At 38.6% G+C, this 53979-nt stretch carries 41 protein-coding genes, 1 tRNA gene and 2 pseudogenes (1 of these 44 running past the window's edge); 27 read left to right on the top strand and 17 right to left on the bottom strand.

The window, feature by feature from the left end:
• Positions 1–136 precede the first annotated feature (136 nt).
• From FTU70_RS14320 to FTU70_RS03470, 5 genes are all read right to left on the bottom strand, one after another.
• Positions 137–3106 (bottom strand): hypothetical protein, encoded by a 2970-nt coding sequence (locus FTU70_RS14320; RefSeq protein WP_373685306.1) that lies wholly within the window; start codon positions 3104–3106, stop codon positions 137–139.
• Complete coding sequence (locus tag FTU70_RS03485) at positions 3103–5739, bottom strand: hypothetical protein (protein WP_180060038.1); 2637 nt, start codon at positions 5737–5739, stop codon at positions 3103–3105. Before FTU70_RS03485 ends, FTU70_RS14320 begins: the two co-directional genes overlap by 4 nt.
• A gap of 7 nt (positions 5740–5746) precedes the next feature.
• Positions 5747–7669: a hypothetical protein gene (locus FTU70_RS03480; RefSeq protein WP_257222535.1), complete on the bottom strand. Its 1923-nt coding sequence runs from the start codon at positions 7667–7669 to the stop codon at positions 5747–5749.
• 209 nt (positions 7670–7878) lie between these two features.
• Positions 7879–8346, bottom strand: a complete 468-nt coding sequence (locus FTU70_RS03475; protein ID WP_180060034.1) for a hypothetical protein — start codon at positions 8344–8346, stop codon at positions 7879–7881.
• 3 nt (positions 8347–8349) lie between these two features.
• A complete protein-coding gene (locus FTU70_RS03470) occupies positions 8350–8652 on the bottom strand; it encodes a hypothetical protein (protein WP_180060031.1) in 303 nt (100 codons plus the stop codon).
• A 1136-nt stretch (positions 8653–9788) separates the two neighbouring features.
• Between FTU70_RS03470 and FTU70_RS03465 the strand changes: the two genes are divergently transcribed.
• The 3 genes from FTU70_RS03465 to FTU70_RS03455 are packed head-to-tail and all read left to right on the top strand — an operon-like array spanning position 9789 to position 10614.
• Positions 9789–10118, top strand: coding sequence for a hypothetical protein (locus FTU70_RS03465; protein WP_180060029.1), 330 nt, complete (start codon positions 9789–9791; stop codon positions 10116–10118).
• A gap of 2 nt (positions 10119–10120) precedes the next feature.
• On the top strand, positions 10121–10429 hold the full coding sequence (locus FTU70_RS03460) for a hypothetical protein (protein ID WP_180060027.1): 309 nt from the start codon (positions 10121–10123) through the stop codon (positions 10427–10429).
• Positions 10426–10614 carry a hypothetical protein gene (locus tag FTU70_RS03455; RefSeq protein ID WP_180060025.1) on the top strand — a complete coding sequence of 63 codons (189 nt, stop codon included), beginning with the start codon at positions 10426–10428 and terminating at the stop codon, positions 10612–10614. Before FTU70_RS03460 ends, FTU70_RS03455 begins: the two co-directional genes overlap by 4 nt.
• Before the next feature lie 582 nt (positions 10615–11196).
• Here FTU70_RS03455 and FTU70_RS14315 read toward each other — a convergent pair.
• Positions 11197–11682, bottom strand: coding sequence for a hypothetical protein (locus FTU70_RS14315; RefSeq protein ID WP_257222534.1), 486 nt, complete (start codon positions 11680–11682; stop codon positions 11197–11199).
• A gap of 293 nt (positions 11683–11975) precedes the next feature.
• Here FTU70_RS14315 and FTU70_RS03445 point away from each other — a divergent pair, with 293 nt between their 5' ends.
• Positions 11976–12650: a hypothetical protein gene (locus FTU70_RS03445; protein ID WP_180060023.1), complete on the top strand. Its 675-nt coding sequence runs from the start codon at positions 11976–11978 to the stop codon at positions 12648–12650.
• 985 nt (positions 12651–13635) lie between these two features.
• Here FTU70_RS03445 and FTU70_RS03440 read toward each other — a convergent pair.
• On the bottom strand, positions 13636–14286 hold the full coding sequence (locus FTU70_RS03440) for a response regulator transcription factor (protein WP_004974358.1): 651 nt from the start codon (positions 14284–14286) through the stop codon (positions 13636–13638).
• Between the two features lie 243 nt (positions 14287–14529).
• Between FTU70_RS03440 and FTU70_RS03435 the strand changes: the two are divergent.
• From FTU70_RS03435 to FTU70_RS03375, 13 genes and pseudogenes are all read left to right on the top strand, one after another.
• A pseudogene (locus FTU70_RS03435) lies at positions 14530–14699 on the top strand (secretion protein HlyD); the annotation flags it as partial.
• A gap of 346 nt (positions 14700–15045) precedes the next feature.
• Positions 15046–16167 carry a bifunctional 3,4-dihydroxy-2-butanone-4-phosphate synthase/GTP cyclohydrolase II gene (gene ribBA, locus FTU70_RS03430; protein ID WP_096902634.1) on the top strand — a complete coding sequence of 374 codons (1122 nt, stop codon included), beginning with the start codon at positions 15046–15048 and terminating at the stop codon, positions 16165–16167.
• A gap of 11 nt (positions 16168–16178) precedes the next feature.
• On the top strand, positions 16179–16649 hold the full coding sequence (ribE, locus tag FTU70_RS03425) for a 6,7-dimethyl-8-ribityllumazine synthase (protein ID WP_004974350.1): 471 nt from the start codon (positions 16179–16181) through the stop codon (positions 16647–16649).
• Positions 16650–16653: 4 nt separating this feature from the next.
• Positions 16654–17103 (top strand): transcription antitermination factor NusB, encoded by a 450-nt coding sequence (nusB, locus tag FTU70_RS03420; RefSeq protein ID WP_004974349.1) that lies wholly within the window; start codon positions 16654–16656, stop codon positions 17101–17103.
• 25 nt (positions 17104–17128) lie between these two features.
• On the top strand, positions 17129–18058 hold the full coding sequence (gene thiL, locus FTU70_RS03415) for a thiamine-phosphate kinase (protein ID WP_004974348.1): 930 nt from the start codon (positions 17129–17131) through the stop codon (positions 18056–18058).
• The gene (locus tag FTU70_RS03410; RefSeq protein WP_096902633.1) at positions 18024–18545 is read left to right on the top strand and encodes a phosphatidylglycerophosphatase A; all 522 of its coding nucleotides are present in this window, start codon (positions 18024–18026) and stop codon (positions 18543–18545) included. Before thiL ends, FTU70_RS03410 begins: the two co-directional genes overlap by 35 nt.
• 18 nt (positions 18546–18563) lie before the next feature.
• The gene (glmU, locus tag FTU70_RS03405; protein WP_180060021.1) at positions 18564–19928 is read left to right on the top strand and encodes a bifunctional UDP-N-acetylglucosamine diphosphorylase/glucosamine-1-phosphate N-acetyltransferase GlmU; all 1365 of its coding nucleotides are present in this window, start codon (positions 18564–18566) and stop codon (positions 19926–19928) included.
• Positions 19929–19940: 12 nt separating this feature from the next.
• The gene (gene glmS, locus FTU70_RS03400) at positions 19941–21782 is read left to right on the top strand and encodes a glutamine--fructose-6-phosphate transaminase (isomerizing) (RefSeq protein WP_180060019.1); all 1842 of its coding nucleotides are present in this window, start codon (positions 19941–19943) and stop codon (positions 21780–21782) included.
• Between the two features lie 152 nt (positions 21783–21934).
• The gene (locus FTU70_RS03395; protein ID WP_180060017.1) at positions 21935–22768 is read left to right on the top strand and encodes a TnsA endonuclease N-terminal domain-containing protein; all 834 of its coding nucleotides are present in this window, start codon (positions 21935–21937) and stop codon (positions 22766–22768) included.
• On the top strand, positions 22752–24842 hold the full coding sequence (locus FTU70_RS03390; RefSeq protein ID WP_180060015.1) for a DDE-type integrase/transposase/recombinase: 2091 nt from the start codon (positions 22752–22754) through the stop codon (positions 24840–24842). The genes FTU70_RS03395 and FTU70_RS03390 overlap by 17 nt, the downstream gene beginning before the upstream one ends.
• The gene (locus FTU70_RS03385) at positions 24843–26489 is read left to right on the top strand and encodes an AAA family ATPase (protein ID WP_180060013.1); all 1647 of its coding nucleotides are present in this window, start codon (positions 24843–24845) and stop codon (positions 26487–26489) included.
• 13 nt (positions 26490–26502) lie between these two features.
• Positions 26503–28044, top strand: coding sequence for a TnsD family Tn7-like transposition protein (locus FTU70_RS03380; protein ID WP_180060011.1), 1542 nt, complete (start codon positions 26503–26505; stop codon positions 28042–28044).
• The gene (locus FTU70_RS03375) at positions 28019–29623 is read left to right on the top strand and encodes a Tn7-like element transposition protein TnsE (protein ID WP_180060009.1); all 1605 of its coding nucleotides are present in this window, start codon (positions 28019–28021) and stop codon (positions 29621–29623) included. Before FTU70_RS03380 ends, FTU70_RS03375 begins: the two co-directional genes overlap by 26 nt.
• Positions 29624–29641: 18 nt before the next feature.
• On the opposite strand, the gene FTU70_RS03370 is transcribed toward FTU70_RS03375, so the two are convergent.
• From FTU70_RS03370 to FTU70_RS03345, 6 genes are read right to left on the bottom strand one after another with little or no spacing between them, the layout of a single operon-like run.
• Positions 29642–30088 (bottom strand): type II toxin-antitoxin system death-on-curing family toxin, encoded by a 447-nt coding sequence (locus FTU70_RS03370; RefSeq protein ID WP_180060007.1) that lies wholly within the window; start codon positions 30086–30088, stop codon positions 29642–29644.
• A gap of 2 nt (positions 30089–30090) precedes the next feature.
• Complete coding sequence (locus FTU70_RS03365) at positions 30091–31104, bottom strand: DNA-binding protein (protein ID WP_180060005.1); 1014 nt, start codon at positions 31102–31104, stop codon at positions 30091–30093.
• Positions 31105–31157: 53 nt separating this feature from the next.
• Entirely contained in the window at positions 31158–32387 is a 1230-nt protein-coding gene (locus FTU70_RS03360) for a restriction endonuclease subunit S (protein WP_180060003.1), read from the bottom strand.
• A complete protein-coding gene (locus FTU70_RS03355) occupies positions 32384–34015 on the bottom strand; it encodes a class I SAM-dependent DNA methyltransferase (protein ID WP_180060001.1) in 1632 nt (543 codons plus the stop codon). The genes FTU70_RS03360 and FTU70_RS03355 overlap by 4 nt, the downstream gene beginning before the upstream one ends.
• Positions 34012–37068, bottom strand: a complete 3057-nt coding sequence (locus FTU70_RS03350; protein WP_180060000.1) for a type I restriction endonuclease subunit R — start codon at positions 37066–37068, stop codon at positions 34012–34014. Before FTU70_RS03350 ends, FTU70_RS03355 begins: the two co-directional genes overlap by 4 nt.
• Positions 37069–37101: 33 nt before the next feature.
• Entirely contained in the window at positions 37102–37317 is a 216-nt protein-coding gene (locus FTU70_RS03345; RefSeq protein ID WP_180059998.1) for a helix-turn-helix domain-containing protein, read from the bottom strand.
• A gap of 103 nt (positions 37318–37420) precedes the next feature.
• Between FTU70_RS03345 and FTU70_RS03340 the strand changes: the two genes are divergently transcribed.
• Together FTU70_RS03340 and FTU70_RS03335 are read left to right on the top strand one after the other, a co-directional pair.
• The gene (locus tag FTU70_RS03340) at positions 37421–37894 is read left to right on the top strand and encodes a hypothetical protein (protein ID WP_306669912.1); all 474 of its coding nucleotides are present in this window, start codon (positions 37421–37423) and stop codon (positions 37892–37894) included.
• Between the two features lie 478 nt (positions 37895–38372).
• Positions 38373–38448, top strand: a tRNA-Gly gene (locus FTU70_RS03335).
• Positions 38449–38775: 327 nt separating this feature from the next.
• Here the strand turns inward: FTU70_RS03335 and FTU70_RS03330 are convergent.
• Positions 38776–39003 (bottom strand): helix-turn-helix transcriptional regulator, encoded by a 228-nt coding sequence (locus FTU70_RS03330; protein WP_004974343.1) that lies wholly within the window; start codon positions 39001–39003, stop codon positions 38776–38778.
• Positions 39004–39115: 112 nt separating this feature from the next.
• Here FTU70_RS03330 and FTU70_RS03325 point away from each other — a divergent pair, with 112 nt between their 5' ends.
• The 8 genes and pseudogenes from FTU70_RS03325 to FTU70_RS03290 all read left to right on the top strand — a co-directional run bounded on the left by FTU70_RS03325 (position 39116) and on the right by FTU70_RS03290 (position 44742).
• Entirely contained in the window at positions 39116–39325 is a 210-nt protein-coding gene (locus FTU70_RS03325; protein WP_000122748.1) for a hypothetical protein, read from the top strand.
• A gap of 19 nt (positions 39326–39344) precedes the next feature.
• Positions 39345–40526: a site-specific integrase gene (locus FTU70_RS03320; RefSeq protein ID WP_180059993.1), complete on the top strand. Its 1182-nt coding sequence runs from the start codon at positions 39345–39347 to the stop codon at positions 40524–40526.
• On the top strand, positions 40519–40770 hold the full coding sequence (locus FTU70_RS03315; RefSeq protein ID WP_005092513.1) for a hypothetical protein: 252 nt from the start codon (positions 40519–40521) through the stop codon (positions 40768–40770). The genes FTU70_RS03320 and FTU70_RS03315 overlap by 8 nt, the downstream gene beginning before the upstream one ends.
• A 65-nt stretch (positions 40771–40835) precedes the next feature.
• Positions 40836–41390, top strand: a complete 555-nt coding sequence (locus FTU70_RS03310) for a DUF1376 domain-containing protein (RefSeq protein ID WP_180059991.1) — start codon at positions 40836–40838, stop codon at positions 41388–41390.
• Positions 41391–41400: 10 nt separating this feature from the next.
• On the top strand, positions 41401–42147 hold the full coding sequence (locus tag FTU70_RS03305) for an ATP-binding protein (protein WP_180059989.1): 747 nt from the start codon (positions 41401–41403) through the stop codon (positions 42145–42147).
• 195 nt (positions 42148–42342) lie between these two features.
• A complete protein-coding gene (locus FTU70_RS03300; RefSeq protein ID WP_005401920.1) occupies positions 42343–43044 on the top strand; it encodes an IS1 family transposase in 702 nt (233 codons plus the stop codon).
• A gap of 28 nt (positions 43045–43072) precedes the next feature.
• Positions 43073–43576 (top strand): annotated as a pseudogene (locus tag FTU70_RS03295) (transposase); the annotation flags it as partial.
• A gap of 128 nt (positions 43577–43704) precedes the next feature.
• Positions 43705–44742: a L,D-transpeptidase gene (locus tag FTU70_RS03290; protein WP_005401921.1), complete on the top strand. Its 1038-nt coding sequence runs from the start codon at positions 43705–43707 to the stop codon at positions 44740–44742.
• A gap of 267 nt (positions 44743–45009) precedes the next feature.
• On the opposite strand, the gene FTU70_RS03285 is transcribed toward FTU70_RS03290, so the two are convergent.
• From FTU70_RS03285 to FTU70_RS03275, 3 genes are all read right to left on the bottom strand, one after another.
• A protein-coding gene (locus tag FTU70_RS03285) for an IS3 family transposase (RefSeq protein WP_180059987.1) occupies positions 45010–46085 on the bottom strand; the annotation gives its coding sequence in 2 pieces (ribosomal slippage) (positions 45010–45833 and positions 45833–46085; 1077 coding nt in all).
• A gap of 236 nt (positions 46086–46321) precedes the next feature.
• Complete coding sequence (locus FTU70_RS03280; protein ID WP_154320123.1) at positions 46322–46942, bottom strand: hypothetical protein; 621 nt, start codon at positions 46940–46942, stop codon at positions 46322–46324.
• 18 nt (positions 46943–46960) lie between these two features.
• Positions 46961–53979: the 3' portion of a hemagglutinin repeat-containing protein gene (locus tag FTU70_RS03275; protein WP_179990510.1), read on the bottom strand. 25 nt of this gene lie beyond the right edge of the window; 7019 of the gene's 7044 nt are visible here — the last part of the coding sequence; its start codon lies off the right edge, out of view — the gene reads right to left on this strand; its stop codon occupies positions 46961–46963.

The raw sequence follows: 53979 nt of genomic DNA, 5'->3' as shown, positions 1-53979 counted from the left end.
GCCCAAGTAGAAGGATAATCTTTTTCAGATTCAATCAATAATTGAACCGCTCTTTCTCTGATTTCAGGGGTATATTTTGGTTTTGTCATTGGAACATTCTCTCAAGAAAGTTGGTCTCCGACAAACCTGGTACGGTTCAGAACATATAAGCCAATGGGAAGCCTTTGAACTGAAATAAGGTTCGGCCTAATTCCCCTTGGATGGTACCAGCTTCGCCCAAGTTAATGATGCTGCGCTCACGTACACCTGCTTCAATAATAGCGACTGACTCCTCATTGAAGATATGAGTCTGATACTTCATTGCAGCCTTATAACGAGCATCCGCTAATAACTCTTTCTGTCTTGGTGTAATTGAGTTGTTGAGGCGATCCATAACATGCTGACGTTTTTCCTGGCGCTCAGCAACCTTAGTCTGGTATTCAATAAACTCTGCATCTAAGGTATTTACACGCTTATCAAGTTCTTTGTATTTCTGAGTAACTGCCTTATTCGCACTACTGTCAGTACTTCGCATTTTCGTACGAAGCTCTGTCATTCTTCGCTCAGCATTACCAAGGCGATAACCAAGATCCTCACCACTCTTGTAATTTCTTCGGGAATTTCGCGATATAGATGAATCGATCTTTTGATCTGTCTTTTGTTTAATACGCGTTTGCTCTTGAGCTTTGCTAATTTCAAACTCAGTATCAAGGCGCTCTTGCTTTAATGCGACCAGCTCTTTAAGTTCGTTTAGTGCATCTAGTTCTTTTTGCACCTTCACATCGCGGCGTGAAGCATACTGATTCAAACGCTCAGAAAGTTTCCCCTCATACTCAATCAATTTGTCTTTTGGTAGTTTTGTTTTGCTATTCAGCAATTCGGTAAAGTCGGAAAACTTACCCTGAATCTCTTTCTCAAAAGTCTTGATCTTATCGTTCAGCCTGGTTGTTTTTGTTACAACCTTGTTGTCTAGGCTTTCAAGTGTTCGCCCTAACTTCTTCGCCTTATCCGTCAGATTATCGATGGTTTTACCCTGGGTGATGCCATCAATAAAACCTTTCAGATCTTCCTGATTTTCAATCGTACGAATATAAGTATTTAAGTCTGCTTGTGCTGCGGATGCCTCTTTTTGAGCATCAATAAGATCAATACGATCCTGCAATGCCTGCTTTTCAGCTTGAGCTTGGGCATCTTTCCTGTTTGCATAATCTAATAATCGCTGTGACAAGCTGCGCTTAATATCATCTAACTTTTTTTCTCGGTTTTTAATGCGTAGGTCATCAATAGCATTACGATCATTTAATTCCAAAATCTGAGCATCAATTTCATCTTTAAGAGCTTTTAATTCTGGTGATGCAAAGTTAATAAATACATCATCAGGAGCACTAAAGAAATCATTTTGAGTGAGTACCGCCGTCCCATCTTCACGTTTACTTGGCTCCAGCTGCTGCCATAATTGCCAATCACGTTCAGTAATACCATTCCCTTGCAGAATCTTAAGATCATCTGCACCAAGATCATTCCAATCCGTTTTACGGGTCATTTCAGCAAGCTTATTCATATGCACCAGATTAAGCGCTCGTTTCGCTCCTGCAGTGACGGCGTTCAGTCCTGATAGTTTCATAGTCGTTGCAGCAAAAGCCTGCATACGTGCATTAAAGCGGCCTGACTTGGTAGCACTGCTGACAATATCAGCATCACCAAAACGAGTCATTGAACCGGCCATTTCGTTAATGCCAAGGCCAAACCGCAATGCTTCATCACGTGTGGCACCCTGTTTCAATTGCTTCATGTATTCAGGGAGGATCGATTTGGTATAGGACAGACCCAGCATATTAGCGACCTTCTTCATACTGGCATGGTCACCAAAGGTCGTCAGCGTGGTACCACCTAATTTAGATGCAACCATTAAGGCACGTAGTCCACCCATAACGTTACCTAAGGTTGAATCAATCGCCCGGGTATTGGCATCCAGGGTGTTATACATCGACATGGCCCGATGAGCCTGCTTATCAATCTCACCATGTTTCATGCCATTCTGTGGATCTGCTTTCAGTTTGATCTTGGCTTCATCCAATAGCGACTCAAAGGCATGACGAGGATTGGACCCAAGGTTCTGCATCATGGCCACTTCTGTACTCATGCGGTGAGTATGGTTTTTCAGAATCTCATGAAACCCTGCTTCATCATAAGTTCCATATTTCTTCTGATATGCCAGCCATGCGTCACCATCTTTGAAATGCAAAGCTCTGGATTCTTGGTGACGATTTGCCATCTTGGAGCGACCACCTACAGGTGATGCACCTGCTTTGGCCTGTTTATTCAGTATCAGTAAGTCTTTGTTGGCGCCGTTGGTTGAGATGGTTTTATAAATCTCCTCAAGCATGGATTTAAGCTCCAGCTCATCCATCAACTCACCAGTCTCTTTGACATACTGATTACGATCTACTCCAGCCAATGCATCGTTCACCCATTCTGATTGATCTGTTAGGGCTACTTTCTTCTGATCATGTGATGTCATAAAGCCAAAGTTATCGAGCTTCTTAATATTCCCACCAGCCCGGTTGAAGGCTAAACGCATTTCCTCCAGGGCTGCACTTACTTCCTTGGCCATCGCCGTAATTTCTGGATTATCAGATTTGCCACCAAACATGACCCGGATAATGTCATCAGTCATGGCCTTGTTTACTGACATGCCAAAGCGTTCCTGTGTCTTGGTAAACACATCAGCAACCAATGACATCCAGCGACTGTGCAAGGCTTGGGATTGCTTCTCTATAGACTGGATACCACTCTGATCCGAGAAGTATGCAATCTTCCGCATTAAAGCTTGGACCGGGTTTAATTTAGGATGGTTATAGATTTCGTTCTGTAGCTGGGCCTTGATGATGGCATCCCGGGCAATGTTCTGATTGTTCTTAGCGATCTGGACGGCGAGATCCGTAGCAGTTTTCTGCGCAATCGCTTCAGCACGTTCAGCAGGACTTTTAAACATCCAATCAGGATCTGTTCTGGCCAGAGTATTTTGTGCCCGGATATACAGTGATGAAATACGATTACTATCAGCTGCACTTAATTTTCTTTTACCTAATGCCTTTGCAACTTGTTCTCTACATTCAGCTCTCATGCTGCTTCACTCCCAAATCTTAATGCGCAGCTTGCCAATGCTTTCACTGCCTGAATTTCATCTTTTGCGATTTCTTCTTGCTCTTTGACATAGTCCAATAGATCTCGGGATGACATCGTCACAATTTCTTCATTCCCGTTTTCATCCAGGCGCGTAAAGGTCACCTCCATATCGGGATCTGCTTCCAGAATTGAAACCGCTTCCCTACCATCTGCCGTGTCAGTGAATGCACCGTATTCACCTTTGCTAGACTTGGTTAAGTCCGGTGCACCATCAACCTTGGACTTACCAGGCTTCCAGAACTCCCGTTCTAATGCCTGGGTAGCTTTATGCTGCACTGCAGTTAATTCAGGACTATCGGCTTTACCATTAGCAGGATGGGCAAATAGATCATTTCCATTACGTGTAGCCTTTACCGGGCTAATGGTGCCATCCTGATTAATCTGGCGCTGGAAGGTCGTATTAGAGGTCTTATTGTGTAGCTCTTGAATGACTCCGCCATCATCCGTTGACCGCTCTCGCTTAAGGTAGTTTTGCGATCTGGTCGGCGTCCAGTTATCTACTCCGGCAACAATTGAGTTTTGTTGCTGAATATTTGAATCTGATGTTCTGGCATTATTGATATCTAAAGTATTCGATTCTGGATCAGCAACCATAACCCGTTGTTGCTCTGGCTCAAGCTGGTAAAGATCCGAGTCCAATACATCCAAATTACGGTTAGCACTATTACCAGGCCCAGATAAATCGACTTGAGGTTCAACATACGGCGTTCGATAAGCACCACCTTCAGAATACTGATAATGCGCCGTAGCCTTGAGGTATTCCAGATCCTCCTTGGTCAATGGAGAAGATAGGGCTTCAAACTCCTCCTGGAGTGACTTCACACTATGCTCATCTGCGCTGAGTACAAAAGGCATTGCTTCAATTTCAGCATCAGATTGTGACTTGTAAGCAGGAGGCGCAGTTATATCAGACTCAAACTGCGGGAACTCTGATTCGCTCCCTCGGACTTCAGTAGATCTTGCTGAAGCATCTGGACTAACATCACTATAAAGACTTGCGATTTCGTTCCAGCGCTTTTCGTATTTGGCCTTTACTTGTCCTACGGTCATACCATTGAATTGATGACTTGAAGTGATACCTTCTGCAATCTGTCTTGCAGTCTTTTTCTGATTGCCTTTACTCCAGCGTGTGGCCACATCGACAAACAGCTCATTATCTTTGGCTTTCAAAAAGACTGGTCCACCACCTTCACCAAAGAAATGCAGATAGTAAAGTTCTAGGCCATTCGGATCTCGATTAAAGTGGCTGCGGAAAACCTTGGCATTGTGCTCGTAGTAGTTCAGGCCCGCTTTAATTTGATCATTGCCATCAAACTTGTTCTTACCTCCCATACGGGCAAAGGTGCTATCCAAAGTCTGGAATAAGCCGGTAGCTGACGATAGTAACTTACCGTTTCTGTCCTTTGGCTGGATTGAAGTGCTGAAGGTGCCACCAGTTTCCAAATGGGAAATGATTAAGGCATCCACTGGATTGATACCCCGTTTAGAGGCTTCCTGGACAATCGTTTTTGTCCACGGTTTTTTATCAAATACAGGGTTAGTCAAAAGCTCCGCTATTACTGGCGCTTTATGCTCATCAGTATTGATAGCGCTTGGTCTTACAATAGCTTTCGGTGTACCTGTTATTGGTACCACTGGTGTACTGGTTACGGTTGCTTTGGGTGTTCCGCTCACTGGTGCTTTTAAGCTAACCAACTCATCATTCAATGCACTCTCCATTGCACTATCCAATGCATCAAAGTGTGAATTGGCCTCTTTTGCATTAGTTGGGCTAAATGGATTCGTACCTTCTGCATGCTCTATGTTGGCCTGAATATGAGCTGCATCATTCATGGTATCTACATTACTATGGTCTTTAATCTGCTCTGGCCGTAATCGCCCTTTATTCGCCCATAAGTTGAGTAGTAAGGCCATCCCGCCGTTTGCTGCCAATGTGGACGGACTTAATGCATTTTCCTTTAATGCTTCGCCGTATTGAGCGACCTTCTTATTTTCATTGTTCTCTAAATATGAACCTTCGATATAGTCACCGGCTGAACCCGCTGCAGTAGCCAGTGCGGTAGTAGCTACGGCGTCAGCAATTACAGACTTAGACACACCATGGGTAGGAATAGCAAAACCCAAAGCATCTGCAACCCCTTTAACTGCACCACCGGTGCGAGCTGTTTGTATATCTGCCCCTTTATTCAGTAAGTCTGACTTCTCCGCTTCAAAGGTCTGGTACCCAAATAGCCCAGAGTTCAAAACTAAGCCTGGTACACCGCCAGTCCCCAAAGTAGTGACGGCGTTCCATCCAATACGGGTAAAGTCTTTAGTAAGCCCATAAGTAAACTCACCGACTCCCCCCAAGTCATCAGGTTTAAAAATCTCAAGGTTTTGCGCTCTTAGAGCTGCTGCTTTCTTATCACCACGTATCAAGGAATCTGGTGCGGTGGCTGCCTCAACGGTCCCCATTGCTACACCAGATACGACGCCTAATACGCCGTCGCTAAATCCACCGCGTTCACTTTTAGGTTTAAAACGAGGATCTTCTTGATTTAACGTTAATTCATCATCTGCTAAAAAATCCATCTTTACCTCATCTCACTTTAAATGTTAAACGTGTTTGACGCTTCTTATCGGTGGCATCCATGATGTACTTGGTACCATTCTTGAAGTAATAGACGTATGGATTTTTAGGGTCTTGTTCTAAAGGCAGATCCAAGAAGAAGTCTTTATCAGATCCGCCATAGTTACGGGCATTGCGAGAGTTAAAGCTTTCCAGCTGCTCACGAAAAGCCTTTTCACTAACGGTATGAGGCCGCAGTACTACCGATTTACTTCCGAAAAATCCCCCTGAAGTGAACTTGCCACCAGTTACATTTAGAATTGCTTTATTGAACAAATCCTCATCTATGGTTTTATTTAATATACTTCCCTTTGAATCGGCTACTTTCTCGGACTTTTGAACCAAATAAGCATAGTTAGCTTTGACTGACTCCAAATAAATCTGAAAGTCTGGTTTACCTGGTGAAGTGATGCCAGCTAAGTAGGTTGCGGTATAGGTTCTTAGGGCATTGTCATCAACTTTTACCAAGTTCTTATCCAATAGATCCTGCCCAGTAATAATCTGCCCAGCAATATCTTGCAAGCCACGATTATTAAGTGAAGCAGATAATCGATATGCACCGCTTTCGCCAGCAATGCTACTAATCATATCTCTGGATGCATTGGCATTACCCGCACTGGATTTGTAAAGACTGGTTAGCAAACTCAACTTATCCCCTGGTCTAGCTTTTTCCCAGAATTGTTTTAGTTCAGCTTGCTGCTGGGTAGTGAATGGATTTAAAGACCCTACAGTCCCGTTCAATATATTGTTCGCATGAATAGATTTGATGTTCTTGGATAGAGCTGCAATAGCTTCAGGGTTGCCACTGAGAATTGCATGAGTAGGTACTACAGTTAGATCTTGACCAGTCTTGATCGAATAAGCTAAGGCTGAGTTATTTTTCTCATAGCCCAGCATATTTTCATGCGTTTTAGACAGAAGGTTTAACTTCCAGCTCACATCTTTAGCATTATCTTGCGCCGTATTTTGAGCTTCTGAGCGCTTTTTACTAAGGTAGGCTTCACGATCATCTGGACCTAAGCGCATGAACTGTTGTACTTCAACCAAAGCACCGCTGTACTGAATAAACTCAGACTCTCTTTCTGTACCTTTAACACGTGCCAAACGAGATTTGATGACGTCTTCACTTGGAATTAACCCAGTCTCGATGTCCGCCTTCATCTCATTAACAGCATCTTTGGCATCATTTTCTAACTGCTTTTGTTGTAAGACAACCGCTCTTTGATTCTGATCAATTTGCCCTAAAACTCGACCACTCCAATAAACAGCCTGTTCTTGTGTCAGATTAGGATATTTTGCTATTACAGCTTCAGGAGTGGATAGTTCATTTAGCTTTTCGTTATCTGACTTATTTCCTAAATAAAATGTGGATACATCATTGCCAGCGCGATTATTTTTATACTCATTAAAAGTGTCCTGGACATGAGCTAAAGGTAAATTTTTGGACTGTGCATACAGGGACAAACCACCCCAGACTTCTTGTTCTGAAGCATTAGGATTCTTGAGATAGTTCTCTCTCATATCCTTTAACTTTACAATTGCCTGCTGCTGCTCGGACTTCTGTGCGATCGGCAAATACTTCGATGCACTCTGGTAAGAATGCTGCTCAAAATAATTATTAAAGTTCTGCTCAAACTGTTTAGGTATTAGGTCTTTGTACTGGCCCTTGATTGTTTCTAAACTCTTTTGGCGTTGAACTACGGCGTCATCATAGGAAATCGCACCACTTTGCATTTTAAGCAAAAGATCATCATCGACCACACTAATGTCCGCTCCAACCTTAGAGGATTGTAATGCAAAATCAGCTTTAGCTTTTTTGTCCTGCTCTTGTTGCTGTTGTGCAGCATATTGCGCTGCAACCTGGGAGACATTCTGTAGTGCGCCTGCGACCATCTGACCAGATTGATCTTGAGGCATTTGGATGCGACCAGTTTGTGGCATCGCATTACCAAAATTACCCATTGGGATTTTAGCCATTTATCGACCCTTCTAAATCTATTTAATAGAGTCAATTTAGAACGGCATCAGCCCTCAAAAAATGGGTGTATTTAGATGTAAAAAAAGGAGCACAAATTGCTCCTTTTTCGTATGGCCAAATTTTATTAAACATAGTGAGAAATATTTCTGACACCAGACTTACGTCCAACAGAAAGTGATTGAAGCACAGGTTTTATAAACTGAATCTTTTTAACAATTTGTTTTACTTCAAAATCAAACGTATTCCGGTTAAGTAATCGCTTGAATTCATGCTTGGGATCTAAATGGTACGCCGTAATAATTAATGTATTTGGTGTGCAGCTTAAACTTTTAAGAATTGCGTATAAATGAGTAAAGTAAAATGCCTTATTATTTTTATTCGCCAAATATGTTAGCCGATAAATCAACTCCTCCAAATTATCAGCAATCTTCAGCAATTGCATTTGATAGCTAGATTCATATAACTGGTTGGGCTCTTTACCATTAATTGCTCTTTGGAATTCGTCAATTAAATATTCAATTCCATTGCAGAGCTGAATCGATCGCTCCATATCATCACAATCTAAAGGTCTATACGCTGGCTGCTTAGTCATCAATCATATTCTCCAGTGATTAATTCGAGGGATGTCCTGATCTGTTTTTTCAGTAAAAGCTTTCCACAAATCAATAAATGCTTCGCCTGCTTCATAATTTGGCGTGCTGCCAAACTCCCAATCATTTACCGTTGATGGACCTGAAACTGGAAGCAAAAAAGCAATTTTTTCATTCGTCATTTCATGATGCTCTTTCAACTCCCTAATCATCTCCAAATAATTTGGTGCGCCGTACCAGATTTCTGTTTTTAAAAAAATTAATCTTTTAGATACTTCGAAATTATTAAGCTCAATATAAATCCCCATACTTATCTCCACGTATTTTTTTCTTATTACGGCGTAATGTAAGCATCTAAAAAATGGGTATTTTTGACAAAACGCGCGCGCGCGCGAGGGAGACCATGAAATCCTATATTTTTTCAATCCAAAACAGTGTAAGCACCCAAGCTAAAATTGATGAGGTATGAGAAGTTTGTTAAACGCCATAGCTTGCGTTTTAAGACCTGAAAGAATTAATTGTGTATGTTTGGTCATTTTTATAATTTAAATCTCGTACAGCTCAAGCCAGTGCAAAATTGACACATAAGCTAGATTGGTTCCAACCTTTAATTATAAGTATTCTTGAAAATACACCTAAAAACTTGAACAGCTCTCCAAAAGAGATGATCGGTTCAATGGTAGATTCATTGATAGGTTCTGCATCCCAAAAACGGGTACATTCAAAATCCCAAAAACGGGTACATTCAAAATCCCAAAATTGGGAATATTACCGTTTTCGGAATGATACCAATATTGGGTACATTACAATTCCACATCTATTTTGGAAATGTTGAGGACTAGGAAACTTTCGTAGTTCATCATCACCAAGGGAAGCCACAGTTTAACGAGCGCAATTCTGCGCCGTCATGATGCGGAACCTAATTAAACCTAATATTCAAAGATGCTCAAACGCTTTGAACCTCACAAAACCTCACTTTCATTACGGCATGATTACGGCATGTTTTTCTGCTGCACTGTTAACAATTGTTGACATCCAAAACGCTGCGCATGTTAGTAAATGTTAGTCAGAACCTATCAAAACCTATGGTTATAGACTGCATAAATCCTAAGTAATCCTAAGGTTGAACCTGAAATCATTACGGCACCATTACGGCATATTTTGCGGTGCTGCCTGTTATCAAATGTTATGGTTTGAACCTGACAAAACCTGACATTGATAACTTGATAAAACTTGAAATCAGGACGGTCCGATTACGGTCCGTACTACTACAAAATACTACTTTCCGTTTACTGCTCGGACTTATCAAAACTTAACATTGCAAACGGCGTAAATCCTGAGTTCACAACCCCACAAAACCCAACCTTTAAAGGTGTGTAATTCCCTCTTGCTATAATGTCGTATATACGACATAATGAACAAATAATCTACTAGGGGGTGCACCATGACAAATCAAATCCAATTAAATGAGCAATCTAAAGCCTGGCTTAATGCAGTGCTTAAAGAAACTAGATATTGCCACTACTTCGCTGTCTGTGTTGATGGTGGTGAGGTGTATCCAGTTGGGAATTGGAATGCGCCTTTCTACTCATTTGAAGAAGCCAAAGAGTTCAAAGACATGATGCAGGCTAAATATCCTGACCGTGAGTTTTCACGTATTGAAGGGATGTTGCATGTTGATGGTGCAATGAAAGAAACCCCTAACAAGTTTTGGGCCATCTGGCAGAAAAAACATAAACAGCGTATCGCATCATTAAAAGCTATGGAGGCTTAATCATGTCTAATCAAATTAATAACTCACTACCGAAAATTTATGATGTTTCAGAGATGCATGACGCCGTTTCACTTGCTGCTCACGATATGAACTGGATGAATACGGCCATCTCTCATATTCGCGCTGAAGTTAGAAAGTTGAATAAACTTGCTGAAGAAGGGAAGAATATTAGCCAGTACCATTTCACTGAGCTAATTCATCACATTGATATGTATGAGTACCTTGCTGAGTTACGTCATGAGTATCATGCCAATGATGCGGAAAGACTGGAAAAGGAATGGAAATCCAGTATCCAAAAGGCTGGTGTATGAATAACCCTAACGATAAGCGCAGAGAACGCTATGAGAAAAAGCGGAAACAAAAGCTGGTCAGCTTCAATATCGCTAATCCACACGAAGCCGATCTACTGGACCACGCCAATGAAATGGAAGATTTTAGTGGATGGGTCAAAGGTCAGTTAGATGAAGATATGAAGAAAAATGAAAGCTCACAATAGTGGGCTTTTTTAATGCCTAAAATTTACATGGTCTTATGCCACGATTTACGCTCTCAATAATTATTTATACATGATCAATCCGACTTGGTTGATTGACCCAGAACTATGAGCATTAAATTATTTTTTTTACTTGATTGAAACATGGCACTAGGTACGGCGGTTTGATGTGGTAACAGGAAATCAGATATACAAGTTTTGATGTGGTAAGAGCATTTTTTTGATGTAGTAACATAGTCAACGTATATAAAATGATCAAAAGTACGGACATTTGGTATGTGGTTATAATTTTGGGGTCTATCCATAAAAATAGAAATATAAACCTGTCAAAACCCAATAAAAAACCAACGACTAAACCTGTCAAAACCTGTTATTTGGAAGTAGGTGATAGTCAGTATTTGAACCTAACAAAACTTAACTTTTGAACTTGATAAAACTTGAAATTAGAACCCAATTAAATCTAATATTTGTGATACGTACTGATACGAAATAAGTTTTTCTTAAAACACCGATAAACCCTGATATGACTGTGTTTGATTGTGGTATTGATGGGGTGATGTAACACAAAAAATAAGGGGGGATTCTTTACATTGATGTGGAGAATAGGGGGTCTTTCCTTGATGTACCTTGATGAAATGGGTTTTCTCTTTTTTGGGGAAACCTAACTATATATTTTTGATGGTCTTTCCATTGGTAACTAAACGTGTGCTTATAGCTAAAAATAACTAAATTCGAATAGGTTTTAGCTGTACGAAATGGGTATTCGTCAAATACGGCGTAAACCTTTACTGCGTTTTTCCGTGATGGGATTCTCGCTGTCTTGCTGGTCTTGCCTGTGTCATGCTCAAGCAGGTTGTAAGCTAGCAAGGCCCTTGCTGCTTTGCGACTGTCATAGCCTTTGCAGACTTCATTTTTAAACTGCTCAGGCAATACATAAAATATCTTTTCGCCGTTCTCTATTTTCCAGTAGCCGACACGGTTATTGATACGCTCGATATGATCGGGATCGGGTGTAATAGCTTCAAAACGGCTTGATTCATTCGCCTCAAAGAATGCCTTAACATGGGTCACAATTTCCCGATTCTCATAATCTCCGACCTGTTCAAAACTTCCCAGCCATTGATTAAATACCTTTTGTACGGCGTTAAAGATGGCATGGGGTGCACAGATACCGGCATTTAATTTATATCTGCCTCAAAAGGCTGAAACGCTGGAACAAATTAGCAAATTTCTGCAGCAACGTAAGCAGAGACAATGACAGCTTCAAAACATCACCATGCCACCCCCAAAACATATAAATTGACTTCTATGCATAAAATGCATATTTTATGCATGACAAGAACAAAACATGTGGAGAATAGCCAATGGCATTTCGTGCAGATGAAGAAATTAAAGAAGGCCGAGAACATGCAGAACAGTATTTATTATCTCGCCTTACAGATTTAAGTCCTGATGAATTTGAAAAAAGTAAATCTGCTCTTAGTGATCTTATGGATCAATTGGGACCAGTAATTTATACATATCCTACCTGGCACCCTCTAGTTAGTGACAAACGTAAGGACTATGATTGCATTTTTCCAAACAAAGACTGTGGTTACCAAGGTCTTGATCATACGATAGCATTTGCACATGGCTTCATAACTTGTCCATATGATGATGGACAAAAAGTAATAGATTCAGTAAATGCTCTGACAAATAACCCTGCAGCTGAAATTACAGCTGAACGTTTAGACGTGAAATTATATTCATCTCAAGCTACTCCAGTTGTAGTTCGTTGCAGATGGACAAGGCCTCTCGCCTCAGATCGCTCAATACCGTTATCAATTGCTATTCCCCTACTATTAGAAAATGAGTTACCAATGTGGCAAACAGCCGAGGTTGCTGAAACTTGGGAATCTATGCGGTCAAACTTTTTAGGGAAGCCCCATGGAAAACGCTCATCACTATTTGTGAACCAAGAGACTGGACAAGGCATAAAAAAAATCTGGGAGTCATTAATTAATACTGGTATGTATGGTCCTATAAAAATCTACCAATAAGAGAGTAATTTTAGGAATACTTTTGTTTTTTGTTGGTATTTTTACTGGTATAAAGAGAATATTTGGAGTGAATTTTCATTTAAATACAACAATTTAAATAAACTCTTTCATTCCCTCTTTCCCGCCAAATTAGTTGTTTACGGTATTATCCCGTAGTTTTAAGGGCTTGAATCTAAAGGGTTTAGGCCTTTTTTATGTTTAATGCAATCCACTTTATCTATTGCAAGCATGATCTAGTTGGGGTTATAACTAGGGGTATAATAAATTACCCCCAAAACTATACCCCCAATTCTGTGGAATCATTGCAATGCTTACAGATGCTCAAGTCAGAAAAATAAAACCATCGGAAAAGAAAGCCAAATAATTACCTATGATCGAAATCTAGCACATATCACGGCTGGCGGGCTTGGTTATCGTGAATTCTAAAAGTTGAACCCATATAGGGGGAAGCCCCCTACTCACTTAGGTATGATTTATTCAAATCACCATTCATCTATTACTATTAAAATATATTCGTCCTTCTATGTATTTCTTATTAGTGGCGGGTTTTCCCGCTGCGGACAACTTCACACTATTGGATTTATGGGTACAGATACAATCAAAGCCTAAGAATCTGAAAGAAGCATATCGCCTGCATTAGACTGATAGCTATTCAGCTCACGTTGATTTTTACCCATTTTATCGACATGACAACCTGAATATGTTTATGTCATCGACATGACAACTCTCTCATGTCGATTTTTGTCAGTTTTATCGACATGAAAGCCTGAATATGTTTATGCCATACAGCTAAAGGAATAAGACAATATTCCTTTTAGGTTTTAAGCACATCAACAACCTGAACGCTAAATGTCACATCCTAAAGCGAATTAGCTTTTTAAAAAGGTCATAATCAGCCAACCACCCACCCAATAAAAAAACCGCTGCTCAATCTTCCAGATCAACACAGCGGTTTTAAACTCATCTTTTACAGATCAGTCACATCTTACATTTTCTTTTCTTCAATATTTAACGCATTGATTGCCAATACCGCCTGAGTACGATTTTGCACACCCAATTTACGGAAAATTGCGGTCACATGCGCTTTAATCGTCGCTTCAGAAACATCTAATTCATAGGCAATTTGCTTATTCAACAAACCTTCTGCCACCATCATCAATACACGGAATTGCTGTGGTGTTAAAGACTGAATACGTTCAGCCAAAGCTGTTTCATCTGCAGCGCGAGGGTCAAAGTTAACATTCGCAGCCAAGTTTGGCGGCAACCAAATCTCACCTTCTAAAACTTGACGAATTGCTTCACCAATATGGCTCGGATGTGCCGATTTTGGGATATAACCCATCGCCCCATGCGCAATTGAACGTTGAATAATCGATGCTTCTTCGTGAGCGGACACCACAATAATTGGGATAGATGGATATTGCGCACGCACATGCACCAATGCAGAAAAGCCCGATGCCCCTGGTAAATTCAAGTCCAATAAAACAAGATCAGGCTCAGGTCCATTTTCCAAACGTTCGTACAATTCATTAACTGCAGCAGTTTCATGAATTTGAGCTTGCGGTAAGCTATAACGAACCGCCTGAATTAAGGCATGGCGAAACAGCGGATGATCATCAACGATTAATATATTCATAACAGACGTGAGAGATCTTGGGCACAGTTGTTATATTCTAACCACACAAAGACAATTAAGGATATGCAAGACATGACTTTTTTGCATTTATTGTGCAATTAATCACAGAAAAGCGTTTATTTTTTATGTTTTCAGCGCTCAGTCAAAAAGGTTGATCATTTTGTGGATTTTTTAATCAGTTTTATTTTACAACCAAAACGCTCAAAACAAGATGTAATATGAAATAGAAAATATCCCAAGATAAGGGTTTATATCCGTACCGATTCAGACAAACTCAGCAACAAAGCAGGACAAGCGTTTGATATACCCCGGGCATGGTCGCAACAGTCGATATTAAAACGGGTGAAAAAACGGTGTTGGATTATCTGATCAAACCATTCAACAAAGCCAAAGAAGCCTTACGTGAGCGCTAAACAGAAATTCTCTTATACCTGAATTTAATGAATTATCTCATCTCTGATTCTTGCCTTCTCCCAAAACCCAACTGGGCTCAAGTGAAGGCGAGAATGAGGGCGATAATATCCTATGCCCTCTACAGTTTTATTTTTCACAGATTTTGCATTTCATCTTAATTGCCTAAACAATCTACAGCAACGCAGCAAATCCTCCTTTTCACCTCTTTCCAAGCCTGATGACACTGTGTATAACCATAAGTCACGCAATGAAAATGATAAGCATAGGCAAAACAGGTAAAAAACCGTTAGACTATGCATCTCTCTCATTCAATGTCGTTTCAGACAAATAAGAAGGTGAAGGTTGATGCCGCTCAATACTGTCGAAGAGCTTGTAGCAGATATCCGTGCAGGAAAAATGGTCATCCTCATGGATGATGAAGATCGTGAAAATGAAGGTGATTTAGTCATTGCCGCAACCCACGTTCGCCCTGAAGATATCAACTTCATGATCACACACGCGCGTGGTCTTGTTTGCTTAACCTTAAGTCGTGACCGTTGCCAGCAATTAAACCTACCGTTAATGGTTGATGCCAATGGTGCACAACACGGTACGAACTTTACTTTGTCGATTGAAGCTGCTGAAGGCATTACCACGGGTATTTCTGCCGCAGAACGTGCGCATACCATTCAAACCGCTGTCGCTGCACATGCCAAGCCTGCCGATATTGTTCAGCCTGGGCATATTTTCCCACTCATGGCACAGCCAGGTGGTGTATTGCACCGTGCAGGACATACCGAAGCAGGTTGTGATCTTGCCCGTTTGGCAGGTTTAGAGCCTGCATCGGTAATTTGTGAAATCATCAATGAAGACGGCACGATGGCGCGTCGTCCAGATTTAGAAATTTTTGCTGAAAAGCACGGGTTAAAAATTGGTACTATTGCCGATTTAATCCACTATCGCATGACCAATGAACAAACTGTAGAGCGTTTGGATCAGCAAAGCATCGACACCGAATATGGTACTTTTGACTTATATCGCTACCGTGAACTGGGGAACCCAGACATTCACTTGGCATTGGTCAAAGGCGAGCCGAAAGAAGGCGTTACCACAGTACGTGTGCATGGTTTTAATCCAACCCGTGATTTGCTGAAGCTGAAAAAAGCAGATGGTTCGGCAACTTGGAATTTAGACCGTGCTTTAAAAGAAATTGCCAACAGTGAACGTGGTGTTTTGGTCTGGATTGGTCAAGCTCAATTGCAAGACTTGGGCCCTGCTCTAGACAGCCTTAAATCCCCGAAACAAGGCAAAGCCAATGCTGCATTGTCACAGCAATACCAAACCATTGGCGTGGGTGCACAAATTTTACGTGATTTAGGCGTTGAAAAAATGAAGCTACTCAGCTCACCATTACGTTTCAATGCTTTATCAGGCTTTAACTTAGAAGTGGTGGAATATATCACCGCAGATCCAACATCAGAGAAATAATCGAGGTTGCTATGGCAATTCGCCGTATTGAAGGTTTATTACATCTCGCTAGCGAAGGCCGTTATGCGATTTTAGTCGGTCGTTTTAATAGTTTTGTGGTTGAGCATTTGCTTGATGGCGCAATTGACACATTGAAACGTCATGGCGTATCAGAGGATAATATCACCGTTGTTCATGCACCAGGCGCTTGGGAACTTCCTGTTGTGGCTAAAAAATTAGCTGCATCGAATGGTTATGATGCCATTATTGCACTCGGCGCAGTGATTCGCGGTAGCACTCCACACTTTGACTTTGTTGCAGGCGAATGTGCCAAAGGCTTAGGTGTGGTTGGTTTAGATACTGGCTTACCTGTGATTAACGGTGTATTGACTACGGATAGTATTGAACAAGCAATTGAACGCTCTGGAACAAAAGCAGGTAATAAAGGAAGTGAAGCTGCCTTAACTGCAATTGAAATGGTTAACTTGTTAAAGGCTATTTAACGCTATGTCGCAAACACTTCAAGCAACTTATGCAGCAAAACGTAAAGCACGTCGTTTTGCTGTGCAAGGTATTTATGAATGGCAGATGAGCCACAATCCAGTACATGAAATTGAAGCACGTACCCGTGTGGAAAATGCCATGCACAAAGTGGATCTCGGCTATTATCATGAATTGTTGACTCAAGTGGTTGCCAATCATGAAGCATTGGATGCATTACTGGTGCCTGTTCTTGATCGTGACATTCAAGCACTCGATGGTGTTGAACTCGCCACCTTACGTTTAGGTGCTTATGAGTTAGAACAACATCTGGAAATTCCATACCGTGTGGTATTGGATGAAGCGATTGAATTGGCAAAACACTTTGGTGGTGCAGACAGCCACAAATACATCAATGGTGTATTAGACCGTCTTGCCAACAGCTTACGTGCAGCAGAAAAGCAACAAAGCAACTAATTCAAAGTATTGAGTCGATTGTTGTATGGCTGAGTTTTCCATTATTGAGACCTATTTCAACAGACCGCGTCCCGATGCAGTCGATTTAGGTGTCGGTGATGACTCAGCTCTGCTCACCCCTCCGCCGCAACAACAATTGGTCATTTGTGCCGACACTTTAGTCGCTGGACGACATTTCCCCCTCGATACCAACCCACATGCGATTGGTTGGAAATCGGTTGCGGTCAATTTATCTGACATTGCCGCCATGGGTGCCACCCCACACAGTATATTATTGGCATTGAGCCTACCCCAAATTGATCACGACTGGCTCAAAGGGTTTAGTCAGGGTTTACATGATTGTTGCGATCAATTTGGGGTAAGTTTAATTGGTGGAGATACCACACAAAGCCCGCATCTCACCATTTCCGTTACCGCCTTAGGCTGGATTGAACAAGGACATGCCATTCCACGTTCAGGCGCGCAAGTCGGTGATTATATTTGCGTCAGCGGACAAGTCGGTGATGCCGCTTTTGGTTTAGATCATCTCGATCATCCTTTAAAACAACGTCTCGACTACCCAACACCACGTTGTCAACTTGGACAACAACTCAAAGGTCTGGCTTCAAGCATGATTGATGTTTCAGATGGCTTGGCACAAGATTTAGGGCATATTCTCAAAGCCTCTCAGGTCGGTGCTTGTATTGAACTCAGCCAACTGCCTATAGATGCTGCATTAACCGAATTACCACAACAAAAGCAGTGGCAATATGCCTTGGCAGGTGGCGATGACTATGAGTTATGCTTTACAATAAGCCCACAAAATTATCAGCAGCTTTTGCAAAAACCGCTGAATACCCCTATTCATATTATTGGCAAAATTAACAATCAAAACCGCTTAAGCTTTGAACAGAATGGCGTAGATCGTTCACTTCATTTTCATGGATACCAACACTTTGCAAAAACCCGCGATTAATTTCAAAGCCATGTCTTGGACTGACCGACTGATTGTATGCTGTGGTGTTGGCTTCGGTTCAGGTCTACTACCCAAAGCTCCCGGTACCTTTGGTTCGGCCTTTGCCCTACTGTTCATTCCCATTTGGTTCGCGCTTGGTTTCATTCCAAGCCTTTTTGCCATTGCCATCATGTCCCTCGTTGGCATATATATCTGTGGACGTACTGCACAGGTTATGGGCGTACATGATGATGGTCGTATTGTTTGGGATGAATTTGCAGGACAATCGATTACCTTTTTACCCCTGATTTTTATCAATCAAATCAGCTGGGTCTGGGTAATTGTGGGTTTTGCCCTATTCCGACTATTTGATGTGTGGAAACCTTGGCCAATACGTGTGATTGACCGTCGGGTCGAGGGTGGTTTTGGCATCATGCTGGACGATATTATTGCGGGTCTTTGGGCCGCATTATGTATTTATATTTATTTATCTTTTACTTTGGTTTAGCCATCACTAGGATTCAACATGTCTACCACCGTGATTATTCTTGCAGCAGGTAAAGGCACGCGCATGCGTTCAAATTTACCAAAAGTATTACAACCTCTTGCAGGACGCCCACTCTTGGGTCACGTGATTGATACCGCAAAAAAATTACAAGCCGATCATATTATTACCATTTACGGTCACGGCGGTACTTTGGTTCAAAATGCGTTTGCGCATGAACAGGTGCAGTGGGTCGAACAAGCGGAACAGCTCGGCACAGGTCACGCAGTCAAAGTGACTTTGCCTGTTTTACCACATGAAGGCGTATCCCTAATTTTATCGGGAGATGTACCTTGCATTACAGAGCAAACTTTACAAAAGCTGCTCGATGTTTCACGTGAAACCCAAATTGGATTGGTGACACTCACCCTTGCCGATGCTACGGGTTATGGTCGTATTGTGCGTGAAAACGGTAAAATTCAAGCGATTGTTGAACATAAAGATGCATCTGAAGCACAGCGTCAAATTCAAGAAATCAACACGGGTATTTACTGCGTCAGCAATGCCAAATTACATGAATGGCTGCCAAAACTGAGCAATAACAATGCGCAGGGTGAATATTACCTGACCGATATTGTGGCGATGGCAATTGCCGATGGTTTAGAAGTTGCATCGGTAGAACCTCAACTGGCTTTTGAAGTAGAAGGCGTGAATGACCGTGTGCAATTGGCTGCATTAGAACGTGAATTCCAGAACTTCCAAGCCAAGCAACTCATGCAACAAGGTGTGCATTTAATTGACCCAACCCGTTTTGATTTACGTGGTAATCTCACTGCAGGTAAAGACGTTCGCATTGACATTAACGTGATTATTGAAGGCGATTGTGAACTAGGTGATGGCGTAGAAATTGGTGCAGGTTGTATTCTTAAAAACACCAAAATTGCTGCGGGCACTAAAGTTCAGCCGTATAGCGTATTTGACCAAGCGGTTGTAGGTGAAGCTGCGCAAATTGGTCCATTCTCACGTTTACGTCCGGGTGCGATATTGGCCAATGAAGTGCATATTGGCAACTTTGTTGAAGTGAAAAACAGTCAAATTGGTTTAGGCTCCAAAGCCAACCACTTTACCTACTTAGGGGATGCCGAAGTGGGTGCAGGCAGCAATATTGGTGCAGGTACAATTACTTGTAATTATGATGGTGCCAATAAATTTAAAACGATTATTGGTGACCAAGTTTTTATTGGTTCAAATAGTTCATTGGTTGCACCTGTCACCATTGCCAATGGTGCAACGGTAGGGGCAGGATCGACCATTACCCGTGATGTTGCAGAACAGTGTTTAGCTGTGGAACGTTCTAAACAGTTCACTAAAGAAAATTATCAACGTCCACAGAAATTGAAAAAATAAGAGGAAGTTCCTATGTGCGGTATTGTCGGTGGCGTTGCAGAACGTAGTATTACCAATATCCTCATTGAAGGTTTAAAGCGTTTAGAATACCGCGGCTATGATTCCGCTGGTTTAGCCTTGATTAGTCAAGGTCAGGTCTTGCGTGAGCGTCGTGTCGGTAAAGTAGCAAATCTTGAACAAGCAGTACTTGATTCTCAAGTCACAGGTTCACTCGGTATTGCACACACACGTTGGGCAACACATGGTAAACCGACAGAAAACAATGCGCATCCGCATATTTCTGGCAATGTTGCTGTCGTACACAACGGTATTATCGAAAATTATCAAGAACTGAAAGATGAGCTAGAAGCTTTAGGCTATGTGTTCAGTTCTCAAACGGATACTGAAGTGGTTGCGCACTTGGTCGACCATGCCCTTAAAACTGCACCGAATTTATTGGCTGCAGTACAGCAAGTCGTACCACAACTGAAAGGTGCTTATGCACTTGGAATTATCCATACCGATTATCCAGATGAATTGATCACGGTACGTGAAGGCTCGCCTTTAGTGATTGGGGTCGGTATTGGCGAAAACTTTATCAGTTCAGACCAATTGGCATTATTGCCAATCACCAACCGTTTTATGTATTTGGAAGAAGGTGATATCGCACGCTTAACTCGCGACAGCATTGAAGTTTTTGTAAACGGTCAAACGGTTGAACGCCCTGTAAAAGAGTTGGATGCAACTGTAAGCAATGCATCGAAAGGTGAATATAAACACTACATGCTCAAAGAAATTTATGAGCAGCCTGAAGCAATTCAACAAACCATTTCACAAGCATTAAATGGCAACGCTTTACGTGAAGATTTCCTGAAAGATGCTGAACTTGATTTTGCCAACATCCAACAGGTACAGATTATTGCCTGCGGTACCAGCTACCATGCAGGGATGATTGCAAAATATTGGTTTGAACAGCTGATTAACTTGCCATGTCATGTGGAAATTGCCAGCGAATACCGTTATCGTACCCCAGTCATTGTGAATAACACGTTGTATGTGTGCATTTCACAATCTGGCGAAACTGCAGATACTTTAGCTGCGTTACGTGATACACAAAAACGTGCTGCTGCAAAAGGTTTAGATATCACAACCATGACCATTTGTAACGTGGCAACGTCGTCAATGGTACGTGAAACCAACCATAGTTTGTTAACGCTTGCGGGTCCTGAAATTGGTGTGGCATCGACCAAAGCCTTTACGACACAGTTGGCAGCATTAATGCTGTTGGTGCTCAAAATTGGTCAGGTGAAAAATGCAATTGCAGCGACAGAAACAGCGGAAATTATTGCAGACTTGTGGCACACACCAAAAGTAATTTTAGATACTTTGCAAAATGATACGGCAATTTTACGTTTGTCTGAATTGTTTGTAGAGAAAAATCACTGCTTGTTCTTGGGTCGTGGCACACAATTCCCAATTGCCTTGGAAGGTGCTTTGAAACTGAAAGAAATTTCATATATTCACGCAGAAGGTTATGCTGCGGGTGAATTAAAGCACGGCCCATTGGCATTGGTCGATAATGACATGCCTGTGGTGATTTTAGCACCGCAAGATGACATGCTGGATAAACTGAAATCCAATATGGAAGAAGTACAGGCACGTGGTGGTGAGCTGTTTGTATTTGCAGATGAACACAGCGGCATTCCTGCAGATAAAGAACGCCAGCATGTGGTTTATGTACCACAGGTCAGCGCGTTGCTTGCGCCAATTGTGTATAGTATTCCTGTGCAGTTGTTGTCTTACCATGTGGCGGTTTTACGTGGTACAGATGTCGACCAGCCTAGAAACTTGGCAAAAAGCGTAACAGTGGAATAATATTGATTAAATTCAATGATTTAAATGTATGATAGTAATAAAAAATCATACCAAGTAATAAAGTCTCATACTGAGTAATAAAGTGTAATACTGCATTGCTCAAAAAATCCACACAAGCTATGCTCTAAACAGCATGATGTGTGGATTTTTTTATGGTCAACTTTAAGAACACACAAAATCATGAACTCAAAATTCAAAAATGGATTAAAGAAGGACGAGGACAGGGTTTTGGAAATAGCTATAAGCCTTGGCTTACAATTCGAGATGTAAGTTCAGAAGGTCGATCTCACCGAGTTTTTGGTCATAAAAGCCAAAGAACTCATCACCTTCTCTCTGATCTGGAACTTTCTGCTTTTTTATTATTAGAATGGCATTCCACTACTATAGATATTAGAGAACAATATCCCTTAGACATCGAACAAACTTTAAAAATTGCTGAGTCAATTGGAATCCCTCACCCTAAATTTGGAAAACACTATCAAATCATGACAAGTGATTTCTTAGTCGATACAAATGATTCAACACCACCTAAATTTGTAGTCCAAGTCAAATATTCAAATGCTCTCAATGATCCACGCACGATAGAAAAAATAGAAATTGAACGACAATATTGGAAACAGCAAAACATTCCTTTTTATATCTTTACTGAACACCAAGTTCCAAAAATTGTCAGCCAAAACATTCAATGGTTGTACAGCTCAATAAATACTATAGAACTGAGCGAACAAGATACGTTAGATAAACTAAACTTTTATGCAGAAATTTTTAGTAAAAATAAGTCTAAAAAGATTAATGAATTAGCTAGAACTATTGATCAAAAATATCATTTTGAAATAGGACAGTCTTTAAGAGAAATTAGAGACTTACTTGCTCATCGGTATTTCATATTTGATCTCAATATTTCTTTTAAAGATCTAAAAACAGATCATATTCAATTGGGTCAACTTAATATTTGGAATGAGGTACTTCATGCTGAAAATCAATGAAGTATTAAGTTTTGAAAGTTCTTTATTTAGGATTCTAACCATTCTGCCTCACTCTGTGATTTGGATTAATCTCGAAGTTGAAAATGCTTTTCCTATCGAAATAACTAAAACAGAAATATTAAAAGGTCTAGAAGATAGTAGTATCCAAAGAGCAGTAGACCCACATGAGACACTTGCCTTCTTTCAGCCCGAAAAAGGATCTGCACAAGAAATAAAACGTAATCAAAATTACGCTCTTATTTATCCTCTAATCTCTCATGAATTATTTTTCATTCCCTCTCAAAGAGGAAAAATAATTAATGAAATCATGGCTAAGCATAAAGTCACCAAACAAACTCTTTATCGCTTAGCTCGTAGATATTGGCAAAGAGGACAAACACCTACTGCATTACTTCCTGATTACAGAAATAGTGGAGCTAAGGGGCAAAAAAGAATTGCTAAAGACAAAAAATTAGGACGCCCTCGTATCTATAATAGTGAACAACAAGGTATCAATGTTAATGAAGAAATTGAAAAGCTTTTCTATCGCACTATTAAATTATTCTTTTTAAAGGACAATAAACACTCGCTTCCATTTGTCTATCGAAAATTTCAAACCACTTATAAAAATCTCTATCCAGATACATCTGAAGCAGATATTCCGACCATATGGCAGTTTAAGTATTACTACGAAAAGGAATTCAAAAAAATTGAAAGTATTAAATCTCGTATTAGTACTTCCAACTACCGTAAGGACTATCGACCATTACAATCTACTTCTAGTTCTCAAGTATTGGGACCTGGATCACGTTATGAAATTGATGCAACGATTGCTGATATTTACCTAGTTTCAAACTCAAATCCAGAAAGTATCGTTGGCAGACCTACTATTTATTTTGTAATTGATGTCTTCAGTAGATTAGTTACAGGCTTTTATATTGGTTTTGAATCACCTTCATATTTAGCTGCGATACAAGCACTGAACACAGCAATGACTGATAAAGTTAGCTATTGTGCTAAATATGGGATATCAATTCAGCCAGAAGATTGGCCAGCAGTTGGTCTGCCTGATGCCCTACTCGCAGATCGAGGAGAACTACTAGGCTATCAAATTGAAGCACTAGAAAAAACCTTCGCTGTGAGACTTGAAAATGCACCAGCTAGACGTGGTGATGCTAAAGGCATCGTAGAGCAAGCTTTCAATACCTATCAAGCTTATTTCAAAAAAGAAGGTAAAGGAAAAGGTGTTGTTGAAGGTACTACAGTAAGAAAGGCTGGAGGGAGAGATTACCGTCAAGATGCAACATTAAATATTCATCAATTTACTGAAATCATTCTTGCCTGCATCATCTCACACAACCAATTTCATGTATTAAAGACATATGATCGTGAAGCTGATATGCCTAATGACTTACCAACCATTCCCATATATTTATGGAATTGGGGCATTCAAAATAGAACTGGAAAATTGCGAAGTGTTTCAGATGAAGCTCTTAGAATTGCCTTATTACCACGTACTAAAATCACAATATCAGATTTAGGTATTAAAGCATTTGGTCTTTACTATCTAGCGAAAGAAATACTCGATCTTGGTTGGCTGCATCGAAAAACAGGAAATGCTCGTCCCCAGAATCTTGAGGCTGCATATGACCCATATTCAATGAATAAAATTTATATTTTTCCAAAGGATAATAGTCTTGAATACTGGACAGGGACTCTCTCTGCTCGATCTAGAGAATTCTTGGATTGTACTTTATGGGAAATAAAAGAAAAACAAAAAGCTCAAAAAGAAAACCTTGTACAGCATGAATTAGAAGCATCAAAAAAACGGAGAGAACTTGAAGCTTTCATCAGTGAGAAACTTAAAACCAAAAATCTAAAAAGCCCAATTAAACCCTCTGAACGTATCGCTGCAATATCTACAAATAAATCAAAAGAAAAAAATAGTGAACGCAAAGCTCAGGTAAAACAGCAAGAAATAGTAGATACAAATATTATTCCTATGCCTAAAGCCAAAACACCAAGCACTTATCATGAGGTTGAAGCTGTTCAATATCCTGATTTAACTGATGAATTATTTGATGAGGATGATTAAATGAATTTGCCTTTAAATTTTATTCAAGCACGTTACATACCTAGTTTCGGTGAATATAAAGACAATCCATTTATTGAAGCTCTCCCACCAATCATGCAAGAAATTTCAGATATCAAAGCTAACCTAATAGGTAAAGTAGACTTTGATCCTCAAGATATTCTTAGGTCTAAAAATGAAAGAATTCACCTTTCATCCCAACTTCTTCATCAATTTTTTCAACCTATTACTCGCCATATTTCATTAGAGCAAAAAATAGCAATATTAATTCGTCAAGGCTATATAGGGCGCAATATTGCAGACGGGAAATTGCATCAACATTTGCAAAACGGCTATGAGCGCATCATGTCTGGGGACATTAACGCATTTCGCTTTGATGCCCCGAAATCTACAGCATTAAGCTATTCCCTTATTGGATGCTCTGGTAGCGGTAAAAGTACAACGCTACATCGTATTCTGAACCTTTACCCTCAAGTGATTTATCATGAAAAATATAATTTTACACAACTCGTTTATCTCAAAATAGACTGCCCTCATGATGGTTCGCTTAAAAATCTATGCTTGCATTTTTTCAAAGCAATTGATGTTGCATTAGGAACAGATTTTGAAAGAAAAGTAGCTTTAAAAAGATTAGGAATCGAAGCTCTTTTAAATTATATGCGCCAAATTACCAATACCTACGCTATTGGTGTGCTTGTTATTGATGAGATTCAGCATTTGAGTGTCAAAAATTCAGGTGGTGCTGAAAAAATGCTTAATTTCTTTGTGACCTTAATCAATGTTGTAGGTTTACCAGTGGTTATGGTGGGTACACCTAAAGCCAAATTTATCTTTGATGGAGATCTACGTTCAGCTCGTCGTGGGGCTGGTTTCGGAGCTGTTATATGGGAACCAATGCAGAATAATCCCCCATCATCAAATAGCTCTACTAGAACAGAATGGGTGGCTTTCACCAATGCTCTTTGGAAATACCAATGGCTAACCAATAAAGACCAACTGAGTGACGAAATTCGAGACTGCTGGTATGAACTTTCTCAAGGAGTATTGGACATAGTCGTCAAACTTTTTGTATTGGCTCAATGTCGAGCGATCATGACAGGATTAGAAAGGATCACCCCTCGATTACTGAGACAAGTCTATGAGGATGAACTGAAATTTGTCCACCCTATGATAGAAGCACTCAAGTCTGGAGATCCAAATCGCATTGCAATATATTCCGACTTAACCATTCCATATGTAGACAAAACACTACTTCTACTTCAGAAAAAAATAGAAGAAGAACATGAAAAAGTTGAACAATATAACGGAAATATACATGCACAAAGATTACACAACCTACTGATTGCCACTGGATATCCAGAATCTAAAGTAATCGCTGTAATCAAAAAAGCCTTTGTCGACTTCCCTCATCTTAATATGCAAGAACTCATGCCTATCGTTTCGAGTTGGCTCACTGAAGCTGAGGCGGATAAAGAAGCCAAACCTGAAAAAATCAATCTCAAAAAAATAAAACAAAGTGAATGGATGAGCTTACCGTCAGATGATTTAAGGTTTAAGTTTTCTCAAAAGCAAAAATCTCAAAATTTTTATGACGTTCTTCACTCAACTGATTTGATTTTTGATACTCAAACTTGGGTGCAATCAATGTAATAGTGGAATTAGCATGTTGAACTTTCCTACACCATATCCTAATGAATTAATTTACAGCACGATAGCACGGGCTGGAATTCACCATGCTATTACAAGTCCTAAGCAATTACTCGAAGAAGTATTTTCTAATCGTAAGGTCATTGCCACGATTGATTTACCTAGCCACCTAATACATCTTTTAAAGCATTTACCACCATACTATACGCTTGAAAATCTTGCTTATAAACATACACTTTTTCCAATCCATGCTTTATTTTCTCCAGAAAACACACGTTTAAAATGCCTTCAATGGATAGGAAATCAATCAAAAGGTTCTATCCATTTAGCATTAGGGGTTGCTGCATCCAAAGTTAAGCAGATAACAGCACATCGATATTGTCAACATTGCTTAGAAGACCAATATCGCCAATATGGAGAAATTTTTTGGTCAAGAGTTTGGTACATCCAAGGCGCAAATTGTTGTAGCAAACATAAAATTAAATTGTCAGAATTTTTACCACCACCCCACTTGAATGGACGACATCAATTTATTCCTGCAAGTTTTATCCTAAATCAGAAACAACTTGCTAACCCTGCTCATGAATTAGATCTAATCGTTAGTAGGCGCGTTGATGAACTCCTAAAACTTCCTCCAACAACATCACCTACATTTCATCAATGGAGTCAATTTTATCAACATATTGCAAAGCAATTGGGTTTCAACAAAGGTTCTAAGCACATTGATCATTCAAAAGTTTATTCAGCCGTTATAAAAACATGGGATCTAAAATGGTTACAACAACACCAATTAGATGAACTGAAATCTGAAACATGTTGGCTTAAAGCTATTTTTAGAAAGCATCGCAAGTCATTCAGCTATCTTGAGCATATTATTGTCTTAGAGACGTTTTGCGCTAAAGGCTGGACATGGTCAGCCATTCTTAGCGAAATCCATCAGTTTCCATCTACTCCTTCCGATACTGATACACAAATTCAGAGTACTGAATACCACGATATTTCAATGCTCTCAATTAAACGTAATGAATGGGTATCATTGGTTCAAGAATATGGAATAAAGCCTTCTAGAATCAAAAATGCAGCCGTATACGCATGGCTTTATCGCAATGATAAAACTTGGCTGCTAAATCAAAATAGTCAATTTCACGCTTTACCTACATCAGGTAGTAAAAAGGTCAATTGGTCTCTGAGAGATTGGCAACTGGTAAGACAGTTGTTCAAAATATTCCATAAATCATTAGACGATTTGAATTTACCTAGACAATCTAGAAACTGGTATCTAAGGCAACTACCGCGATACTCCACAGTGCAAAATAACCTATATCAGCTACCACTAACAAATAAATTTCTGAGCACTTTTTCAGAAGATATTAGCAGTTATCAAATTCGCAGAATTACTCGGACAGTAATTCAATTTCAGGAACTTAATCAACGTCAAGCTAGTTGGCAAATATTGCGTAAAGCTGGATTAAGCAAAGAACGACTAACAAATGAAGCTCTCAAATTCCTAAATCAAATTAAATGGATCAATCATGGCAAAGATAAGTCACATAGATAAAAATATGAAAATAAAAAAGATCGGTACTTTATTCAAAAAGCATAACTCAGGTATTTGGTCAATCAACATAGCTTTGGAAAATGAAAGTAAAGAACCTGAAACGACTTACACGAATTTTTCTAATGCAAAATTATTGAGAAAAAATAGTCACATTAATCCTACTCAAGAATATTCTAAAGGCTACAATTTACGCTTTCAAATTAGTTCAACTAAAGATTGGCAATCTTCTATCGATAATCCAAATGTACCAAAAGGAAAGTTTGTAGAGCATTGTTTTATATTTGATGCAATCCGTGTTGATCAATCTAGTCAGCCAATGTCTGAAACAATCAAAATTAAGCTTCCTCAATTTGAACTTGCTAGATCTCTATTTTTCTACACCCCGTATCTTGCAAGATCAGCACTTTTAGAAAATAGTTTGAGTATCGATTTCGATATTGTTTTAAACCCTGATCATTATTTCATCAATATTTTGCCAGCTTGTTCCTATCCCATTTCACATTTTGATGATGCAGGAATACGCCGAATCTTAGCGTGGATTCTTATTGATCCAGATATTCGACAATCTTTTGAAAGTATCGGTCAGTTTTGTGCGAGATATGGCTATGACGTTGAGCAATACCGTCTATGGAATTTTTGCTTTAATCCACCTCAACTTAGCGAAGTAATCTTTGATGCTTATGGGTATTACAAAGCTGAAACCTCTGAGTTTTTTGTGAATGAAATTTCAGGTTTTAGAAATATCTCAAGCCGTATTTCCAAAGAGGTTGAGTTCTATAGCGATAAATTTATTGAGTCTAAATCGGGTAGTCAAGATGCAAACTCTTCAGGGACTACAAATAATGGTAAAGAATCTACTATTACAGATGATGATGAAGGTAACAGTGATGATGTCCACATGATTGATGTTGCTCCTACACACTTCGATTTCCTAGAAGCAATTGAAACTCGGAAGACTTCTAAAAAATCTAGACATAGAAATCATGGTAAAAAAGATCAAGAACTATCATTAACCAAAGAGCCTTCGGAGGTGAGTACCAATGAACCTATTTTTGAAGGTGCTATCCCCTCTGCTGAATTCAATGGCGTTGAAGATGAGACCGAAGACCTTCACCTATACCTTGATCGATTTTCTGCATTTCAACAAATGATTGATTTATTTTGCAAAGAGAATTCGATCAAAAATTTTAGTTTCCAACTCCATAAATTACCTAACATTCAAGGTCACTCTAAGCATGTTAAAACCGATGGTAATCCTAGATGTGTGGCAGAAGTGAGTTTTCAATTCAATGGTCACAATATTGTGATCTTAGAGGTTGACACTTCTGACAATAAGAAACCCCTTTCAACTCGTGTCTTATCGATTAAAGATGCAAATCAATGGAATACCTTTGATCGAGCAAAAGTACTTGAGTTAGTAGTTACTCAATGTTTACGTTGGCCGAAAGGAATCTTTAAGCATATTTGCTTTAAAAATAGTACGTTAAACCATCCTAGGATGGATAGTAAATATCAAGAGATATCTGACTTAGAACTTGCAGGATGGAGACAACGTCTTGAAGTTCTCATTAATCAATGATCTATTAATTTTCTTGAATTATTTTGATACTACTGCAAATATTTCAAGTTTTAATTCCTCAGAATAATCATCTTCATATAAAAGAGAAGTTATAATTTTATGTAATAAGTCCTTATTAATAATATTATCAGCAACCCATACTGCTATATTTTCCATCTCATAAACAAATCTTTTTACGACATAATCAAAGCCATTTAACTCTAAAAAATATGCACCTAATGCTAAAGATGATCTTTTATTACCATCATGGAAAGCATGATTTTTATTAATTGAGAAAACTAAATGTGTTAGTTTATCCTCAATTTCAGGATAGTATAAATCATTCTGTATATGTTCTAATGGGCTTTCTAACTGACCTTGATCTTTAATACCAACCATTCCACCAGTATTTTCAATAATCCAATCGTGTGTAGCAATAGCATAATGTAAATCAAAGTAAAAAAAACGTATGATTGCACTATCCATTTTTATCGATCCTTCAATCTCTTAAACACAGCTAAAGTGTCAGGATCACTCAATTGTTCTTGCAAAGATCTACTCTTTTCACCTAAGAATCTTTCAAAATCAGCTTCAGGTACAGCTTGAATATAAGCTTCTAATTTTTCATGTAATGCATCTCTAAAACATAAATCACGGCTTGCCATCTTAGTTCTAGCATCTAGAATAAGTGGGGTAAACAATGGATGTTTTTCAAAATCTAAAAATAGTTTCTCTGCTTCTTTCTGCGTTAACTTACTACCTTTTTTTTGCCCAGCCAGCTCTAATTCATGAGCTATGCCAGCCTCAAAACTAGCAATCAGATTAATAACCTCTGTATACATAGTTTCACGAATTTTATCGTGTTCTGCTAGTTTTAATACTTTTTTGTACTCAGTAGCATTCTCTTGGAAAATACTTTTATAAATCAAGTTTGTAAATCTTGCATACTTCCATTGACTTCCTTCAATATAATTATCAACTGCATCTGTAAACTTTTTACGATAATTTTCTTCTTGAAAGCTTGCTAATAAATAATTTTCATCTCGCTGATTAATAAATTTAGTATGTCCTCCTGCCCTTTGTGCCATGACATCTAACACTATATCTAAGACTCTCGAACGTAATAATCTAGCTTGCTCACTTTCCGTCAAGAGCATACCCAAATTCAGCACAGCTCTAAAAGTAAAAATCCCTAAAACACTTGTTTTGGTACCCTCACTGATGAGGGTACCATGGGTTAAGTCCTTAAAATCTCTAAGTTTTTGACCGCGAAGAATTTGATAGCCGTTATTCTTTAATTCATCACCATGATTAGAAATGTAACGTTCTATAGTTGCATCACTGATTTCAAACAAAGACATAACTTGTTGCTTGGTAAAAACCATTTCATCTTGATAAAAAATACCACCTAGATCTAAATGTTCTTCAGCCTGCTGAAGAGCATAGCGATTATTAAGGATATTCTGTCTCTCATGAATAGATTCTGTTAAATCCTTTGCCATTTAAATATCTCCAAAAAATACTTATAATCCAATATCTTACGTTAAAATTATTATTAATTTTGTTCAAAAGTTTTAGCTACGTGCTCATCAGCTTCTTTAATAGAAATCAAACCATTCATTAACATCGGTAATAACCAATTATATAGAGTAGTTAATTGGTTATTTTCCTCAATAGCATTCCTTATTTTTTCATTTAAAATAAAAGCAAAATTAGAAAATCTTTCTAAAATTTCATTAGGTGGGATTAGGATCTTTAGATTATAAAGATCGTTAGAATAGACATGTGGCTGAGCTGATCCTCTAGCCTGGCTAAAAATATAATTCTGGACTGTTTTTAGATACTCATAGATGTAAAAGGTTAAAGCATCTGTATTTCCACGAATTGTTATACAATCGCTCGCAAAAATTCTTTCTCTCCAAAAATTAACATATCCAGCACTCGCACCCGACGCACTAACTGTAATAGTATAAAATTCTCTATTAAATGCACTATGCATATAAGAATTAGATATACCCGCAGATACTACTTTATAACACCCATTTGTATCCGCAATTTTTTCAGTTATTAAATCTCCTTTTCTAATATCACAGATTTCAGAAAGAGAAACGACATTCCAACCAATAGGTATATCTATATTTAAAACACTATTAAAAGTTAATTTTTTATTTTTATCAGAATCTAAACAATTAAAATTAATAAAATAAAAACTATATATAGTAGATAGAAAGTTTTCAAATTTTAATTTTAGTGACTTATCTACTTCTATTTTGTCGTAAATAGAATATAAAAAATCACCTATTTTTACTTGATCATTATAACTAGGCAGATTTACATATAAATAGGAAAATATTGTTTCATTAAAACTTGCACGTAATGTCATAACTGCATTATTTGTGATAGTTTTTCTAAAAATAGGTGATCTTAAATAAAATGCAATAAATTTTGGATAAACCTTCTCACTACCAATAGGTCTTAATCTTTTAACAAATCCACTAAAAGTAGCACATGGATAGTCTTTTAAGGCTACACAGGACATAGCTAACTCATCTAACGTTTCACTAGTACGTGTTAAAAAAATATCTCCTGCTCTGATAGAAAAAGTTTTTTGTTCTTTTTCATCTGTATTCATTAAATCTGGTAATTCCTGAGGAATAAAAATATTATTAAATACTGTCGAAAAAGATAGAAAAGGATGACCATGTCCTGCTTGGTCAGGAGAGGTGGTTATTCCTGAACTCATGGAATACAGTTCATCAAACTTATATTTACGAATTTCAATCATAATTCAAAATCCGTAATTCTGTTTTTAATTTGATTACTTAACATGTTAGATTTCTTAAGCAGTTCTTCAATCACTTTTGAAAAATCATCCACTCTAATTTTAAACTCTTCAGGTGTTAGATTTTCATATTCAATTTTCACCTCGAAATACTGACCAGCACTTAAGCTGTAATTTTTATTAGATATATCCTCATAATTAACAACAACAGATAATTCATCTTCAGCAATTTTTTTATTGAAGGTATTAATAATTTTCTCTTCTTCTTGGAGAGTTAGCAAGGTCTTCTGATTTTTACCTTCCTTTATTTTCTGTCCTAAATTCGAAGCATCAATTAAAACAACCTTATCTTTGTTATTTTTATCTATAAATATAATTGAAACACTTGTACCAGTAGTGGCAAAAATATTAGACGGCATTGAAATAACACCAGCTAACATCCTATCATCAATTAATTTTTGTCTAATTTTTTTATCAATACCAGATTGAGCTGTGATAAAGCCCGTTGGTAAAACTACTGCTGCTTTACCATCATCTTTCAATGAATAGATAATATGTTGTAAGAACAATTGGTAAATTTCCATTTTGTCCTTATCTTTTACTTTAATTTTAGGGATTCCAGCAAAGAATCTTTCTTTATTAGCCTTAGTATCTAAATCATCCCTAAAATCACTAAAATCCAATTTAAAAGGTGGATTGGAAACAATATAGTCAAATTTTTTAAGCTCACTTCCATCCTTATGATAAGGGTGAAGTATAGTATTGCCCTGAATAACATTTGGAATTGAATGAACTAAGTTATTCAGAATTAAATTCAAACGCAGTAAATTTGATGACTTTTGAGAAATATCTTGTGTATAAATTGCACAACGATTTTCGCCAATTACATGAGCTACATTCATGAGCAATGTGCCTGATCCTGCTGCAGGATCATAGCAAATTACATTTTTGATTTGTCCCTGCTGATCTTTAGGAACAAGAATTTCGGCCATTATACGTGCAACCGCATGCGGCGTATAATATTCTGCGTATTTACCACCACTATTCGAGTTATAGTCTTTAACCAGATATTCAAAGATAGAAGCATAAAAATCGAACTTCTGATCAAAGATACGCTCAAAACTAAACTCAACTAATTCATTAATGATCGCTTTGCAAAATTCATCACGTTTAGATGAATCACTAATAAACTGGCTGAGTTCATCAAACAGTTTAATTTTTGCACCACCATCGGTTTGAACTGCAAAAATCTCATTATTCTGAATAGAAATATCTCTTAGAGTGTCATCAAAAAGTTTAGAAAAATCAGGTTCATTTTGTTGGCTGAAAAGGTAACTAATAAAGTGCTGAGGTTTGAGAATTGCTGTATCTGCTGGCATCTGTAATGCAAGCATCTCTAACTCATCATCCGACATGTTTGAGAGCACATCTTCCCATTTTTCAGCTTCAGCTAAACTGGGTTCCACTTTTTTTGCTTCATAAGCAAATTTATCATTCAAAAACTTATATAAAAAAGCCTGTGTGATAATTTTAAATTCATTACCATCGTTACCAAGTCCATAGTTAGCACAGATAGCTTTTAAACCATCAATAAGTTCTCTAACTTTTTGCTGAAACTGAATTTCTATCATTGCCCTGAACCACCATTGAACTCTTTGAGGTACTCATTTACCACAAGCTGGTTAATATACCTTGTTGTGGCTGGACTTAGCGCAACATTCTGTTCATTTTTAAAACGTTTAATAATGTTTGACATCATCAACTGAGAAAAATAAGCTTCATTATTTAATACATTTTCATTATCTAAAACATGTTCATCTGCATCCTGTTTGAGTCTAATTAAAGCTTCATAGATTTGTCTTTCAGACTTTGAAACATCCCCCTTCTCATATAGTCTCTTATGCACACGTGTGAACTTAATGTCGCCCTTGTACTTATCATTGAGTTGCTTATTAGCACGGTTCAACTCTTTTATTCGCTCATGAATTTGTTGCAAAGTACCAATATTAGTGACCATCTCTTGTTGAGTTACTTCGCTCAATTTTTTCTTTTTGAAAAGGCGTTCGAGTTCCTCCTTCAAGCTGATAAATTTTTCATCATGCTGGTCAAAATTACTTGCTAAAGCCTCTCTCGTTTTACGCAATGTATCTTTAAGCTGATCTGCTAAAACCAACTCCTCTTCAGCAATTTTCTTAAACTTAAAAATCACATCTTCAAGTGCTAAATTTAGTAGATTCGTAGTGACTTCACCACTTTCAATACTCTCTTTTAAATTCAGCATATCTAAATGGTTGCTTGTCTCTCGGAACATGATATTGATCTTTTCAAAGTCTAAAGATCGAAGTTGCTCATAGTCCCCCTGTAACCTCATGAGATTATATAAGCTCTTTGCATCAGCTAAGCTCTTTTTAAGTTCTAATACCTGTTTACGGTCAGAAATTTGCTGAATTTGATCAGTAAATAACTCCATATTCTGCGTATCAAAACGGAATAACAAATCTTTTAATTGACTAATTTCCTGATCAATTTCTTCTTTAGATTTGAAGAGATGCGAGTAGCTATCCATCTCATCGCCTAACTCTGCCTGCAACTCTTCAAAATAAGCCTTGTTCGTTGCATCAAATTCTTTTCGAATATCAGCAAAGTCAACAACATAACCATACCTAAAATCTTTATAAGTACGGTTCACACGAGTTAATGCCTGAAGTAAGTTATGTTCTCGAATCACGCGACCAATATAAAGTTTCTTTAATCGAGGCGCATCAAAACCAGTTAACAACATGTTATAGACAAACAGAAAATCAATTTTCCCTGCTTTAAAGGCATCAATCCAATCTTTACGGTCTTGTTTATCACCAATATCATGCAAAATAAGTGCGGCAGATTTGACTTTATTTTTTTCCTTTAGGTGTTCTGTATAAGACGTATCGGTCTTAGAAATGTCATTATCTTTTTTATATTTTGTATTAAAAATTTCAAACATCTGTTTCGCTTGTTCTGAACTATCACAGATGACCATCCCACCTATTGTCGGATCATTACAAGCACCGCGACTATTCTCAAAATCCTGAACAATATAATCGAGCATTGGTTCTACAAAAGTTGGGTGTGCATAAATTATTTTTTTATCGACATCTCCCTGCTTAACCTCTGCTTGTGCTAATGCCTCTTGTAAAGCAATTTTATAGTTAGTTTGAATATCTTCTCGGATCAAACGTAATGTATAGCCATCAGCAATCGAAGCATTGTAATAATACTTATGGATGTAATCTCCAAATAGAGATCTTGAATTGTAGTCTTTTCCTAATAGCGGAGTCCCTGTAAGACCAATTTTGATTGCATTGCGATCTGATACATCTAAATTAGCAAGAAAACTGCCCTTAGGATTATAGCTACGATGTACCTCATCTAAGAAGTAAACACGTTGTATATCAACATTGTAATCTTTAGTAGACACAATCGTTGGATCATCTGCAAACTTCTGAATATTAATTACAGTGATTTCTGGTTTCCCACTGTTATTGTGAATAACTTTAGTTGCCTTAATATCTTTGGTAAATTCATCTCTAGAGTTAATCGTATGTACGACTAGTCCACGACTAGCAAATTCACTCTGTGCTTGCTGTAGTAGATCAAGTCGATCCACAATAAAATAAAATTTAGGAATTACATTCTTTCTTTGATAATAATCCGTCAAAAATTTTACGTTATAATACGTTAATGCTGTTTTACCACTACCTTGAGTATGCCAAATAATTCCTTTACGGATGCCCTCATCTAACTTTCTTTCAATTGCCTTAGTAGCAAACAGTTGTGGATAGCGCATGATATGTTTTTGCACACCATTTTCTGTTTCCACATAAGCAATTGAATAACGCAACATAAATGTTAAGCGCTCTCGACTTAACAAAGATGTACAAATTCGGTTGGTAGGTCTATTAGGATCTTTATTGGTAATAAATTCTGGGCTATTTCTAATTACTTCAAAATTATTGTCTTTAAGAATTCGAATTTCTTCTGACTCAGTCAAAGGACTCAATAAATGAGTTAAATTAAAGATCTCTTCTTCTCGAAAGTAGTTAAAGCTTGGTTTGTGATACGACGGGGTAGCATAAAAAGCGCCCATAATTGGTTGAATAGCATCATTGTCATATTCCATATTGTTTGAAAAGATCATGAACTGAGTAATGTTGATAAATCTTTTAAATTTAGAGTTTTGGAATCTCTTATTTATTCGTTCTCTTTCTGCTAAGACACCATCTTTATTATTTGGCTTCTTCACCTCAATAAAGACTAAAGGCATACCATTTACTAGGATTGTAATATCAGGACGGAATTCATCATCTCCGTTTTGACAAGTAAACTCCGTAACAACATTGAATGTATTGTTATTGATATTTTCAAAATCAATGAGCTTGATACCAGAACGATTGACCAACTTGCTAAAAAACACTTTACCCAAATCATCATTGTCTAAAGTTAGCTTTAAATCTTGTAATTCTCTTTGAATATCATCTTTTTCAAATGAGGGATTAATTCGGCTTACTGATTCCAAGAATATTTCAGGGAAAATATTAGACTCCACATCCCATGTATGTTTTTTTAAAGAAAGATACTTATAACCAAGCCTTGTTAAATGAAGAATTGTTGGAATTTTTACGCGAGCATCTTCATTGAACTTCATGGAACCCTCTTTTAATGTTTCTTTACTCGATAATCATACATCATCTGGCAATAAATCTTTCGCTGAAACATCTAAACATTTTGCTAATTCGTATATTTTCTCAATAGTTAAATTAACTTCTCCACGTTCAATTCGTCCCATATAACTACGATCTATATTACAAAGTAAAGCTAGCTTTTCCTGTGATAATTTTTTTAGTTTTCTTTGTTCCCGAACCTTTAAACCAAAAGAGACTGTTAGTTCTGACATATTCTTGAATCAATTGCTCAAAAAATAGAACTATCAACATTTGAGGATTATATATCCACGGCTTATAATCCTCTTTTTATTTTTTAAGCTGTTTATGAAACAAATGACTACTTCTCTCTTTCAATCTTTTCTAGTACTCATTTCACAACATCAAATTGAGGGATGGACATGTAATCAAATTTGGAATACTTTAAATTTGCCTATAGATGAAAAACAAAGAACGACTCAACAACAGTTTTATAGATTACTCAGGAAGCTTGTCAAACAAGGTTACTTAATCAAGAATATTCATGTAGATAATCCACGTTTTTCAACGTTTATCGAAACCCAGAGTATGCATTCCTTTAGAAAGAAATTTGGCATTCAACTAATTAAAAATGATTTGGAAAAACTAGAACGAAAAATGAGTCAACTCACAGAAAAACAAAAAAACTATGAAAATCAGATAAAAGCTTCTGAGCAAGCTCTTGCAGAATTTCCTGAGCTAAAACCCGAAATCATAAAAAGAAAAAAACAATTACTTCAAGATATTGTAAAAATTAATGCGTACAAGGATTTTTTAACATCATTAATATAAGATACATACTCATTCGATGAGTAATAAAATTTTAATCGAGTATGAAACTTTATTACTCAAAAAATTACAGTGCTTGAAGAGAACATAGTGTTTAGTATGAAACTTTATTTTTTCTTCAAACTTTTATGACTTATTAAAATCAAATAGATATAGATGTGTCAGTATGAAACTTTATTGCTTTCATACATTAAATTTAATAAAATTATTTTGAATCACCTAAAAAATCCGCAGTCGGCTTCATTTTTAGAAATTTAGTACTGCGGATTTTTTATGTCTGATACTTTTATTTTTCGCATAACTACAGTGCATAGCAAGCGATATTGAAACTTTTGCAGACAATGAAAACTTTTATAAAAACAAATAACCTAAGTCATTTAACCACACTATTTTCTAAAAATGTTGTTTATTTATTCAGTCAGTACAATGACATGCAAAAAATGATTGACCCTATTTTTGCATCATGTATTATACACCGCATGCGGGAATAGCTCAGTTGGTAGAGCACAACCTTGCCAAGGTTGGGGTCGCGAGTTCGAGTCTCGTTTCCCGCTCCAGATTCAAAAAAGCCCTAGTCGAAAGATTAGGGCTTTTTTCTTGTTGATTTTATTATATTTTTTAAAAAATCTTCTTCCTGTGTTATTCGATTCAATAAAAAATATTTTTAATGTAATTTGTATTTTGTGACCAAGATGTGACCATGGCGTGCCCACAACAATAAAAATGGTCTCAATTAACCTTAAATGTCTTCAATCGATCACCACTTTCAGAGCTTTTTTTGAAGGTAAAAAATCACCCTATTCTCTTCAAAACAAGATGTTTTTTACCAAACGATCAAGGATTTGTGACCATTTCACTTTTTGATGTGACCAATTGTGACCAAACTAGCTATTATCATTTTGATTATTATCAATTTTCTTAAAAACCAATAAATCACCCACTTCCACATCTAATGCAATACAAATTTTATCAATGGTTTCAAAATCAATCCGTACAGATTCATCATTATAAAGTTTATGTAAAGTAGATTTATTAATTCCAGTACTTCTCACCAAATCAGCAACCTTAAGTTTCCTTTCTGCTAATAAAACTGCCAAGTTTGAAATAATCATAAAATTTCCTATTTAAATCATAAAAAGTACTTGCAACAACATAAAAATATGATAATTTATGTCTTAGGAATAATTTTTCCTAGTTAACTAGTAAAAAATATGAGGCTCTATTATGTCATATACCTATCTCACAGCCCAGCAACTGGCTGAAAAAATCCAGTACGACGCTCGTACTATTCGCAACCAACTGAAGGACAGTGTCTTTATTGAAGGTGTTCATTACATCCGTCCTTTTGGTGGTCGCAAAATTCTTTTTGTTTGGGAACGTATTGAAACTGAAATGCTTAAATTCACTGGTTTAAGTATGGATGCTCTTCAATAAGGTTCAGGAGGTTTAACCGATGGCTACCATCCGGGAAAGAAGTGGCAAACTCATTGCCGATTTTCGCTACATGGGCATCCGTTGCAGAGAGACAACCAATCTTGAAGACAATGCCTATAATCGCCGAATTTTAAAAAAACGTCTCGAGCAGCTTCAAGCTGAAATTACTTTGGGAACTTTTGAATACGAAAAGTATTTTCCAAAAAGTAAACGTGTTGAGGAGTTTAAGGAAAAAAGAAGTCAGCAAATCGCTGTACAAACCAAGGTTCCTCTTTTTAAAGAGTTTACTGAATTGTGGTTTAAACAGAAACAAATTGAATGGAGAGATTCATATCAACAAAAGGTTTCAATTGTAATCAAAAACTATTTGATCCCCGCTTTTGGTAATCAGGTTCTCTCAAAAATTAAGAAGTCAGACTTGCTGAACTTCCGTGCTTCCCTCGCCAAAGTGACACACGGAAAAGATCAAACAAGTCTGAAAGCATCGAGGATCAATCAAATCATGACGCCTTTACGTATGATACTGAATGATGCGGCAGAACGATACGATTTTGAGTCGCCGTATAAAAATATAAACAATCTGAAGGAAAGTAAGATCGAAGTCACACCTTTTTCTCTGGAAGAGGTGCATAAAATTCTCACTGCGGTGCGTGAGGACTTTAGGCCTTATTACACCATTCGCTTTTTCACAGGTATGCGTACCAGTGAAATCGATGGTCTGCAATGGAAAAATATCGACTTGCAACGTCGTGAGATCCATATCCGTGAAGCGTTAGTGAATGGTGTTCTTGGTGGAACCAAAACGTATGGTTCTGACCGCACGATCCAGATGAATGACCGGGTATACCAAGCCTTTCTGCAACAGAAAAGCCTCAACAACGGAAAATCGGACTTCGTCTTCTGTAACCGTGATGGCGGTCCTCTAGACTACCGTTTAGTTAATAAGCGTGTATGGCACCCTATCCTGCGCTTTTTAGGATTAACGCCTCGTCGTGCTTATCAGACACGTCATACAGCAGCAACGCTCTGGCTGGCGGCAGGTGAAAATCCAGAATGGGTCGCTCGCCAATTGGGGCATTCAACCACTGAAATGTTGTTCCGGGTCTATAGCCGCTACATTCCGAATGTTACCCGTCGCGATGGCAGTGCTTTTGAAGCCATGCTGGAGAGACTCACTGCAGAGGAGCTTGCACATGAATAGTAAAGCTTTCTTTGGTGGTGTGGTGGTCAGTCCTGAAGCAGATTTGGTCGCTCGTGAACTCATTCATGAGTTTCACATTCCCAAACTGCACAATCTGGCCTTTTTGCTGGAAATCAATAAATGCTTCGATGACCACCAAGCATTGAGACTTTGGCTACAGCGAATGCTGGATGAAGGGCAAGCTCATTACGATGACTTGGCTCAACAGGCCCGTCTCCGCTTAATGAGTCTCGCTCACTCATAAAACAAACATATAAGGTCATCTAATTGATGACCTCAGCCCCTTTATACCTATAAAAAGGTGAACACATGCATAAAGATATTTCAATTTGGATGCCACTCTATATTGGCGACCTACAGGCAAAATTTGCACGAATGACGGCAGAACAAATTGGTGCAACCCTACTGTTAATGATGGATTTCTGGAAAAATGGTGCCATTCCTCATGACCTAGCTACTGTATGTAGCATCACAAAATTATCGCAACATACCAAGGCTAAAACTTTGTTGAATACGCTAATGGCCCTGGAATTGTTTGAAATCGAATCTGAGCAGATTCATTCAAATTTTTTAACCAGTTTAAAAAGCCAGGCATTGCAAAATCAGCAAATGAAATCTGATAAAGCTAAAAATGCAGCTCAGGCACGTTGGGGGAAATCCGCTAGTAATGCTCAAGCATCAACCAAGCAACGAAAAGTAAATACTCAAGCAGCTCCTGAGAAGAGCCCGAGTATTACTCAAGTCATGCTTGAACCATGCCCTTCATCTTCATCTTCATCTTCATCTTCATCTTCATCTTCATCTTCATCTTCAAATTTTGAAGAAAAAAATGAGAGTTTTTTAGAAAATTCAAAGTGGATTTAGGAGATCAGTCATGAATACCATGCTTAAAACACTCCAGTTTCGCGCAGAAACAACGGAAACACTTTGCGCTACCCATCATATACCCCTGATGGAAATTGCTGGTCACAGGCTCTGTAAATTGTGTGCCAAAGAAACCGTCCATCACTCACATGCAGCCTATGAGAATGAACTGCAACAGCGATTGCTACAACAGAAAATTAAAAATTCAGGGCTCAATAAACGCTACCTGGATCGTGGCTTCAAGAATTATGTAGTTGCATGCCCTGCACAAGACAATGCCATCAAACTATGTCAGGCCTTTGCACAGCAAATTATTTCTGACCACAACCCGAACATGTTGATGATTGGTACACCGGGTACAGGTAAAACCCATCTGAGCGCATCAATTATTCGCAACATTCTGCATAACAGTACAAAATCTGCACGCTACTATACCAGTGCAGAAATTGCTCAAAAAATGATGGATACCTGGTCAGATGCTTCGCGCTCTGAGAAAGAAGTCATCGACCATTTCTCCAGCTTTGATTTATTAGTGATTGATGAATATGGCCTGCATGACCGGCATGAAAAACGCCTGGAGATGGTACATAAGGTTTTGTATAGTCGTTATGACAACATGAAATCTACCCTTCTGATTTCCAATTTCACAGTCCAAAATATGCAGCGAGATTTAGGTATCCGATTATGGTCACGATTACATGAAAACAATTTGATTGTAGTACCGTGTTATTGGGATGATCAGCGGATAACCAAATAATACGACTCTTTACTTAAGCCAATTATCTCGCTGAAATAATTGGCTTTTATAATTAGATTTTTCAAAATTGCATTAATTGCATATTCTTATTAAATGGACAGATATTCTTATTTGAAGCTAAACACCCGTTCTTATTTGGTGGTGTTTCAAAAAGTATGCTGAAAAAAACAATATGGCTTTTGATAAAATAGAGGTATGAAAATAACGCTACAAATCAAATGTCCTACCTGTCTAAGTAACAATATAAAGAGAAATGGCATCAAAGTAGATGGGAAACAAAACCATCAATGCAAAGATTGCAAACGTCAGTTTATTGGTGCTCATGCATTAAGCTATCAAGGGTGTAACTCAGGTATTACCGGCAAGATATTACATTTAATGATCAGAGGAAGCGGTGTAAGAGATATTGCTGAAGTCGAGCGTATCAGCATTGGCAAGGTATTACGAACCTTAAGTGAATCGATCTATCAGATTCAGCCTAAACAAAGCCACTACGAATGTCTTGAAGTCGATGAACTTTGGACTTTTGTAGGGAATAAGAAAAATAAACAATGGCTTATTTATGCCTACCATCGAGAATCTGGAGAAATTGTTGCTTATGTTTGGGGTAAGCGGGATTTAGCAACGGTTCAACGTCTTAAAGCTAGACTTAAAAAGCTTGGGGTTCAATATGCTCGAATTGCGAGTGATCATTGGGATAGTTTTATTACAGCATTTCAATGTTGCAAGCAAGTGATCGGTAAGTTTTTTACCGTCGGTATTGAAGGTAACAATTGTAGAATTCGTCATCGAATCAGGCGTGGATTTAGGAGAAGTTGCAACTTTTCTAAAAAGCTCGAAAATCATTTTAAAGCCTTTGATTTGACTTTCTTTTACCTTAATAACGGATTTGTTTAACGCCAGCATACTTTTTGAAACACCACCTAGTGATTTATTTCGTCATCTTCAAGTTGGTCAAACTGAATGTCGTAAACGACGTATTTGGGTTGGTCGAGTGAAACTGTATATTAGTGCGCTACGATTAGAAGATGGAGAACTTTTACTTGTTGTTTCTCCTATGTTGAATGCTTCAGCTATTCGTGATTATGCATTACGCTGGGAAATCGAAACCTTATTTAGTTGTCTCAAAGGACGTGGATTCAATCTTGAAAATACTCGTTTAACAGACCCTAGACGAGTCAAGAAATTGATAGCAGTGCTAGCTATCGGTTTCTGTTGGTGCTATTTAACAGGTGAATGGCAACATGATCGAAAAAAAGCGATAAAAATAAAGAAGCATGGACGACTTTCAGTAAGTTTATTTCGCTACGGTTTGGACCATGTTCAAATGGCTATTCTACGTTTGATTAGTTTTGGGAAAAAAGAAGAATTTAAGAAAGTGCTAGCAATTTTAAGAAAGAAAAAGCCTGATAGGACAAGGGCCCTATGAAATTTGTCGTGTACAGAGTTAAAATTGTTACAAAGCCGCATTTTATATACATTTTTAAATTATCAACTTTATTTAAAATATGAGTGCAGTTATTTTGATCAATAAAATTAGTTTGGGGGTTAGTCGTTATGTTGAGTCGCTTTTTAGTTATTTGCCTGAGTAGTATGTATATTTTTTCGACTTATACTCTTGCAGCTGAACCACAAAAATCACTTCCTCCTACCACCAACAATCTAAACAATTTAGCACTGTTAAACCAAGCCGACACATGGTCTTTAGATAATCTAAATAAAGCGGAGTGGTCGGACAATCTTGAAAAAGGCTATCTTCCTGTTTACGCAAAGTTACAAGTGCTGTTGAGTCGCCATTACTCATCCTCAGGTGCAATTGATGGCATATTGGGCCTAAATACTGTGAAAGCCATTTCAGCTTTTCAGATTATGAAGGGTTTAAGTGGTGACGGAGTGTTAGATGCAAATACTTGGCGGCTTTTAAATGAAGTTACGACTCAACCGACGTTTATTGAGTACACCATTACCACACAAGACTTGAAAGGTCCTTATGCTCAATCGATCCCTGTGGATTATGCCGAACAGTCAAAAATGAAGGGCTTGTATTACACCCGTGTGACCGAAATGCTCGGTGAAAAATTCCATATGGATGAATTGTTTTTAAAAAAAATTAATTCAGGCGCAAATTTTAATAAAGTCGGTGAAAAGATTATTGTCGCAAATGTAATAAATGTTTTGCCAAATAATGTGCAAAGCATTATTGCACACAAAGGTTCTAAACAATTATATTTGCTTAATCGACAAAATAAGATCATTGCATCTTTTCCTGCAACGATCGGGAGCGAAGATAATCCCTCACCCACTGGCACGCATGCCATCGGCAGTATCGTGTTCAATCCACATTATAGTTATAACCCTAAGAATTTTATTCAAGGCAAAAATCTTAAGCCCTTAAGCCTCCCCCCAGGACCCAACAACCCTGTAGGAAATATTTGGATTGGTTTATCTCGACCTTCTTTTGGGATTCATGGTACGCCAAATCCCGCCTTAATTTCTAAAACAGCATCGCATGGTTGTATCCGATTGACTAATTGGGATGCTAATAACTTAGCTAAAGTCCTCCATAAGGGGTTAACTGTAATTTTCTTGGAATGAAAAAATTTACCTCGCTATTTGAAAAATCAAAATTTAGCAATCAAGCGCTTGCGTTCTCAAGCTCAATTCCTCTTGTCTCTTCCCACAAAGCCAAGATTTCGCTAGGCGTATACTTTTCCCACTTTTCATAGTTGCCAATAATTGGGCACTAACAAACAGCTCAATCTCGGAATACGTCCAATTTCCAGGAAGATTCCTCGGATACTTAGGTTTTTCATCTTTATGGTCGGTAATCCTCCCATAAATAACCGAAGTTAAAAGTAGAGGTTAAGCAGCCATTAGAGGTGGCTTTCCTTTGTTAGCTTGATGTGGTCTTTCATGGTTGTAATGCCACAGCCAGTTTGTTGCATAATCTTGTACTTCATCCAAAGTATCAAATAAATGCTTGCTCAGCCAACTATAACGTATGGTCCGATTATAGCGTTCAATATACGCATTCTGCTGTGGCTTACCCGGTTGAATATATTCAGTACGAATACCGTGCTCAGTAGCCCAGCGCACAAATTCGTGACTGATAAATTCGGGACCATTATCGCATCGGATAACTAACGGTTTTTCTCTCCACTCCAGCAATTGATTCAACGTACGAATAACCCTGATTGTGGGCAATGAGAACCCTGCTTCAATGGCTAGGCCTTCGCGGCGGTAATCATCAATCACATTCAATAATCGAAACTTGCGACCATCGGAAAGCTGATCATGCATAAAATCTAATGACCAAACCTGATTTTCTCGGATTGGTTCTTTCAATGGTTCAGGCGCATGCCGTTTTAGTCTTCTTCTCGGTTTAATACGCAGATTCAGTGCCAACTCACAGTAAATGCGGTAAACCCGCTTGTGATTCCAGCAGCAACTCTCAACATGCCGTAAATACGAGAAGCACAAACCAAAGCCCCAATCGGAATTTTCCTCAGTGAGTTCAATGAGCTGTTCAGCAATGAGTGCATTGTCATCGCAAAGTTTAGCTTGATAGCGGTAGCAGGTTTCACTAATGCCAAATGCTTTACAAGCCAAACGAATACTAATGGCATGCTGGGCAACTGCCTGTTGTGCCATCTTACGCCGGCAAGATGGCTTTACCACTTTTTTGCCATCGCTTCCTGGATGATTTCGGCCTTTAATCGCTCTTCCGCATACATCTTTTTAAGTCTGGTATTTTCGGCTTCTAGCTCTTTCAGTCGAGCCATTAATGATGTATCCATACCACCATATTTGGCACGCCATTTATAAAAGGTAGCATTACTCATGCCGTGTACACGGCAAAGGGTCGCTACAGGTGTGCCAGATTCTGCCTGTTTCAAGATGGACATGATCTGACTATCAGTAAATTTAGATGTTTTCATGCAGAATCTCCTGCTCGTATCTTAAGAGAAAATTCTACTTTTAGATCCTATTATTTTTAGGGGGGATTACCGTATCTTTCACATTCGTCACAGTACCTTGACCTAAGGTTGCCTTGGTCAGTTGTTCTGTTTCTTGCCCGCTGCTATTGATACCAATGGTCGTTGAACCTTTTGGAGCTGTAGAAGCTTCTTTAGTTCCCTTTTGTGGAATACCAATACTGGTCGATACATTAATTTCAAAAATTAAAATCCTTTAACGTCTTTCCTTTTTCATCCAATAATTTATATACAAAATCAGGTTCAATTTTTAAAAATAACTCAATAACATCATGAATTTTCCAACCATGTATTTCTGGATGATCAATGATTGAAATTAAATGTTCTTTTAAAAATGGAATATATTCTTTGAAGTCCTCATCGATTATTAAACCAAATAAAGAATCTATTCCAAAAGGTTGAGTATTAGCAAGCTCTATTATTTTGACAATATATGGAAACAATTTTTTTCTTGTTAAGGTACCTAGACCATGGTCAGATTTATCAGCCCAATAACGAATAAATGCTCTAAGAACATGTTGCAATGTATCATCATAACCATTTAGCCTATGATCAATAAAACCATTTAATTTATTGTTTTCAAATAATGCAGTTAAAGCATTAAAACCATAATCATCTCCCCAAAATGTCAACAATTTAGCAGCTTGGAATACAATATAGTCATCCGAATTTGTTAATAATTCTCTTAACTGTTCTATACGGCTAACTGAAATATCTTCAGCATCTAAGTCCTCTGCTATATCTGTATAATTGACACTATCAGGAATCTCATTTAATAAGTCTATAATCTTCTGTTCCAACTCTATACTCCTTACAAACTATTTCTTTATGTATTCTGATGGAACACAACCTTTGATTAAGCATTCCCCATCTCTAATAGCATGATTCAAATCTTTATTTGCATCTCTTAATTTATCTCGATTTTTTTTACTAGGATTACGATCATATTTCGCCTGAGCTGCATCGACTTTAGATTGTAATTCCTTTCTAACTTCGGTATGTGTCACAATCTGACTACCAGAAATCTTACCTGCATCAATATCTTCCTGCAATCGCTTCGTATCAATCTTAATTTGCTCACCACCATAATTTTTAGAATCAATAGCTATTGCTGGATCACTTGTTGAAATGTATGGTGTATTCTCAGAATTACCACCTCTAATATGAGATTGAACAGATCCTGTTCCTTCAGGGTTTGCAGCAACCAAATCACCTTTGTCATTTATGTAAGCTTTTGGTTTACCTTTATAATTTTCTGTAGCAGAAAAATCATGATCATTACGAGTAACATAATCAGGAACAGTAGGTTTTACTGATATTTCATCACTATTTTTAGCTTTTCCTTTCCCTGAAATTAGTGTCTCAGCAGCTATACCAACAATAAAAGTAGCACCTAGCTTTGCATTTTGCAGTGATTCCGCATAATTAAGACTTCGTTGAAAATCATCATCGCTTAGTCCAAGCTGTTTCAACTCACTAATTTTTTCAGACCGACTCCAATCATCATATAGACCATCTGAAAGTCCGTAGAGTGATTTTACTAAATGATCTGATACCGCATTTGTAGCATAATCAATATATTCTCCACTAAATTGATTAACTATATATCCTGCTGTTGCTTTTACAGGCCCTCCTAACAACACGCTAGCAGCAAGTTGTATTTTTTCAATGTCAACACCACTATCTACAGAAATTTTTTCTATATTTTTACTAATTTCTGCTGCCGCATGTAAAAATTTAAAACCTAGTAAATCCGTTTCTTTTACAGCAAGAGAACTATCTGTATTTTCAGCTAATATACTAATTAAGGAGTTTGAGTTGACTATTGGTTGCTCTTTAGAGAGCTCAGAATTAAGAATCTGTTCAATGCCACTACCATTCTGACTCAAAATATCTAATTGTTCTTGGACAGCAGATAATTTTTGAATTGCATACCAATAATTATCTGTATCTATAATCTTTTCGACCTCTTTAATTTCAAGACCATTTTTCAATAGCTCCCCTGCAACTTGCTGCCCATATTCCTCTAAACCCTCAAAATCTGCTGGTAAACTATAAAGTTTTGCTTGTATATTATTTAAACTTTGTAAAGCCTTCTCTTTATATTCTCCCTCAGGCATTTGCTTCACAATATTTTCAGCACTTTGACGGAAATTTTCAGGTAATTCCTTCTGCTCTTGAATAATCTCCGCCCGTCCACTCTTACTCAGTAAACGCTGATCAACCGTCACAGAACCATCCAGCATGCCCGTCACTTGGTCACGAGTAATTTCTTGCGTATTATTAATGTCCCGATTGGTGCTGTCTGGGGCATTTGCAACAGTCCCTTGACCCATCGTTGCCTTAGTCAATTGTTCTGTTTCTTGTCCACTGCTGTTAAGGCCAATGGTGGTTGAACCGTTTGGATATTTGGATTTTTCTCCATCTTTGTTGTTCGTGGTTTTGCCTATCGTCGTTGATACATTAAAACCACTGCTACTGTTGTAGTTATGATCTTCTATGTCTTTCAGCGCAAGTTCGCCTGAATAGTTCAGCTTACCGTGATCCGTTAATGTGCCGTCTTCATTCTTCGTCGCATTGGCAATCACACCACCAATACTGGTAATATTTTTAACACCCATCGCATCTAGATCAGCATCGTTCTGCGCATTGCCAATCAGCAGCTTACTAGTGTCATTTACCCATGCACTGTCAATGCTGCCCTTACTTTGGTTATAGCCAGCGCTGATATTGCTGGCTTTACCGTTAGAACCAAAACCTAAGCCAATATTTCCGCCTTTGCTGCTATTACTGCTAGTCTCTGTATCCTGCAAGCTTTCTACATGGATCTGATTTACTTGTAGATTACCTCGGTCAGCGATAGAAACCTCACCGCCCTGAATATTCAGTTTGTCTATTGCACCTTCAGTACGATTCAGCACAACTTCACTATTTACGTGGGTGAGGCTTTCGTTTTGTGATTGGCTGGTTTGCTTGCCTATTGAAGCACTGCCGCCACCGCCATAGGTATAGCTCACACTTTGGCTATTGGTTTTACTATTGCTGTCCTGTTTACTATGCTCGACGCCTGCAGTCACATTGAGGTCTTTGCTGCCATCAAAGGTCGTGGTGCCTGTTGCATTCACTCGGCTGCCTTGGATATTGATGTCTTGGCCTTCTGATTTAAGCTGAAGGTTATTTAAATCTAAGTTGCTACCTTGCCATTGGCTTTGTTCTGTATTCGTGGTCGTCGTAGTTTCAATCCTTTCACCATTGGCACCAATAGTAAAGCCATAGGTTGCACTGCTTGCAGCCGCAGATGCGGCTGCTGCCCCTACAGCAATCTGTGCACTTGCCACATTGGCCGTTGCCATTGCGACATTGGCTTTGCTGTCATCTAAGGCTCCTTTGGTAATTCGACCCGCTGCATAGTCACGTTGTGCTTGGCTATAATCATCTTTAGCTTTAGATAAGGCTTTAGTTGCATCTGCAACAGCTTCTACCGCTAAGATTGCATCTAAATAGGCATTGCGAATGCCGACTTCTGTACTGATGGTTTCAGTATGAGTCTTTTCTTCTGTGGTGGTTTTATTTTCATAACCGCCTATGTTAAGATTTCCTCGACCATGATCAATGATCGTATCACCTGTCGCTGTGATATTTTGGCCGAGGATATCTACACCTTCTGCACCTTGAATTGTTAAATTTTCAGTATTGATATTGCCTGACTTATGCGTTGTGGCTGTAGTTTTAACGGTATTCTCTGCGTCTTCAAGTACAAAGCCGCCCACTCGAATGCTGTCTTTATTCAGCTTAACCCCAAGACCTTGTACCGTTTCTTTGCTGTTTGACGTAACAGTTTTGTGTTGTTCTTCTGCTGCATCGAGCGTGACTTTTTTGCCCGCTAAGACCGTGTTCTGTGCATCAATGTTGCTACTGGTCAGTGTCGTTTGACCTGCTGAACCCACATAGACATTATTGGCACCAAGATCGGTCCCTGTTTGTGTTCTTTGCTCAGTCCGTGTGCTCGATGATTCTCCGATCGTGATCTTCGGTGCTTTTAATCCCGGAGCTAAAGCCTCAATACCCGCTAAGCCAACAGCAGTCACTTTCATTAAGTCTTTGGCAATGCCACGATAACCTTTTTGGGTTTCATCCCATTGCTGATCATTGGTTTCTAATGTCGTCAGACTGACATTTTCGGGCAGGGCATTACCATCTTTGGATTTTAAACTGCCATCCGCTTGGCGTTCGAATTGTTTATTGCCAATATAAATATTGTCTTGAGCTTGTATATCATTGGCTTGCAGCTCGATATTTTTACCGGCATTGATATCAACATTTTTGCCAGCTTTGAGCTGTGTTTGTGCAACATCTTCGTCGATATATCCTGATTGACGGTTTTTAAATTGAATTGTATTTTTCTTGGCTGTTTCCGTGCTCTTTATATCAGTATCAATATCTGACAAAAGTTTTACATTGCCTTGGTTTGCCGTAATTTGAATGCTGTCTTTCGCACCAGCTTGCAGGTGCGTGGCTTGAATATCTCCTGTTTGGCTATTGATCAGGATATTGCCACCCGATTGGATGTCGGTTGCAATCGATTGACTGGTCGAAGATTGGATTTTTTTATCTGTTGTAGAGAAGCCACCTTTTTCTTGGGCTGCAAGCTGAGAACTGCGTTCATCTCGTCCATTTTCGATCAAGACATTTTGTCCAGCATCAATCACTACATTGCCCGACGTACTGTTCAAGGTGCTGGCTTTAATCTGAGTATTGGCACCACTTTGCAGGGAAATATTTCCTTTCGCCTGAATCTGCGTCCCTACATCTCGACTCGAAGCATTCAGAATCTGATCCTTGTCACCTGCTGAGCTTAAATCACTGCGACTGACATTCACCGTAGAAAGATTCAGGTCTTGTCCCGCTTGGATCGCAATGCTACCTTGGCTTTGTAGATCTGATGCAGTCAGATTGATATTATTCTTGGCATTGGCAACCAGCTGACCATCCGCATCTTGTACATACAGCCCAGCAACACGGCCAATGTTTTCAGCGCTAAATTCACTTAAACCGTGCTTATTTTCAGTTTTAATCGTCGTGGTGATGTTGTTAATGTCTCGGCCCGCATCAAGGGCAAGGATTTGATTGGCGGTCATTGTCCCACCAATATTATTGATATCGGTGTGTGCTGTCGCAAAGACATCTCGACCTTGTATTAAGCCACCCACGTTATTAATGTTATTGGCTTCAAGACTCACCAATTGGCGTCCAGCAATACTGCCTTGGTTGTTTAAATCCCCACTCAGTTTTAAATTGACCGTCTCGCCTGCAATCAAGGCACCTTTGTTGTTTAAGTCCCCCGACTGTACCGCAACATACACTTTCGGTACCAAGACTTGGATTTTTTCGCCATCAACGGTAATGGTTTCTGTCACCAGCCACACCATATCACTGGTCAATCGAGCAATCTGTGCTTCTGAGAGCTTCACTCCAACACTTAAATTAAGATCTTTGGCAGCACTTACCCCAGAATCCATCAAGGCTTTGAATTGATCCTCGAAGTTCGTATAACCATCTAAATAAACTTGACCCGTCAGTTGTGCAATTTGGTCATTGACCAGTTTTTGCTCGTAATAACCATCCCCTAAACGTTTTTGCATATTTTGTGGGTTGGTCGTGAACATTTGCAGCATGTAATCACTGCCTAACCAATTTTTATAATTGGTAAAGGCATCGCTGCTTTCAATCAAAGGGCGGTTATTATTTTCTTTATTAACGCTGTATAAGGATTGCAGCGGTAAGCTGAGTTCTGAGGTATCACCATTTAATGTGCCTTGGTGAGCACCATCATATTTCACCACATCAAGTTTTATTGGCGTTACGATATCAGCTGGATTATAGGGTTTAACACTGTTCCACTTACTTCGTTTACTTGTACCTAATGTATTCCAACCTACATAGTGATACTGTGATGTCCCCGTTTTAATCACACGATGCTCACCCTCAGCATCAATATTATTCACTTCATTTTGTTCAATATTAATGCCTTTCGTCGCTAGAATTTGGCTCTTGTCATTGGTCAGGCTTTGGCCTTTTAGCGTCAGTGTGCCACCTGAAATAATCTCCGCTGGTGCACTGGAATCCACATAGTGTTGGGTTTCGTACTGGTTGTAGATATATCGGGTATAGTCTTCATATTTTTGACCATCCAGATAAATGCTGTCATAACTGCCACGACCTGTAATATGCGATGAATCAAGAATTTCAGCGCTTCCAGCACCTTGATAAGCGGTCACATCTTTGCGGGTTTCTGGTATTTCTTTGACACTTGAACTGAAATGCAAATTTCGGTTGGTCAAAATATCCACGCCTAAGTACATATCACCCACGGATTGAATACGTGCACTGGCATTGTCTAATAATGCGGCAGAGCCTTCTGCCATATGGTTTGCATTGAGTTGTCCACCAACAGTCAGCGCACCTTCGCTGGCAATTAAGGCTTGTTCTCGGTTTTCAATTTTTCCGCCTGCAATATCTAAGCGTTGACGTGCCGCAATCGTGCCTGCTTTGACATCGCCATTGGTTTGCTGTTCTGCATTGAGAAGATGCGCGGCTTGCAGGGCAATATGGTCACCATAGATTTGACCTGTACCCACGTTTTGGATGCCTTGACTGGCATCAATACGAGTTAAACCTTGGCTATTAATGAGGCCGGTATTGTTGACGTTTTCAGCCTGAATGCGTTGATCGCCTAGACTTAATATCTTGCCATTATTGTTTAAATCTTTTGCTTGAAGATTTAAACTCGCTGGGGTGCTATCGACTTTATTTTCTGCAACTACTGCACCGCTATTTTGCAGCTCGCCATTGGCACTGATTTTAATATGCCCGGCTGAAGCAAACACTTGCCCTGCATTGTTAATCCCAACCCCTTGTTCGGTACTGATTAAACTGATTTTGCCCGCATACATTCCGCCTAAGTGACTGGTATCAATGGCAAACTGTGGCACAGTGCCTGCCAACCCCGAAGCCGCCTGTATCGCACCAGCCTGCGGATTAACTTCAATATCATTTTGTCCAGCAACCACCGTCAATTCTTTAGCCCAAATCCCCGCATTGATCTGTGCAGCACGGCTGAGTAACTGGGTATAGTCGGCTTTACTGGCATCCAAGCCCTGACCTGTGATGTTAATCACCCCGTCACGGACTTGATAACCTGTCACTTGTCCATTTTGAATATTCGGATTGGCGGTACTTAAAGTCACCCCACCTGCATTGATAAAACCGCCACCATCGACATTAATCCCAGCTTGGTTGGCAATGATCACATCTGCTTTACGTCCACCGACCTCTACATAGCCATTTAAGTGACTTGGATTGCTGCCGTTCACCTGATTAACAATGACTTTGGCTTCACCGCCTGCAAGCCACGGATTGGCTTGGATATAACCCCCAAGCTGCGTTTGAGTATTTTGGCGGCTGTTATTTAAAATGACACCGTTCTGATTCACATCAAATTGCTGGTAGTGATTCACCGATACCCCAGCTTTGCTTGGGGTTTGAATATTCACCTGCGTTGTGCCATTGGCACTGTTCAATATCGTTGGACGCTGATTGCCTGCCGCATTCGAGTCTGCAACAACATTGCTGTGCGATACACCAATAGATGCATTGATCAGGGCAGTGCCTGTAATCAGCATCAATGAAAATGAAAGAACTTTTAAAGCTAAACTTTTTTCAGAAGCAACGACTGGTGTTTCAAGATCAACCGCTTTATTATTCTGTGTTGAGGCTTGTCCTGCAGCTGCGACATTTTCTGCAACAGCAATCATTTCACCACGGGTTTGACTAAAAA

This window comes from Acinetobacter sp. YH12135, from assembly GCF_013418565.1.
GTDB lineage: Bacteria > Pseudomonadota > Gammaproteobacteria > Pseudomonadales > Moraxellaceae > Acinetobacter > Acinetobacter towneri.
Note: the sequence above shows the minus strand (reverse complement) of the source record. Positions and strands in the feature narration are given on the sequence as shown.

Excerpts from the sequence above, each read along its gene's own strand:
- FTU70_RS14320 (WP_373685306.1), bottom strand. The coding sequence starts at position 3,106 with ATGAGAGCTGAATGTAGAGAACAAGTTGCAAAGGCATTAGGTAAAAGA.
- FTU70_RS03485 (WP_180060038.1), bottom strand. The coding sequence starts at position 5,739 with ATGGATTTTTTAGCAGATGATGAATTAACGTTAAATCAAGAAGATCCT.
- FTU70_RS03480 (WP_257222535.1), bottom strand. The coding sequence starts at position 7,669 with ATGGTCGCAGGCGCACTACAGAATGTCTCCCAGGTTGCAGCGCAATAT.
- FTU70_RS03475 (WP_180060034.1), bottom strand. The coding sequence starts at position 8,346 with ATGACTAAGCAGCCAGCGTATAGACCTTTAGATTGTGATGATATGGAG.
- FTU70_RS03470 (WP_180060031.1), bottom strand. The coding sequence starts at position 8,652 with ATGGGGATTTATATTGAGCTTAATAATTTCGAAGTATCTAAAAGATTA.
- FTU70_RS03465 (WP_180060029.1), top strand. The coding sequence starts at position 9,789 with ATGACAAATCAAATCCAATTAAATGAGCAATCTAAAGCCTGGCTTAAT.
- FTU70_RS03460 (WP_180060027.1), top strand. The coding sequence starts at position 10,121 with ATGTCTAATCAAATTAATAACTCACTACCGAAAATTTATGATGTTTCA.
- FTU70_RS03455 (WP_180060025.1), top strand. The coding sequence starts at position 10,426 with ATGAATAACCCTAACGATAAGCGCAGAGAACGCTATGAGAAAAAGCGG.
- FTU70_RS03445 (WP_180060023.1), top strand. The coding sequence starts at position 11,976 with ATGGCATTTCGTGCAGATGAAGAAATTAAAGAAGGCCGAGAACATGCA.
- FTU70_RS03440 (WP_004974358.1), bottom strand. The coding sequence starts at position 14,286 with ATGAATATATTAATCGTTGATGATCATCCGCTGTTTCGCCATGCCTTA.
- ribBA (WP_096902634.1), top strand. The coding sequence starts at position 15,046 with ATGCCGCTCAATACTGTCGAAGAGCTTGTAGCAGATATCCGTGCAGGA.
- ribE (WP_004974350.1), top strand. The coding sequence starts at position 16,179 with ATGGCAATTCGCCGTATTGAAGGTTTATTACATCTCGCTAGCGAAGGC.
- nusB (WP_004974349.1), top strand. The coding sequence starts at position 16,654 with ATGTCGCAAACACTTCAAGCAACTTATGCAGCAAAACGTAAAGCACGT.
- thiL (WP_004974348.1), top strand. The coding sequence starts at position 17,129 with ATGGCTGAGTTTTCCATTATTGAGACCTATTTCAACAGACCGCGTCCC.
- FTU70_RS03410 (WP_096902633.1), top strand. The coding sequence starts at position 18,024 with ATGGATACCAACACTTTGCAAAAACCCGCGATTAATTTCAAAGCCATG.
- glmU (WP_180060021.1), top strand. The coding sequence starts at position 18,564 with ATGTCTACCACCGTGATTATTCTTGCAGCAGGTAAAGGCACGCGCATG.
- glmS (WP_180060019.1), top strand. The coding sequence starts at position 19,941 with ATGTGCGGTATTGTCGGTGGCGTTGCAGAACGTAGTATTACCAATATC.
- FTU70_RS03395 (WP_180060017.1), top strand. The coding sequence starts at position 21,935 with ATGGTCAACTTTAAGAACACACAAAATCATGAACTCAAAATTCAAAAA.
- FTU70_RS03390 (WP_180060015.1), top strand. The coding sequence starts at position 22,752 with ATGCTGAAAATCAATGAAGTATTAAGTTTTGAAAGTTCTTTATTTAGG.
- FTU70_RS03385 (WP_180060013.1), top strand. The coding sequence starts at position 24,843 with ATGAATTTGCCTTTAAATTTTATTCAAGCACGTTACATACCTAGTTTC.
- FTU70_RS03380 (WP_180060011.1), top strand. The coding sequence starts at position 26,503 with ATGTTGAACTTTCCTACACCATATCCTAATGAATTAATTTACAGCACG.
- FTU70_RS03375 (WP_180060009.1), top strand. The coding sequence starts at position 28,019 with ATGGCAAAGATAAGTCACATAGATAAAAATATGAAAATAAAAAAGATC.
- FTU70_RS03370 (WP_180060007.1), bottom strand. The coding sequence starts at position 30,088 with ATGGATAGTGCAATCATACGTTTTTTTTACTTTGATTTACATTATGCT.
- FTU70_RS03365 (WP_180060005.1), bottom strand. The coding sequence starts at position 31,104 with ATGGCAAAGGATTTAACAGAATCTATTCATGAGAGACAGAATATCCTT.
- FTU70_RS03360 (WP_180060003.1), bottom strand. The coding sequence starts at position 32,387 with ATGATTGAAATTCGTAAATATAAGTTTGATGAACTGTATTCCATGAGT.
- FTU70_RS03355 (WP_180060001.1), bottom strand. The coding sequence starts at position 34,015 with ATGATAGAAATTCAGTTTCAGCAAAAAGTTAGAGAACTTATTGATGGT.
- FTU70_RS03350 (WP_180060000.1), bottom strand. The coding sequence starts at position 37,068 with ATGAAGTTCAATGAAGATGCTCGCGTAAAAATTCCAACAATTCTTCAT.
- FTU70_RS03345 (WP_180059998.1), bottom strand. The coding sequence starts at position 37,317 with ATGTCAGAACTAACAGTCTCTTTTGGTTTAAAGGTTCGGGAACAAAGA.
- FTU70_RS03340 (WP_306669912.1), top strand. The coding sequence starts at position 37,421 with ATGACTACTTCTCTCTTTCAATCTTTTCTAGTACTCATTTCACAACAT.
- FTU70_RS03330 (WP_004974343.1), bottom strand. The coding sequence starts at position 39,003 with ATGATTATTTCAAACTTGGCAGTTTTATTAGCAGAAAGGAAACTTAAG.
- FTU70_RS03325 (WP_000122748.1), top strand. The coding sequence starts at position 39,116 with ATGTCATATACCTATCTCACAGCCCAGCAACTGGCTGAAAAAATCCAG.
- FTU70_RS03320 (WP_180059993.1), top strand. The coding sequence starts at position 39,345 with ATGGCTACCATCCGGGAAAGAAGTGGCAAACTCATTGCCGATTTTCGC.
- FTU70_RS03315 (WP_005092513.1), top strand. The coding sequence starts at position 40,519 with ATGAATAGTAAAGCTTTCTTTGGTGGTGTGGTGGTCAGTCCTGAAGCA.
- FTU70_RS03310 (WP_180059991.1), top strand. The coding sequence starts at position 40,836 with ATGCATAAAGATATTTCAATTTGGATGCCACTCTATATTGGCGACCTA.
- FTU70_RS03305 (WP_180059989.1), top strand. The coding sequence starts at position 41,401 with ATGAATACCATGCTTAAAACACTCCAGTTTCGCGCAGAAACAACGGAA.
- FTU70_RS03300 (WP_005401920.1), top strand. The coding sequence starts at position 42,343 with ATGAAAATAACGCTACAAATCAAATGTCCTACCTGTCTAAGTAACAAT.
- FTU70_RS03290 (WP_005401921.1), top strand. The coding sequence starts at position 43,705 with ATGTTGAGTCGCTTTTTAGTTATTTGCCTGAGTAGTATGTATATTTTT.